Source organism: Pontibacter aydingkolensis, from assembly GCF_019443125.1.
Lineage (GTDB): Bacteria > Bacteroidota > Bacteroidia > Cytophagales > Hymenobacteraceae > Pontibacter > Pontibacter aydingkolensis.
In genome coordinates this window covers 459,083-499,615 of the sequence record NZ_JAHYXK010000002.1, presented here as the reverse complement: position 1 = coordinate 499,615, position 40,533 = coordinate 459,083, and the positions used below count along the sequence as shown (strand labels likewise).

Genomic DNA, 40,533 nt, shown 5'->3' with positions numbered 1-40,533 from the left:
GTAATGGTCTGTTCTGTCATGGCTGTTACGAATTAAGTCTGCAAACTTTAAAACGTACAACAGCCGCTGGCAGAACAGATTTTTTGTGTTAAACCGCGTGTACTATCACGCAACTTGAGTTAATTAGGGTAATAATTGAATGGCATGCTTTTTTTAGGATCTTTACCTGCGAAATCACGCTGCATCAGCATTATAGAATTATTTACTAACCGGATGATGCTTTCACGTTGGCGCTTCTTAAAGCCCTTGGAAAAATTGATGCTATCAATAGAAAAGCTGATAACTTCAGGCTGCTCTACATTAAGCGGCTCATAGAGCTCATTAACTGCGATAAGCCTTTTAAATGGCCCTGCCACAATGCTATCAGTATAATACTGCTGCTCATGCTGTAAAAAGAGCCTCTCCGGCGAAAACAGCTTCAGTTCATTGTACATATCATCCTGCACGCCGCCTTTTATTTTACCAATGCCGCTGTTGGGCCTTAAGTATAACTGGTAATATACGCCGGGGCTATTTTCTACAATAAGGTTATCTAAAGAGGCAACCAACGTATGGTTATGCTTGTGATAGCGTTTTTTAGCGGTGGTATCTATCCGAAAAGTATGTTTTTCTTGCTCCAGCTTCTCTATTTTCTGCAGAAACCAATCGTTTACGCGATTAAACTGGTAATCATACTTTTCTCCGGCATTGTTGGTAAACTCTAACCTATTAATGGTTACCGGACGCTTGTACAGCTCTTTTCTGCAGGATGGCAAACCCAGGCAAATAACTAGCCCGAGCGCAAGTATGATTAGTTGTTTCATATAAGTTTGTTAGGCGAGAATTAAATAACTAAATTTTTAGTTAAAACGCAATTACCTGTTACATATTTTATAACATCAACTTATAGATACAAAAAGGCACCTGCCATTTCACCTGCAAGTGCCCCAAACCAACCTAATTAATCTTAAGGCATAAAAGCCACTTGGCTAACTAATACTGCAATAAAAACTGTTGCTACGCCTAAACCAATTCCTGTTCCGGCTGCTACTTTACCCCATTTCCTACGCTTTGCCCTGTCTTCATAGCCTTTCACATAATTTGGGTCCGACAAGTAAGCAACATCCGACACAGGGTGGTTTTTTGCTTTAGGCTTTACTAAACCAATAGCTGCTGAACCAGCCAGGCCATACGGAAACACAAAACCACTTGCAGCAGAACCCCACATGGCACCTCTGCCTTTATATAGGTGCTGAGCATCATAACGACCAAGCTCATACATCTGCTCAGGAGTTCTGGTGATTGGTTCGCTGTCTTGGTTTACAACCGACTGTGTAATCATTTCTTTGGTACCGTTCTCGTACTGCACCATAAACACCTCAGCTTTCGGTATCAGGTGCAACTTGCCTTCCAAAGAATCCGGATGCTGATACACGATTTCCTGGAGCTTTATCTCCCGCACTCGTGCCTTGATCTCGTCGCCGTTTAGCTTCACGATCTTGTCCTGGGCGAAAGCGCTTTGTATAAGCACTAATAGCAGGCCCAGTAGTATACTCTGTTTCATAACACTATAAATTAAGATGAATAATCTTTGAGAGTTCTGGCTATTAATATTTGCGCGAGTTAAAGCCAAAAAGCATGCTAAACCTGCCGCCGTCTTTAGACGGGGCAAAGGCAAAGTTTACCGGAAAATTTACTCCCTGACTCTGGAAGTTTGTGCCAGCTGCCAATACCAGACCTGCCCCGCCCAGCGATATGTTCGGTCCAACCCCAAATTCAAGACCTTTGGCGCCGCGCAGGCCAACAAGGGCGCTCAGGCTTGGCAAAAACTTACCCTGCTCTAAACCTCCAATCAAAGGCACGAATTCAAATAACCCAGACGTACCGTTTTCAAGCGTAAACACGCGTGTCTCGAACTGCCATCCAAACTGGGTCATAAAGGAATTTACGTTGGTGTCAAACTCTTCCTGTATCTCGTCGCGGTATTTAGCGCTAAGCACAGTAAAGCCAATGCGCGGTCCGGACAGTTTTAGGTTTTGCTGGTCGTATTCCTGCCAGCGCTGCCTGGCAGTAGCGGTAGGGTGGGGCGTGGCTGCAGGTGCTGTCTGTTCGAAAACTTCTTTGGTGCCGTTTTCATACTTGATCATAAAAACATCTCGCTTTGCTATAGAGATAATTGGCCCTTCCAGGTTATCATATCGCTTGTATTTTACCGCATCCAGCGTAATCTCCTGTACCTTCACTTGAATTTCTTCTCCGTTGCGCTTCAGCAACACATCCTGTGCCTGCACTGCAAAGTATGGGAATATGGCTAAAAGTATAAGTATCAGCTTTTTCATATAAGTATGGTTTTAGGTTTATTTTGTACTATGATGATGTAAATGTAGAACCATGTTCATACCTATCAAAGCCAACATCTCCTAAAAACAGACTTTGCAAAATCAAATTTAACAAACTTAATCTGCTGTATTACAGACTATTAAGTATACTTTATTAGACTTTAGAAATTTATACTTATCTTACTTTCTCTTCTTAAACAAGAGGATAAACAGGCAAAAGTATGGACGACCTGAAATTGACAATCGAAACTTTGCCAGAGGAGGACAGGAAGGAGCTGGCAACTTTTATTAGGCGGCAGAAAAAGAAAAAGACCCGCAAAGACCTGGAGCTTTATAAACTATTGCTGCAACAAAAAAGCTATACTTCAGAGCAACTTATACAGCTGCTGTATCCTGAGGAGCCAAACGCGGTTGCCTATTACGCGCTTCGCAAACGCCTGCAGCGCCATCTTACCGATTTTATACTGCTTAAGCGCATGGAAGAGGACATTACTGCAGCCTCGCCCATAAATGGTTTACTATCGTTGGCCAATTACCTTTTTGATGTGCGCATAGACAGGCTAGCCTGGGCGCAATTGCGCAAAGCAGAAAAACTGGCTCAGGCAAACGAACAGTATGGCTTATTGAATACCGTTTACAACCTCCAGATAGAGAAAGCCGACAATGAGTTTGCCGACCCATTGGAACAGATCATAGAAAAGCGCAACCAAAACAAACTGATAGCCGACGAAGACGAACGCGCCAACATTGCCAGTAGCATTATTAACCTGCGCCTCAGGGCAGTAAGGAAACAGGGCAGCGGCATGCATTTCGACAGGATCATACAAGAAGTACTGCGCACCTACGATTTGTCGGAGGCTATAAGCCAGCGTCCTTCTCTGCTTTACAAGCTTATGTCTATTGCCCGAAGCGCTATACTTGCCCGTAAAGATTTTCTCTCGTTTGAACCTTACATCATTAGCAAGTATAAAGAGGCAGAACAAGGGCATGGGTTTAAAAAAGCACACCAGTACTATAAAATAAGCCTGCTATACATGATCGCGCATGTGCTTTACCGCAATAAAAAGTTTGAACAATCGGTACATTACCTGCAGCAACTACACGCTTGCATGGCTACAGAGGGTAAAAGTCATGCAGCCCTTTTTATGCCGCGCTATACTTTTCTGATGGTTGCAAACCAGGTATTCTTAAACCGCAACGACGATGCTATTAAGCTTATGGAACACTTGCTCGGCAACAATAAGATTAACCTTAGCACCAAAGACCAGTTAACGGCACAGCTTGGCCTTAGCTTTAATTATTTTGCAGGTGGCGCTTACAGCAAAGCAAACCGTTTGCTGCTATCTATTAAACGGTCAGATAAATGGTGCGAAGAGAAAATGGGGCGGGAGTGGGTGCTTAAAAAGAAGCTGGGTGAACTTATACTACAGTACGAGCTCGGCAACGAAGACCTGGTGCAAAACAAACTGCGCGCCCTCGAGCGCGCTTACAAAGACCTTTGGGACGAGCCGATGTACCGCAATGTGAAACACTACCTGGAGCTTATCAGGCTTTTGCTGGAGCACCCGGAGCAGGTTTCCAAACCCGCTTTTGTGCAGCTTGTAGATAACACACTGGAGTTTACCACCTTTAAGCAAACTGACCTGGCGGCTATGAGTTTTTATGCCTGGCTCAAATCTAAAATGCTGCAAAAGCCTTACTATGATGTGCTGATGGAGCTAACAAAGAGTGCTTATGAAGAGCAGGCTCAATCTGACTCACTATAGGCTTACCCGTAGCCTCATTTAAAATAGCACTAAATATTTAACCTTATACTTTAGATTACTGTAAAACGCATTTAAAGCAGCTATTACAAAATTCATGTTATGGCCAGACCATCCTTCTTAATATCTAGGTACAATAGTTTTAAATTTGCCTTTAAAGGGCTAGCAGCCGTATTTCGATCAGAGCCTAACATGCACCTGCACGTTATAGCCAGCATCGTAGTAGCAGTAATGGCTTATAGGTTTGAGGTTACCCGCACTGAGTGGTGCATCCTTATCTTCTGCATTGGTCTTGTATGGATGGCCGAAACATTTAATACTGCCCTGGAGACGCTAACCAACCTGGTATCGCCTGAGCATAACCTGTTGGCAGGTAAAACAAAAGACTTGGCTGCCGGAGCTGTGCTGCTGGCGTCTATGACGGCAGCAATCGTAGGCTTAATTATTTTTATACCGTATTGGATAGTATACTTTAATGTTTACTAAGGTCTCGTTTATTACCTTTGCGCCTTCATTATAACACATAAGCCTTATGGGCCATACGAAATTACAGGTGTTTATACTTTTAGCGATGCTAACAGGTGTTTTACTGTCCTGCATGCCGGGTGTTTCGCCGCAGATATCAGATGTCGAAGTTGCCAACGCACAGGCTGCTCCCTGGTTAAACCAACTGATACAGGAAATGCAGGACGCCGAAACTGCTAACCCTCCCGCTAAAATTTACCGATACACTTATAAAGACCAGGAAGTTTTTTATCTGACAGGCCGTTGCTGCGATATACCCAGCAAACTTTATGATAAGAACGGAAACATAATATGTGAGCCTGACGGAGGTATAACAGGCAAAGGCGATGGCCGCTGCACAGACTTTTTTGAGAAACGGTCTGATGAGACCTTAATTTGGGAAGATAAAAGAGAACAGAAGTAACATGACAGGAAACGACGTATTAAAAAATCTATCAGAATATAACATCTGGGCAAATCAGACCATGCTGGATGTTTTCAGCAAGCTGCCACAGGTGCCAAACAATTCGCTGCGCTTGTTTAGCCATGCCTTAAACGCACAAGCCATCTGGATTGCACGCATCACCGGCACGCAGAGCCCGGTTAAAGTATGGCAAGAACATAACCTGGAAGAACTGAAGGCATTGCACAAAAATGCTTCGTATAAGATCGCTGAGCTTGTTGCCAACGCCGACGAAGCCGAGTTTAACCGCCTGATAGATTACACCAACAGCCAGGGCAACAAGTATAGCACCCGCGTGCTCGACATCCTGACACACGCTTTTAACCACGCTACATACCACAGAGCTCAAGTAGCCACAGACCTGCGCAAAAACGGCTACACGCCACCTAACACAGACTATGTGACCTATGTGCGTGAGTTGATGGGGCAGGTGTTCTAATTTTTGACAAAGGAATCTTTTGACAAAAGACCATTAGACAAAGAATTATTTGAAAAAGGAGAAGGACTTTATTAAAGGTTCTACCCGTATGTTTTCTATCTAACGGTGCTTTGTCACAAAGTATAGATCGTTATACTTTCAAATTCTAAGTAGACAACTGAAACAAAAAAGGAGCTTCCCGATAAGAGAAGCTCCTTTTTTAATTATGTCCTATTGTCTAATAGTCTTTTGTCACGTATTCAAACAACTACTCCAGCACTACCGTACCCAAGTCTTTAATCTGATCCTGCGAAATGCTTACATTCTCAACAGTCTTGTTGTGTGCGTCTCCTTCTGTGTAGAACTTAACAGTATAAGTACCCGCTGGCACACCTTTAATTAAGAAGTCGCCGGCATCGTTGGCAAAACCGCCAATAGTATCGTTGGCAGCAGAGATAACGTAAACACCTGGTTTATACTCTGCTGGAGTAACTTTACCTTTAATACCGCCTGCTACAGCCTGGGTAATAGTACGCACTACAGGTTTCAGGTTATACTGTCCGTTACCTCTGGCCACAATAGATTTAGCAGCATCAAAGTCCAGCAGCAGCACATAGGTTACATCACTTTCCAGATCGGCATTGATCTGTAGTTTAACGCCAGATGTTTGTCCGCTTGGTGTTTTAAGTCTTTTAACCTCACCATTCTTTAACTTAAGCGAGTTATTGTTACCAAGTATAAGCCTGATCTGGGAAATACGGCCAGCTGGCAGCGTAGAGCTGGCAAGCAGGGTATCGCGGCCATTTGCAAAGTCAAGCAGGTTGTATACGCCAGGGTTGATCTCATCCAGCGTGATCCAACCCGACTCATCTCCGTCAGTTTCTTTGTGTACCTGAACAGACTTGATATCTACATTTACTTCGTCATAATCTCCGGGTGCATCTGTCATGCGAACTTGCATTTTAGCGGTACCGGTATCGTCGTTGTTGCTATCGCAGGCGCTGAACCACACAAGGCCGCTCAGCAGTAGCGGAAGAAAAAATTTCTTTTTCATAAGAATTGTACGTTTAAGTTATGTGCCAAATATCTGGCATCAACATGAAGGCAAGATGAAGAATTAAGAATTGCTTTATTTTTATTTAATTAAAGTATACTTCCTCTTTATGCGTCTGCATGTCTAAAATGTATCAACGGAGAAAGTTGCACGAAATTACGTACCGTACTAAAAGAAAGATGCCAGAAACTGGAGTTCCTGGCATCTTTCCTTGAATCAAACAAATTAAAATTGCTGAATTCCTATACTTGGCTTATAATTGTACTCTTATATTAAGTACCTGACTTTGTTGTATCAGGTTTAACAGGCTGTGGCTGGGGTTTTGCTTTCGGTTTAAGGAAATCGCCGATCTTATCTGTGGCCTGCTTTTTAATATTTTGCTCTGCTTCTTTCCGCTTTTTCTCAAGTTCTTCACGTGCCTTTTGCTCAGCCTCCAGCTTACGTCTGTTCAGTTCGTTCTGTACACTGTCCTGAAGCTGCTGCTTGCGTTGCTCTAATTGAAGCTTGGCATCGTCAACCTTACTTTGTACAGCGGCTTTAACCACATCTTTAGCCTGCTCTTTTACAGAGCCTCCTGCCAGTGCTACTTTCGGGTTTGAGAGAGTACCGCCGACATTCAGGTTAAGTGTAACGCGCTCTGATGTTGCCAGTGCATTATTGCCCAGCACACTTGCCAGGCGGGTATTCAGTTCGCGCCCAACTTTGCCTGCCGGCACATTTAAGGCCGTAATGTAATCTATCTCCCCATCTATGTTGTTAGATCCGCCTACGGTCATCTCAATATTCCCTATTTTCATGTCAAAAGGCCTAATTACAAGGCTACCGTCGATAATCTGGGCATCGATTTTTTTGTTCTCTACAACAAAGCTCCTTAACTCTTCGAAGCGTGTTAGCTCACTTATCTTATTTACTATAGGCACATCGCGCACGGCTGCTTTAATTACATTTATCACACCACTACCATCCATCGTTTTAAAGATAGGCGTCATGTCCTGACCAATTTCTCCGGCAAAGGCAAAGCTGGTATTAAACTTACCCTCCAGCAGTTTAGCAATTGGAGCAATAGCCTGTATTGTGTTAAATGTATTGAAAGCCTCTTTAAAGCCCAGGTTCTGTATATCAAGCTTCATGTCGAACAAAGGCTTTTGCAGGTTCTGGGTGTTATAGCTGCCTCCTACAGCAAAACTACCGCCCAGGGTATTAAAGGTAACTTTGTTAAGCTTTGCGATCTTATCCTTTACCTGCACTTGCCCGCTTACATTATTCAGCTTCATGTTAGAGTATAAAACCTGCTTGGCATCAATATTAAGCGCCATATCCAGGTTGCCCGGCACCTCTACTACGCCTTCAGTTGGCTGGTCAGCAGGAGTACCAGCTTCATCTACCATCCACTCGTTTACATCAAATGTGTTAGAGCTGATGTTAAAATTACCACGCAACGACTGGTTATCAGAAAGGGCATAGCCCAGGTAGTTAGACACAGAGCCGTTTGCCTGGAAATCGCTTTTGCCAAGGTTACCGGCCATGTTCTGCAGGCTAATGCGTTCTTTATTAAATGTAGCGTTAGCCTTACTAATCTTTATACCCTGTGGCAGACCGGTGCTTACATAGCTCAGGTTGTTGATGCCCATAGTACCGTTGGCCGTTACATTGTTATACTTTTCAGCCTCAATATCGCTTAGCTTGCCTTTTGCGGCCACATCGGCTGTAATCCTTCCCGATACGGTCATACCTTCCTGTGGAAAGATCTTGGTAAGTTTAGCCAGGTCAAGTATACCTTTAATGCGTCCGTCAAAGGCTGGCTTGTCAATACCCTGTATCAGCATGTTGCCTTCCAGTGGCTCTCCGTCCAGGGTCATGTTAAAGCGCTGTACATTAATGCGAGTATCGTCGGTGTTGCCAGTAGTGTTGCGGATATTGGTTACCATGTTCAGGTTCTGGATCGGGGCCGGAAAGTCTTTGGACTTGATGTAACCGTTGGTCATGTTCAGGTCTGCGTCTATTACCGGCATACTTTTATCAGAATAAGTACCTTTAGCGTCAGCATCTACTTTAAGCAAACCGCGCAGCGTCATGCCTTCTACCGGGAAAACCTTCGTCATTTCGGCCAGGTCTATGTTTGCTTTTACGTTGCCGTCAATCTGCATTACCTCCAGGCCTTTTACCGAAACGCGTGCATCTACAGGGTTTTTACCCAGGTCCATGTGAAATTTACGGATATCGATGTTGGTATTTTGTGGGGTGCCATCGGTACTTACCACACTCACATCAGCGTTTACATTGCGAGCAGCCTCTGGCAGGTCAGGGTATTTGAACATACCGTCAATCACTTTCAGATTTATGCCATAGCCCGGCATCAGCGTGTCTATCATGCGGCCCTTAAAGAATCCGTCGAAGCTCAGCTTGCCTTCTGTTTTAAGGTCTTTAAACTCTTCGGTATACATGCCAGGCACCACCGACAATACGTTTCTGAAATCTGTTTCTGTGGCGCTGAAGGTCAGGTCAAAATCAATTGCTTCGTCCGGCATCAGGATAGTACCGTCAAACTTAAAAGGAAACTCGTTTATGCGGATGTTATTCTCTTTAAAAGTATAAAGGTATTTATTCAGGTCCATGGCCATGGTTACGTCAGCATCCAGTTTGGCATTTTCGATGTAGTTAGCGCCATCATAGGTCATGGTGAAGCGTTCGGCAGTAGTATTGGAGTTCATGTCAAACACATCCTTCTCAAAATCGCCGGAACCGGAGTGGTTTACCCCATAAAGCGCCACACCAAATGGAATGCTTAGGTCGTCGTAGAAGAGGGTACCATTGTCTACTTTCCATCCTTTGATCGCCATACTAAAATCAGAGGCAGTGGTATCGGTTTCGGTAACTGCGGTATCCGGAATAAAGATATCCCAGTTTGCTTTTCCGCTTTTTAGCACAATAAGCCGTATAACCGGCTCGTCTAAAGTAATAGAGTTTACCTTTAACTCGTCGCCGGAGATAACGCTTCCCAGGTTAAGCCCCATTCTGAATGAAGGGATTCTTGCCAGTGTGTCTGTCTGGAAAGAGTCCTTGCCAATTATTGACAGGTTCTCGACACCAAGTGACAGGTTCGGGAAATCGCGGAAAAGGGATAGGCTAACATCATCTGTTTCGTAAACAACGGTGGCATTGATATTCTTTGCTATCTCTTGGTCGAGGGCTTGTTTAATTTTATCTTTGAAAAGAACGGGCACAAGTGCTGTCAAAGCAAGTAATATCGCCAAAAAGATAAAAAAACCTATAACTACTTTTTTCATATGAGGTTGGGTGAATACTATTAAATCAGCTATTTAAAGCGAAACTATATATTTAATGCCAAAACCGTGCTAAATATTGCCTCCATATTTATAAAGTATACTGAGTTAAGTAACCTTATGGTTTTAGCAAAAAAGCTATGCGATTAAAAAAGGGATTCTGCAGCGTTATTATACTTTGCCTTTACTGCCTTACAGCTTTGGCGCAGGAATCTCATTTTACGCAGCAGTATGCCAACAGATTATCTTTAAACCCCGCTTTTGCCGGCCTTAACCACAACTGGAGTGCCTCTTTGTCGCACCGCAACCAATGGCCAGCCCTTAATGGGTCTTTTATCACCAACCAGTTTACGGCCGATTACAGGCTCGGAAATTCAAAAAGTGCAATAAACCTGGCAGTGCAGCAGGACCGTGCCGGTATCGGAGGACTTCAAAAACTACAGGCAACCGCAGGCTATGCCCACCACACTGCTTTAACTGAAAAATGGGCTATAGCAGCGGGTTTGCAGGTAAGCATCGCATCGCTCAGGGTTAACTTTGATAATTTAGTTTTTGGCGACCAACTATCTGATAATGGGCAGATTGCGGTCACCTCTGCCGAGGCTGCCAAATTTGAACCCAACAGTTATTTAAGTTTTACCGTAGGGGGGTTGGTATACTCTGATCAGTTTTGGGTGGGGCTAAAAGTGGCAAACCTTAATAAGCCCGCCTATGGCTTTGAGAATGAGACTAGATTACCTATTGGCTATGTAGTAAACACCGGATATAAATTCTATGCGAGGTCTTATGTAGAGCAAGGGCGCCTTTTCGAGCTAAGCTTTACACCATCAGCCACTTATATTCATCAGAATAATTTTAATCGTGCTGATTTTGGTTTACATACTATATATACGCCGCTTACGTTAGGTATAATATATAAAGGCATTCCGGTTACATCTGGAACTAACCAAGACCAAGCCTTGTCCGTAATAGCAGGATTGCAAATAGAAACCTTAAAAATTGGCTTTAGCCACGATATCGGGCTAAGTGGCATTAGTAGGCAGGCAGGAGGGGCTAATGAGATTTCTCTTGTTTTTGAACAACTTGAAATTGATAAATTGTTTGGAAGCCGCTCAGGACGCAAAATTAACAGACGCATTCCTTGTCCGGCATTCTAATTTTATTTATAATTGCACCTTAATTTACGTTAAAAGAACCTTATATTAATTGGATACTATTTTATGAAGTTTGCAAAGTATCTATCGGCTGCAGTATTGGGAGGTTTACTCCTGACAGCTTGCTCTAAAGGAGGCCAGCCTACTAGCAGAAACCCTGGTGACTACAGTACCGCTACCGGTATTGAGTATGGAGAGGATGAAAAATCTTTCCAGGTGAACGATTATGCTGATATTGAGGGAGGCCCAGGACTGATCTTTATTGAAGGTGGCCGCACCGTATTAGGTTCTATGGAAGAAGATGTAGCCATGACACGCGACAACGTGGAGCGCACGGTCACTGTAGCTTCTTTCTTTATGGACGAAACCGAAGTGGCTAACATTCACTGGCTGGAGTACCTGCACTACTTAAAGCAAGACTCTTTGCCTGAAGTATACACGGCTGCTTTACCAGATACCACAGTTTGGTCTCGCCAACTGTCTTTCAATGACCCTTACGTAACGTATTACCTGCGTTACCCTGGTTTCCGTTTCTTCCCGGTAGTTGGCGTTAGCTGGTTACAGGCTAATGATTATGCTATCTGGCGCACAGCTAAGGTTAACGAAAACCTGGCAAAAGAAGCAGAAGGTGGCGGCGGTCGTAGAGGCCTGTTTGGCCGTAGAGGTGGCAGCGCCGAACCTGTAGAAGGTAGCAAGCCATCTATTGAGTCTGGCTATGTATTGCCGAACTACCGCCTACCAACAGAGGCTGAGTGGGAATATGCGGCTCAGGCTATGATTGGTACTCAGTACTCTGAAGACGAAAACCAGAATAACCGCAGACTTTATCCTTGGGATGGCCACCAGGTACGTAACCCGTACGGCCGTGAAATGGGTAAATTCCTGGCTAACTTTAAGCGTGGCCGTGGTGACTATGCTGGTATTGCAGGTGCCCTGAACGACGGTGCCATGATCACAGACTATATCTATAGCTACCCTCCAAACGACTTTGGCTTGTACAACATGGCCGGAAACGTGAACGAGTGGGTACAGGACACATACCGTCCGCTTTCGTTTGAGGACGTAGAAGACCTTAACCCATTCCGTCGTGACGGTTACCTGGATGAGAAAGAGAACTATGACTCTAGCGAAGGTTTCCACTCACTTATTACGGATGAAGTGAAGGTTTACAAAGGTGGTTCATGGAAAGATGTGGCTTACTGGTTATCTCCTGGTACACGTCGTTTTATGACACAGGATTCATCTACTGCAACAATCGGTTTCCGTTGCGCGATGATCAACGCCGGATCTAACAGATAAGTAAACGATTCTTTTAAATATTAGAAGAGCCTGAGGTAAAACCTCAGGCTTTTTTTATTTTATACTTTCTGTACTTTTATACTTTACTCAAAAGCTATACCTATGAGGCCATATATACTTGCAGAATCTAACTGGAAAGCTATTAAAGAGCAGGAGGTAGAATTAGCTATACTTCCATGGGGGGCTACAGAAGCCCATAACTATCATTTACCTTATGGCACCGATATTTACGAAGCTGAAAGTATAGCCGCAGAAGCAGGCAGGATAGCCTGGGAAAAAGGAGCAAAAATAACAGTGCTACCTGTTATACCTTTTGGCGTAAATACTGGCCAGGCTGATATAAAATTCGACATTAACCTGAACCCGAGCACACAGCTAGCCATCGTACGTGATATAGTAGAAGTACTGAACAGGCAAGGCATCAAAAAGCTGCTCATCGTAAACAGCCACGGCGGCAACGATTTTAAGCCTATACTACGCGAATTAGGTCTGCGTTTCCCAGAGATGCTTCTCGTAAGCAGCAACTGGTTTCAGCTACCCGACAAACATTTATACTTTGATGAAAAAGGCGACCACGCCGACGAAATGGAAACAAGCCTTATACTTCATTTAAAGCCTGAACTGGTTCTGCCATTAGAAGAGGCAGGAGAGGGCAAAGAAAGAAAATCTAAGATACAGGGAATAAGAGAAGGATGGGCCTGGTCGGAAAGGCAATGGTCTATGGTAACAGAAGATACTGGTATTGGGAACCCTAAAGCTGCTACAAAAGATAAAGGAGAGAGATTCTTTAAAGTAGTTACTGAGAAGATGGCGGAGCTATATTTGCAGTTGGCTGAAGTGAATATTAAGGAGAGGTATGAGTAGTTAAGTGCTATAGTGTGTACTTTATCAGCGGTTTCGCATAATCCATCTGTCCCTCCTTATCCAAGGCGGGGAATTTTGCTACTACTTTAGCAAAAGTATAAACTCTGTTGTTGCCACTTAGCCTCCCTTCAACCAAGATCCTTCACAGGATGACAAAAAAAGAGAAGTAAGTAGCTATGGTGATGGCGGTTGAAGCAGTAATAAAAACTCCCCGCCTTGGACTAGTGAGAACGGGAGTTCGAAACTAGCGAGCGTAGCTCTGAGAGGCTAGGGGTGGTTGGACCTCATGTTACTGAACTAACAATCCGGCCGTTTAGCAACTAAACCTACTTCTTCACCTTAAAGGCACGTAGTTCATCGTCTATTTTCTGATTCCAGCGTGCCTGCTCCAGTTGCTTAGTTCCGTGGGCAGTTTCTCTGTCATACTGTTCCTGCAGGCGGTTCATCTCCCTGAACGACTCAATATACTTATACTGCATGATGCTGTTGTAGTCACCTATGGTAAGGCTATCAGGATGCAGCTTTTGCTTGAAACGCTCTGCTACCAGTTTTACGATATCAAAATGGCGTTGCTCGTGGTTCAAAGTATAAGCATCACGAGCAGCAGCTTTAGCCCACGAAGCGCTTTTAACTACAAACACCTTCATAGTCAGGTTTAAATGTATGACCCCGTTCTTTACCTCATTTCTTCCTTCATAAGCAAAACCCGGGTAAACAGCTGCGGCATAACGGCTCTCCTTAGTAGGGTTGGCCAGAAAATCCATCCATTTCAGGGGCCTGCTCAAAGTATAAAATACTGTGTCGTCTTTTCTGTCAGTAGTATAATCGGTAAAACTAACCTTTAGGCTTTTTGCCAGTAGCTCACTTCTGTTAGCTTCCTGGTTCATCCAACCGTCAAAGTAGCGCAGCGATTCTGTTATCACCTGCCGGATAGACGGCTCCACCACATCTTGCTGACTTGCAGGGCGATTATACTTTATGCCTCCCTGATGATCCATTAGCGGCACCTCCTCTCCATCGCGTAAGTAACTAAACATAACATGAGAAACTACACGGCCTTCCACGCGGCCTTTTGCCGGAGCAGATTCTGTTACATTTAACTCCTTTAAGTGCATAACCACCGGACGCAGCTTTGTGTTGTGCGGCAGGTTCTTGCGCAGGTATTGCTGTAGAGCCACCTGGGTTCCACCTTTAAGGTCTACAGGAACGGCTTTGGTAGGCATTGCAGCGCCAACGGGTGCCGGAAAAAGATAGGCTATGGCTTTTTTGTTCTGCCGTTCGTCTATTACATTGGCAATAAAGAATTCTTTTGGCGCAATTGGTAAAGGCTTTTCTTTTAAAATAATGGGTTCTGTACTGGCAACCGGAGGGCCGGCTGCCCACATACTAATAATCACCAGCAACACAAGTGCCCACAGCGCCGCCCTTCGATAAGCTTTGCCTCTCAGGTGGTTGCTCTTAAAATTATTTCGAAATTTCATTTGAGATTCAATAGAAATAGCTGCCTGTTGAGAAACTTTATGAGAAACATCAAATCAGTATAATTCAGTTCTATTTGCATGATAGTACCCATTTAAGCTGCTGCTATAGTAACTACGCTTACTTCTGTAGCGCCTGCTGCCAGTAAAGCTGCTGCACAAGCTTCCAATGTGGCTCCTGTGGTCATTACATCATCTGCCAAAAGTATGCGCTTGCCTTGCACACTATCCGGATGTTTCACCTGAAATACCTGCTCCACATTATACCAACGGTCCAGCCTGTTCTTTCGTGTCTGAGTGCCAGTGTCTAATGTACGCATCAAAGCATCGGCTTTAAATGGTAGTTGCATACTTTCAGATAAACCCTTACTAAAGCAGTCCGACTGATTATAGCCACGGCGGCGCAGTTTATACTTGTGCAGGGGTACAGGTACTACCAGGTCGAATTGTTCGTGATAGTGGTGATCGGAGAGGAGAGAGCCGTAACGCTTGCCCAGGTGCTCGCCTAGTTCTTTGGCTCCTTTATACTTTAGCTTATGCAAAATGCGCTGCACCCGGCCTTTGGGCATAAATAACAAGTACGAAAATGCATAACGCACCTGCACTTTACCCCAGAATCGCCGCTGCAGCGGATTTAGTTCTGTAGCACCGTGTAGATGGTAATCGGTATAGGGTAGTTTGATATTACAACCTGTACAAATATACTTTTCGCCACGCGCCATAGCTCCGTCGCAGGCATAACAACTCTCTGGGAATAAAAGCGAAAGCAGGTCTTCAAACATTGTATGGCCACATTGGTTTAAGGTAATCTGAGTAATTTCTAGTAACTTTATACTTATATTTTTACCTGCTTTTACAGCAATAGAACATACAACAATGAGCTTAGTAGAAGAATTCAATGACTACCGCACGCGCATGAATGAGCGCATCATGTCTTACGACAATAAAGTGATCAAACGTTTCTTTAACCTCGACACCAACACCTATATGGCCGGTGCCCTCGACGTAAAAACAAAAGAAATGCTGGGTTTGGTTGCTTCTATGGTACTGCGCTGCGACGACTGCATTAAATACCATGTAGAAAAGTGTTACCAGGAAGGTTTAACTGATGAGGAGATCATGGAGGTATTTTCTATCGCCAACCTGGTAGGCGGTTCCATCGTTATCCCGCATTTCCGCCGTGCCTTAGAGTACTGGGAAGAATTAAAGCAGAGAGGATCTGCTGAATAAATCATTGCTGATTGTTAATTTTTGATTGTTAAAATTCCAGCAATCAAAAATTAACAATCAGCAATTCAACAATCAAGAAATGTACGACTCCGATAATTTAGAACATAACTGGACGCAGCTTCGGGCCGACCTGATGAAACGCTTTGGGAAGAAGCCGGACATGAACGCTATACTTTTTCTGATAGGTATACAGGAACTGGGCATGGGCATTCGGGAGTTTACCAAAGAGGAGAAGCAGGATCTGATGCACATTGCCACCTGCCGTGTTTTCAGCCAGTCGGGTTACTACGAGTTTACCGGCCGCGACGAAGAGGGCTGGCCCCATTACAAGGCTATTAAAACCATTCCGTTTGCTAACCTGCGAGAGCAGGAAAACATGCTTAAATGGCACGTAATCGAATATTTTAACAGATCTGAGGAAGCTTAAATTTTAACGTATCTCGTAGCAGGTATCAGGTAGCACGACTTTCAGCTATACTTACTATGAAGTATAAAATTTTCAATCTTGTACTTATATCCTCGCTGCTTTTTCTTACCAAAGATACTGGCAAAAGAAAAAGTCGTGCTACTTAATACGTGCTACGAGATACGCAATTCCATATTCACCCATGAAAATTATTACCTATAATGTTAACGGTATTCGTGCTGCGCTTACTAAAGGCTTTGATACTTGGCTTAAGGCTGCCAACCCTGATGTGCTTTGCCTACAAGAGATAAAAGCCGATGAATCTAAATTTGACAAAGCAAGGTTTGAGGACCTCGGCTACCATGTATACATTCATCCGGCAGTAAAAAAAGGCTATAGTGGTGTGGCCATACTTTCTAAAGAGAAGCCAAAGCACGTAGAGGTAGGCTGCGGCATAGAATGCTACGATGTAGAAGGCCGTGTTTTGCGCGCAGACTATGGCGATGTTTCTGTAATGAGCGTATATATGCCTTCCGGGTCTAGTGGGGAGGAGCGTCAGAATTTTAAATTCCAGTGGATGGATTATTTCTATGGCTACATCGGAGACCTAAAATCTACAGTTCCGGGTTTAATCGTTAGCGGCGATTACAACATCTGCCATCAGGCTATAGATATACATAATCCAAAGTCAAATGCCAACAGCTCAGGTTTCTTACCGGAAGAACGCACCTGGATGGGTAAACTGATCGAGAGTGGATTTGTTGACTCGTTCAGACACTTTAACGAAGAACCGCACAATTATACCTGGTGGAGTTACAGGGCAGGGGCACGCAACAAAAATCTTGGCTGGCGTATTGATTACAATATGGCTACCGAAAACATGCGTCACCGTTTAAAACGCGCTGCCATACTTACAGAAGCTAAACACTCTGATCATTGCCCTGTACTGCTTGAAATTGATTAAAGCCGTATACTAAAATACGATTAATTAAAGTTTATACTTTAAGGGTCAGTCAAATAACTTCATGTATTATATTACAGGGAGTTAAGCACCTTTTGTTAATCCATTACTATAGCAAATGAAGTAATTCGTAAAGAGTACCACATGAAACATAACGATGCGCTAGATTTACTGCTGCATCAGCTGCAGGAGTTCAAACAGAAGTTCTACCTTAACATGCTTTTGAGGGGTAGCATTTTTGCTGTTGGGCTCCTGTTGTCTATTTACATCGTTTACAGTTTGCTGGAGTATATGTTTTACTTCCCGCAGTATGTGCGTGGTTTCCTGCTGTTCTCTTTTATTGCGGTAGTTATATATGTGTTGGTCCGCTGGATCGTTTTGCCAATATCAGCACTAGCCAACCTTAAAAAAGCCCTTACCGACGAACAGGCTGCTCTTCGTGTAGGCTCTCATTATCCTGAAATAAAAGATAAGTTACTCAACGCCATCCAGTTAAAGAACCTAGATCGCACCAACGAGCTTATTGCTGCCAGTATTGAGCAGCGTTCCGGCCAGTTGCTTCCTTTTAAGTTTAAAGAAGCTGTAACCTACCGCGAAAATAAACCGCTTTTAAAGTATGTGGCCTTACCAGCCATTGTTGCTTTGCTTATTGTGCTGGTATATCCCACTATATTTGTACAGGGCACCGAACGCATTATCAACTATAAGCGCTACTATGCCCCGCTGGCTCCTTTTCAGTTTGTGGTAAAAAACGATAAACTACAGACTTATAGAGGAGAAGACTTTGAACTTAAAGTTAATGTAGAAGGGCAAACTGTTCCAAATGAAGTATACATCAACTATAGTGGCCGCCGCCAAAAGCTTACTCAAAGCGCTGATGGCAGTTATTCGTATACATTTAAGCAGCCGCAAAGAAGTATAGACTTTCAGTTAGAAGGCTCAGGTTTTATGTCTGATGAGTATGCACTCGAATTGCTCTCCCGACCAAACCTCAAAGACTTTTACCTGGAGGTAGAATACCCGGCTTACCTTAAACGCAAACCAGAGTATGTCCAGAATACCGGTAATGCCACTGTTCCGGAGGGCAGCACCATTCGCTGGAACTTTAAAGCCACTGAAACCGAAAGTATAAACCTTACTTTTGAGCAGCCTGCCCAAAGTATAAATGCTAATAAAAACGGCGATTCATTTACAGCCAGCAAAAAGTTTAGTCAGGACCAGAACTATAGTATAAAACTGCAAAATGCTCACAGCACTAACAAAGAGCAAATCACTTACCAGATCAATACCATTCCGGACCGGTTGCCACAGATCAGCCTGGAGCAATACCAGGACACGGCTCTTTACAGATTTATGGTGCTTGGCGGCGATGTATCTGACGACTATGGCTTAACCCGCCTTTCGCTTACATACCGCATTAGCAACACTAAAAATCCTCAGGCAAATTATAAAAGTGTAAACCTGCCGCTAAGTGCTAACCAACTCATCCAGACTTACTACTACCAGTGGAATACCGCTGACTTAAACCTGCAACCCGGCGATAAAGTAGAGTATTTTATGCAGGTATGGGATAACGACGGCATTAACGGTCCGAAAAGCGCACGTACCCGCATGTTTGAGTTAAAAATACCTGACAAGCGCGATCTTCAGAAAGAACTCGACACCAACTCTCAATCTATTGCCAGCCAGCTAAGTAAAACGCTTGAAAAGGCCAACCAGTTAGAGAAAGACCTCTCAAAATCTGAGGAGAAGATGAAGACAAAGCGCGACCTTAACTGGCAGGACAAAAAACAATTGGAGGACCTGATAGAGAAGAAGAAACAACTCGAGCAGGACATTTCGTCTATGAAACAATTGTTTGAGGAGCTGAACAAAAAGCAAAATATGCTTAGCGAGCAGGATAAGCAACTGGCCCAAAAGGCGCAGGAACTTCAAAAGCTGATGGAAGACCTGTTGGACCCGGAAACCAAGAAGCTTTATGAGGAACTAGAGAAGTTATTAGAGCAGCAGCGTCCTAACGATACCGAACTTCAGAAGCTGTTAAGTAAACTTGATAACCGTGAACGTAACCTGGAGCGTGAACTGGAACGCGCCTTGGAGCTTTTCAAGCAACTGCAGTTTGAGCAAAAGCTGGATAACGTAACCGACAAGTTGGAAGAAATGGCCAAAGAGCAGAAGCAACTCGCCGATAAAACCCAGCAGAAGCAGGAAGAGAACAAACAGTTGCAGGAACAGCAGAAAGAGTTGCAGCAGGACTTTGAGGAAGTAAAAAAGCAGATGGAAGAGCTCAAGGACCTTAATGATAAGCTGGAGAATCCTAACCAACTAGACGAACAGCAACAGCAGCAGGACCAGCAAAGTATAGAGCAGGACATGCAGCAAAGCCAGGAGCAACTACAGAAGAACCAGAACAAAAAAGCCAGCGACTCACAGCAGAAGGCAGGGCAGAAGATGGAGCAGATGGCCCAGCAAATGGAGCAGATGAAAAGCCAGATGGGTATGCAGGGCATGCAGCAGAACCTCGATCACCTCCGCGACATCCTGGAAAACCTCATCAAGCTTTCCTTTGACCAAGAAGACCTAATGAAGCAGTTCCGTGGCGTCAACCAAAGTGATCCCCGTTTTATAGCACTGTCACAGCAGCAGCTTAACTTGCGCGATAATGCTAAGATTATAGAAGACAGTTTGTTTTCGCTTGCTAATAAGGTGTTTCAGATACAGTCGTTTGTTACCCGTGAGGTAGCTGCCATGAACCAAAGTATGGATAATAGTATGCAGGAACTCCGTGATCGTAACCTGGGACGCGCCACAGCACAGCAGCAATTAGCCATGACAAGTATGAACAACCTAGCCCTGATGCTGAACGATGCACTGAAACAAATGCAGCAGGCCATGCAGCAAATGCAGGGCAACATGGCTGGAAAACAGAAAGGAAATAAGCCGCAACCCGGAAATTTAGGTGATCTTCAGCAACAATTGAATAAAAAAATCGAAGATTTGAAAAAAGGTGGCAAAACAGGTAAGGCACTTTCTGAAGAATTAGCTAAATTGGCTGCTGAGCAGGAGGCTCTCCGAAACGCACTTAAAGAACTTGAAAAACAAGGCCAAAAGCCAGGCGAAAAAGGAAAGAACGGCGAAATGGGAAATTTGAGTAAGATGATGGAACAAAGCGAAACTGATCTCGTTAATAAACGTTTGACCGAACAAACCATCATGCGCCAACGAGAAATACTTACTCGACTTCTTGAAGCTGAGAAATCAGCAAGAGAGCGTGAATTGGATAATAAGCGCGAAGCAAAGACGGCTCAGGATGTAAACAGAAAAGTGCCACCTTCGTTCGAGAAATATTTAAAAGCAAAAGAAAAGCAGACAGAATTACTTAAAACTATTCCACCTGCTCTTTCACCATATTATAAACAGAAGGTAAACGAATACTTTCAGAATATAAGTAATAATTAAGCACCTATTTTACACTTAACGATTAATATGAATCAGGTTAAAATTCAGATTCCTTCTCTAATCGAAAACATCAGAGTGGTTGAAAGTTTTATTGACAACTCTAAAGATGAATTCGAGTTTGAAGATGACATTTATGGTAACATCATGGTTGCCGTTACAGAATCTGTAAACAATGCCATCCGTCACGGGAACAAATTCGATAAGGATAAAAACGTATATCTTACGCTTCAGGTAGACCATAATCAACTTACATTTGAGGTAGAGGACGAAGGTCCTGGCTTTGACTATGAGAACCTTCCTGACCCTACCTCTCCGGAGAATCTTGAAAACCCGGGAGGCCGCGGTATTTTCTTGATGCGTAATCTTTGTGACCAGGTAAACTTCGAAGAGAACGGCAAGAAAGTACAGTTAGTCTTTAACATCATACCATCTCAGAATGGATCTTCCAATTGAGTTTTTTAGCGAAGGCATAGAGTTCGAGCTAAAAAACCCAAATCAAGTTGCAGAGTGGATCAATGATGTAATCGAACAACACGAGCAGGAACTAGTAAACCTGACTTATGTTTTCTGCTCTGATGAATACCTTCACGAGATCAACGTATCCTATTTAGACCACGATACGCTAACTGATATTATCACCTTTGATAATGCCGACGAAGAAGGCATCATTGAAGGTGATATTTTTATTAGCATAGATCGCATTAAGGACAACGCAAAAGATTTGGGCACCACTTTTGAAGATGAATTGCACCGGGTGATCATCCATGGTGTACTTCATTTACTTGGCTTTAAGGATAAAACCGAAGAGCAAGAGGCGCTTATGCGAAAACAAGAAGATTCTTCCTTATCTTTGCGAAAATTTAAATCGTAAAAAAGGAATTACCAACCTCCAGATGATGTTTCACGTGAAACATCTCTAAATCCAGAAATACATGTTTCCAGAATACGACGTAATTGTAGTTGGGGCCGGCCATGCAGGTTGCGAAGCAGCAGCAGCGGCGGCAAAAATGGGTTCGAAAGTCCTGTTGGCAACTATGAACATGAATACCATTGCTCAAATGTCGTGCAACCCGGCAATGGGTGGTGTAGCAAAAGGACAGATAGTACGCGAAGTTGATGCTTTGGGTGGTATGAGCGGTATTATTACTGACCAGACCATGATCCAGTTTAGAATGCTAAACAAATCAAAAGGCCCTGCAATGTGGAGCCCACGTGCTCAAAGTGACCGCATGCGATTTGCAGAGGCATGGCGCTTAACATTGGAACAGACAGCCAACGTAGACTTTTGGCAAGAGATGATTTCTGGTATAGAAGTAGCGGACGGCAAAGCAGTAGGAGTGCTCACCAATCTGGGGATAACTATACGTGGAAAGGCCGTAGTTTTAACTAACGGCACGTTTTTGAATGGCATTATCCACATTGGCGAGAGGCAACTAGGGGGTGGAAGAGCAGGAGAAAAATCTGCTAAAGGCATAACCGAACAATTGATAGAACTGGGCTTTGAAGTTGGCCGTATGAAGACCGGAACTCCTCCACGTGTGGATGGACGTAGCCTGGACTACAGCAAAATGGAGGAGCAGTTCGGTGATGAGAATCCATCTAAGTTTTCTTATACAGATACAGAACCACTTTCACAGCAACGCAGCTGCTACATTACTTATACGAACTCTGAGGTACACGAGATATTAAAGACAGGCTTTGAAAAATCGCCGATGTTCCAAGGGCGTATTCAGGGCTTGGGCCCACGTTATTGCCCAAGTATAGAAGACAAGATCAATCGATTTGCTGATCGTGACCGCCACCAGATATTCGTGGAGCCGGAAGGATGGAACACGGTGGAAGTATATGTAAATGGTTTCTCTAGCTCATTGCCGGAAGATGTGCAGTTTAAAGCTCTGCGTAAGATAGTGGGATTCGAGAATGCAAAGATGTTCCGACCAGGGTACGCTATAGAGTATGACTTCTTCCCACCAACACAGCTAAACCTGACACTGGAAACAAAGCTGGTAAACAATCTATACTTTGCCGGCCAGATAAATGGTACAACCGGTTATGAAGAAGCAGCGTGCCAGGGACTAATGGCTGGTATAAACGCGCACAATAAAGTGCATGGCAAAAAGCCATTCGTATTAAAGCGTTCTGAAGCATACATTGGTGTGTTGATTGATGACCTGGTTAACAAAGGTACAGATGAGCCTTACCGCATGTTCACTTCGCGTGCCGAGCACCGCATCCTATTACGCCAGGATAACGCAGATATCCGTCTAACCAAACTAGGATATGAACTCGGATTAGCCGATGAATCTCGTTTGAAAGCTGTAGATAAGAAGATAGAAGAGACAGGTGAAATCATTGCTTATTTAAATAACAAGCCGATTGAGCCAGGAGATATCAACAGTAAACTGGAAGAGTTAGGTTCTGCTCCGATAGTAGAAAAACAGCGTGCCGGGCAATTGATAAAAAGACCGAACGTTGAGATAGAGCATATCGCCGAAGCCATACCAGCAGTAGCAGATTATCTGAGCAAGTTTAAAAAAGAAAGTGTGGAACAGGCAGGTATTGCCGTTAAGTATGAAAGCTACATTGAGAAAGAGTATGTGATGGCTAATAAGATGGGAGAGCTTGAGAACTATAGTATCAAAGGCAAAATAAATTACCGTGATATACCGGCACTATCTGCAGAGGCTAAAGAAAAACTACTGAAGGTACAACCGGAAACAATTGGCCAAGCCTCCAGAATAAGCGGAGTGTCGCCAGCTGATATTTCTGTTTTAATGGTATACTTAGGAAAATAAATGAGCTACGAAAGACTGAAGCAATGCCCTGTTTGCGGCAAAGAGGATTTCAAAAACTTTTTGGTAGTAACAGATAACTCAGTTTCAAAGGAAAGCTTTGTAATTGTGGAATGTGAGAATTGCTCTTTCAAGTTTACCAACCCAAGGCCAGACGCTGAAAGTATTGGTAACTATTACGAATCCGAGGATTACATATCGCATAGCAACACCAAGACTGGAATTATAAACAAGGCCTACCATGTAGTACGCTCTATAACCACCAAGCAAAAGGTAGAGCTTATCAACAGGTACGCACCGGCAAAAGGAACAATACTTGACTATGGCTGTGGCACCGGAGTCTTTCTATCTGCCTGCAAAAAAGACGGGTGGGAAATAAGAGGTATAGAACCAAGCACCAAAGCCAGGGAGATTGCATCTAAGGAAACAGGAGAACTCATAGCTTCTAACATAAGCGAACTGGAAGGCGAGAAATTTGAGATCATAACCTTGTGGCATGTACTCGAGCACATCCATACTTTGAACGAGACCATGAGCCAGCTGGTAGACATGTTACAAGAAGAAGGTACTCTGATTATTGCTGTACCCAATGCAGACTCACACGATGCCCAACTTTATAAAGAAAATTGGGCCGCCTATGATGTACCGCGCCACTTGTATCATTTTTCACAGGCAACAATGAAGCGCTTCATGAAAAAGCATAAGATGGTGCTCGAAGAAGTTCTTCCTATGAAGTTCGACGCATACTATGTAAGCATGTTAAGCGAAAAGCATAAAGCAGGCAAAACCAAAATGCTGAACAGTGTAATGAACGGATACAAATCGAATAGTTATGCAGAGAAAAATGGGAATGACTACTCGAGCCTGATATTTGTAGCTCGCAAAAAATAAAGTATAAAACCAGAGAAAAGTAAAGAAGGGCAAGCGAAAGTTTGCCTCTTTTACTTTAAAAAGAACCTACAATAAATGAAGCTAACGCAGATTATTCTGATCTTATCCACAACCTTTATCGCGGTATCATGTGCCAGTGTAAGTGCTCCTGAAGGTGGCGAACGTGATCAGACTCCACCAACCTTACAAAGCAGCAATCCTAAAGATCAGGAGTTAAATGTAAGAACACAGACCATTACATTAACCTTTGATGAAGAGGTCCAACAAAATAAACTCAACACTGAGCTCCTGATTACACCCAATACGGATAATAAGTATAAACTGAAAACAAACCGGAACGTAATGAGCCTTGAGTTTGAAAAGCCGTTTCTGGATAACACTACTTATACTTTCAATTTCAGGGAGGGGGTTACAGATATAACGGAAAAGAACAAGGCTGCAAACCTTAGACTATCCTTCAGCACAGGCAGCTTTATTGATTCAAGCAAAGTATCCGGAACAGTAGTTGACCTGTTTACGCAACAACCGCAGAAAGGAGTAATAGTGGCATTGTATCCAACAAGAGACACACTAAGCATTCGAAAAAACAAACCATACTACCAAACACAGACAGATGATGCAGGAAAGTATGAATTGACAAACGTAAAAGAAGGGGACTACAGAATTTATGCATTGGCAGATAAAAACAATAATGCATTCTACGACAATGAAGATGAAAAAATAGCTTACCTCGCGCAGCCAATTAATATAACAGCAACTACAGAACCGGTAACATTGGAGTTGATAAAAATAGACACAAAGAAGCCAATTCTGCTCCGTAGAGAATTTTATACTGATCGGTTCACAGGTAATTATAACGAAGGAATTAGGACATTTAGAGCAAACCCGGTTCAGGCACCGACACAAAAGCTTAACTATAAAATATTAACAGACGGCAAAGCTGTAGACCTGTTTAAAACTCAGAATTACACCGGTGGAAAAACTATACTTACAGCTGTAGATAGCGCAGGTAATATAACCGCTGATACAGTTGATATTAAGTTTGAAGGCAAAAGAGCAAGCCGCATAAAGGGAGCACAACTAAAAGTTACCAACACAAGAAACAGCCAGAATTACGCAGCCGGATCAGAGGTGACGCTGGAGTTAGAAACACCTGTTACTATAACAGGAAAGGAACCGGTAAGCATACTTTCAGACACAATAGTCGCAGCAAAAATAAGGTATCCAGAAGAGTTGGCATTAGATTCAACGAGAACTGAAATGCGTTTAAGAATACCAAAACTGAAAGGACAAACCAGGAATATATCGATAGTAATAGACAGTACATCAGTAAGGCCACTGGAAGGTGCACCTTTGAGCTTTTCACGAATACCGTTAACATTAGCAGAGAGTGGAGGAGTAGGGAGTGTAAGAGGAACGGTAAGCACAAAGTATACTTCATATAGCATACAACTGATAACACAAGACTATAAGGTGGTACAAGAAGTTAATAATACCAAAGCCTTCCAATTCAAAAACATTACACCAGGCACTTACAGGATTAGAGTTTTGATTGATGAAAACAATAATGGTAAATGGGATGCTGGTGATCCTGAGTTTAAAAGACAGCCTGAGAAAGTATACCTCTACAACAAGACCCTGGATGTAAGAGCTAACTGGGAAATGGAAGGAGAGAAGCTGGAGTTCTAAATCAGAAATAAGATATTGCAAAAGGGGAGCCGATTGAGCTCCCCTTTTTTATTTCAATCACTATTGAAAGTCCTAAAGTATAAAAAGCTGTTTTGATCAACGCTGGAAGCTAAAGGAGAATTCTCAGTTTCTACCAAAGATCCTTTTGAGTGACATAGTAATAGTATAGCGTGAAAAAGGGAATAAGCCAGGTTCAGAAAATACCCTTTAAAGCTCAGTCAAAAAAATTAAAAAGCCATTACAGTGATGCTTTAAGCAAACAGAAAAACTGACAAAAATAAATAGATCTGCAACAGTTAAAGAGAAGCTTGTAAAAAACTGCAGAAGATAGAGCTTCGGCAGTAATAAAAGTATAAAGCGTAAAATCTTATTATTCTACTTATTATGAGTACATGATTCACCAGTAAGTATAATCCTCTGAACTATAAATACCGGAGCATGTCCCATGGATTAATGAAAAGTCCTAAACCTCAATGTACAACTCAAAAGGAATACAACAGTTCAGGGCATGAGCTATATAGTTAATATGAAAATAGCATGACTCAAATTGTTCAATAAGAATTTGAGGTATACAGCATTTGCATATCACTTCTTTTCTGGAATAAATTCTAAAAGAAACTGTATAAATATTGGCTCTTGCAGAGCACTTAAATACCTATGGTATAAGTCCACAATAATGTGGGAATAACTGTGGACAAACGTGGGAAACGTAGGAACAACTTTACACACTATAGAGTAAGGGTAGGTAAGAACTCCCAAAAACAGACCAAAAAGTGGATTAGGGTGTACAAGTAGGTCCCATGAAATGCATTATCCACGTAAATGAGAAGTGTTTAAAAAGAAATACACAAAAAGTGGTAAAAAGTGGAAAACAGATTTAATGATTTGACATTCAAGTAAAAGAAGCAGTAGCCAATGTGGAAGAGTTGGTGAAAAGAATTGCACGTGTAAACAAGTTATACGTACTTCTCAAAAATGAGAAAACTTATCAACTTATAAACACAGCAAATAACAAAAGAAGATTTATTTAAAAATTCATCTTATAAAAAGTTATTAGGTTATGAATGATGTGGAAAGGTGGAAAGAGAACACAAAAAAGAGAATCAAGAAAAGTAAGAGACACAAAAGTGTAAAATAAAATTTCTATATCTTTAAAGCATATACAAACGACACAACAAAACATATGAAGCTATTGATGAACCTGACATTACCCTTTGAAGAACCAGTACTGATTTTTACACTGGTCCTTTTGGTAATACTGGTAGTACCTATTATGCTAAAGAAATTTAATATACCAGGCATAGTAGGACTAATAGTAGCAGGGGTAATAATGGGTCCGAACGGATTTCATATCCTTGAGAGAGATGCCAGTATTGTATTGTTCGGAACAGTGGGTTTGTTATACATCATGTTCCAGGCAGGACTGGAGATAGACATGATCGACTTTAAAAGATATAAAGTTCGAAGTGTGGTATTTGGAACATTGACGTTTATTATTCCTATAACCGTTGGTACATTAGTTTTCTTATACCTGCATGATTACGATATAAAGCCGGCTATACTATTGGCAAGTATGTTTGCGCCACATACGTTACTAGCATATCCGATCATAAGTCGATTGGGCTTAAGTAAAAACGAAGCAGTAACCATAACAATTGGCGGAACGCTGATAACAGATACAGCTGTGTTATTTGTGCTGGCCATCATCATAAACTCAACAAAAGGAACCACGGATGCAGTGTTCTGGATTGTAATGGTTTTAAAAATGATAGCATTTGTGGGTGTGGTGCTATGGCTATTTCCACAAATTGCAAAATGGATGTTTAAGCAACTTGAAAGCGAAAAGGGAGCTCAATACTTATTTGTTTTAACAGTCATATTTGCTGCAGCATTTTTATCAGAACTAGCCGGTATGGAGGCTATTATTGGTGCGTTTCTGGCTGGTTTAGCACTTAACCCGCTTATACCGCATACATCGCCATTGATGAACAGGATAGAATTTGTGGGCAACAACATATTTATACCTTTCTTCCTGATCAGTACAGGTATGCTGGTAGATCTGAAGACATTGTTCACAGACACCAATGCCATGTTGATAGCTGCTACTATAATTGTGTTATCGCCATTAACAAAATATGCAGCAGCTTTTTTTACACAAAAAGTATTCGGATTTAGCCTGTTGCAGCGCAACCTGATATTCGGGTTGAGTAGTGCGCATGCAGCAGCTACACTTGCAGTGGTTTTGGCAGGATATGAGATAGGTTTGTTAGGAGAGAGCGCACTTAACGGAGCAGTAGTGTTAATCCTGTCTTCAAGTTTGGTTAGCTCATTATCTACAGAAAAAGTAGGCAAAAAGCTGGCTATACTGGAAAGCAGAAGAAAACCAGATCTCAGCCAGAAGCCAGATAAAATACTAGTACCGATAGGAAATCCGAAAACGATAGAAAGGCTTTTAGACCTGGCAGTAATGCTGAAGAACCCGCTACATAAAGCTCCTATATATCCTTTAGCTGTAGTAATTGATAACGAACATGCCGAAGAGGAAATTTATAAAAAGAATAAAATGCTGCAGGAGGCTATTACACACGCCTCGGCAACGGACAACGACGTACAACTGGTTTCTAAGATCGATGTAAACGTAGCTAGCGGTATACTGAGGGCCATTAAAGAACTGATGATTACCGAAGTGATATTGGGATGGAATGCTAAAATAACCACAAGCAATAGAATATTTGGTTCTGTATTGGATAACCTGCTCAGCAATACAGATGAGATGATTCTGGTGTGCAAGCTTATTCAACCATTAAACACTACAGGAAGGCTGGTAGTGATAGTGCCTACAAATGCAGAATTGGAAAGAGGCTTTTTAAGATGGATCAGAGCTGTTAAACTGTTGTCAACGCAGTTAGGTGCACCAATTATCTTCAGAGCTCGCAGAAGAACCCTGAACAAGCTAAAACAAGCTGTTAACAGCAGTAAGCCAGCAGTAGAAGCTACTTACCAGCAATACACAAGCCTGAACGAGATAGCTAACATGAAGTCAGAACTGAAAAAAGATGACATGGTAGTGGTGATCTCGGCAAGAAAGAAAACAATATCTTACAACAGTAATATGGATTATGTGCCGCGGGTACTATCAAAAGACTACAAGGAAAACAGTTTTATCGTAGTATACCCTGAGCAGTACTCCGAGCACCAGACTGTGCCGGTAAAACAAGCATCCATGGCATATGAAGAAAAAGAAATCTAAACCATTTGATTACGACCAGGATTTCGAAAAAACAGATTTCAGAAAGCACCCGGAAAGGTATAGCGTAGGGAAGGGAGAGCAGGGCGTATTATTGGTAGAGCCATACAAATCTGAAATACTACCCTACTGGCGCTTTAAAAATCCGGAAGTTGCCAAAGAATCATCAGAGAAGATATACGAGCTTTTTCTGGATTACCTGGCTCAAGAAGATTTCGTAGGTGCGGACATGGCGCGCAAGTACCTGCAGATGGGCTATACAAGGGCAAGGCGCTACGCAAACCACAAAAGCGGGAAGAAGTATGACGGGCCGGTTCCGGACGACAAGAAGGGCCAAAGCGGCGCACATGGAAGAGAGCAGTTGCCACAGGACCCGGATCCGGTAAAAGCAAAGTCAGCTGAGATCTTTAAAGAGAAGTGGGATCAGGCAAAACAAAATGAGGACTATCTGCAACTGATGGAAAAATTTAAAGCCAAATACAGCGCATAAAGCAACATATCAGCAGTAAAGTATAACCACAGAATTAGTTAATCACGTATCTTTGCTAAAAATAATTTCAGTTAAAAATGATCAACAAAGACATCAGGTTAGGAAAAGGACTTGGTAAGATCAAGTTCGGCCTGACAATGGAAGAAGTAGAGGAGTTGATAGGCGAGCCGGAGGAAGTAGAAGAATCCGATGAGGAGGATGAGTTTGAGCACGAAGCCTGGAACTACTGGGAAGACGGTTACTCGCTATACTTCGATAAAGAAGATGATTACAAGCTAAGCTGCATCGAAACAGCTAACCGCGAAGTACAGCTTTGGGGAGAGCGCATTTTCGAAATGAGCAAAGACCAGATCGTCCGTTTATTTGCAGACAACAACATTTCCAATCCGGAGGAGGAAGAAGCTGAGACAGGCGAAACCCGCTTATCTTTCGAAAAGGAAATGATTGATTTATACTTTGACGAAGACCAGCTGATTGCCGTAAACTTTGGGGTATTTATAAATGACAACCTGGAAGTAATGTGGCCCGAAAAATAACAAGTATAGCTAAGACATAAACATACAGCCCCGGCTTTTAAAGAAGTCGGGGCTGTATGTTTTTATACTTTGGTTGATCAAAAAAAGAAGTGTAGCTTATGAAAAACAAACCATCAAACAGCTTCAAAGCAGCATATAGTTGGCATTGTTCATTTTAATAAACAAGCAGTAAACAAAAAAGCCCGGACGAAGCCGGGCTTTTTTGTATGTCAGGAAACAGGATCTTATTCAAAGAAGAAGTCCATCAGTTCCTGCTGTATAACCGGGTTGATTGCTACAGCAAGTATAATAGAGATAATCAAACCTATGGTAACAGAGAGAATGTCTTTACCGATAAGTCCGAAAGTTTTACCGAACTTAACAGAGCTATCATGTGCGCGCAAACGCATGCCCAACTCACGGCCAGCCAGCAAACCAATAAACACCCAGGTAGTACTCATAGGGATATTGTTTATTTCTTTGAAGTAATAAAGAATAACGGCATACACTAAATCAATAATAGTGGCACTTCTTACGTCGCGTACTTCAGATTTCTCATTGATGATATGCTGGATCTTTTCGCCGCGTTGGTAAAACATATAACCAAGCCCAAGGAAAATAAAGCCAGCAAAAGCGGCAAATTCCCAAACACCAAGCTGGCGAGGCAGGTAAACTGCTACGTTGGCCAGGTCCTGTGCAAGCCAGGTATGCCACAAAAAGCCACTAATTACCCACTGTGCTACTATCCAGGAGCCATGTGCCTGCCCTTTGATGAATTTCTTTATTACCTTACTAAGAATAACATAGATGATGAAAGCAGACACAAAAGCAGCTACATAGCCCATTAAACTTTTGCTAACCATGCTTATAATCGCCCCAGAGCTTACCGTAAACACACTAAGGAGCATGAACGTAGTAGAAACCGGAATTTTAAAGCGAGTTAAAAGCAACAGCACGATAGGAGCAGCCAACTGCAGGTACACAAAGCTGTCTACGTTCTGGTCGAAACCTTTGGAAGAAAGGCGCTGATACGTTACGTCGCCGTTGAATACATACCAACTGTAAAATACAGTACCCAGGAAAATAGCACCCATAAAAAGCCACTGCCAGTACCATTTTTTATCTTCGTTAGACACGATAAAGGTACCGATGGTCTGAATACTATCGTTGGCGATAGCAGAGTAACCGGCAAAAGCAAAACCCACCCACATGGCTATTGAAGCATAAGGATATACAAGGCCGGCAAGTATAAGCGCAAATGCAATGAAGTATAAGAATTTCTTCTCTTTCTGGAAGATGATGTCTACAGTGCTGTAGCGCTTTCTGAACTTATAAGGCTGAATAGGTACAACTGGCTTTTTACCTTTTTTTGTCTTAGGCATTTAAGTAAAAGTTGGATGAGAAATCAAAAACTGTGCAAGTTACCTCAAAAACTTTCGAACGCGCCCAAACCTTATATTAAGAAATTGTTAACACAGCTGATTTTAGATCTGTATGTGCTCCAAATAAAGGAAATAAGGTAACTGAAGTATAAATTAGAAAGTATAAATGCCTCTGCTTAAAATCTGTAAACACATAATGGCATTATAAAACTCTAATAAGCTATCTTTGCAGCATGGCGACACAAGAAAAAGCTACTGTGGAAAACGCACAGTTAAAAGATATTATCTCCCACGCAAAGGAGTATGGTTTTGTATTCTCTTCCAGCGATATCTACGATGGCCTGCAGGCTGTTTACGATTATGGCCAGATGGGTGTAGAACTGAAGAACAACATCAAAAACCTGTGGTGGAAATGCATGACGCAGCTGAACCAGAACGTAGTTGGTTTGGACGCTGCCATCTTTATGCACCCGCTGGTTTGGAAAGCATCCGGACACGTAGACAGCTTTAACGATCCGATGATCGATAACAAAGACTCGAAGAAACGCTACCGTGCCGATGTGCTGATAGAAGATAAAGCCGCCCAGTACGAGGCAGAGGGAAGGGTAGAAGAAGCCGGTGCCTTACTAGCTGAAATGGGTAAGTTGCTGGAAGACGAAAACCTGGATGGCGTTCGTGAATTGATCATCAGCGAAGGCATCAAATGCCCGATCTCTGGTACAGCTAACTGGACAGATGTACGCCAGTTTAACTTGATGTTCTCTACGCAGGTTGGTTCTGTAGCCGAAGAATCTCAGACAATTTACCTGCGCCCTGAAACAGCGCAGGGTATTTTCGTGAACTTCCTGAACGTGCAGAAGACAGGCCGCATGAAAGTGCCATTCGGTATTGCTCAGATCGGTAAAGCTTTCCGTAACGAGATTGTGGCGCGCCAGTTCATCTTTAGAATGCGTGAGTTTGAGCAAATGGAGATGCAATTCTTTGTTCGCCCTGGCACGGAGATGGAGTGGTACGAAAAATGGAAGGAAGCACGTAAGGCATGGCATTTAGCCATTGGTATTCCGGCAGAAAGCCTGCGTTACCACGACCACGAAAAGCTGGCCCACTATGCCAACGCTGCTGTAGATATCGAGTACCGTTTCCCGTTTGGTTTTAAAGAAGTAGAAGGCATTCACTCCCGTACCGATTTTGACCTGACCCAGCACCAAGAGTTGAGCCGCAAGAAAATGCAGTACTTCGACAACGACCTGAACGAAGAAGGCAAACCATACGGTAATTACATTCCTTACGTGATCGAAACATCAGCCGGAGCAGACCGCCTGTTCCTGATGACGCTTTGCAATGCCTACACAGAAGAGGAGATCGTGGAAGGTGACAGCACTAAATCGCGAACGTTCCTGAAGTTCCACCCGGCTTTGGCTCCGGTAAAGGCAGCTATACTTCCGCTTACCAAAAAAGACGGCCTGCCAGAGAAAGCAACTGAGATCTTCGACTCGTTGAAGTATGATTTCAACATGATTTATGAAGAGCGCGACAGCATCGGTAAACGCTACACCCGCCAGGACCTGATCGGTACACCGTTCTGTATCGCCGTAGACCACCAGACGCTGGAGGATAATACCGTTACCGTTCGTGACCGCGACAGCCGTGAGCAGGTGCGTATGCCAATCAGCGAATTGCACAATTACATAAACAAAGCTGTTAGCTTTAAGAGCATCTTCGAGAAGCTGGCTTAAGTATAAAAGTATAAAGTATAAGAGAGGCAGTATGGGGAACCATGCTGCCTTTTTTTGTTTAAATGATACAAACCTTCGCTTTAAATTTTCCTCAAAGGTGAGTCTTATAATATTGCCTGAATACTTTCATAAGCAATGGAGAAGGCGATTTATTGCAGATTATCCACATGTAAAAAGTAAAGCCAAGGATATAAGCAAAATGCATAATCGGAAATTTTTTGTAGTTTAAAGGATTCAACAACATTTCCGGGAATGCGAATTACCAAACTCTTATTGTGCCTTTTTGCCTTGCTGGTATTCAGCCAGGGCTTTGCACAAGAAAATACTGTAACTGCCCAGGAGCAGCCAATACCATCCATACAAGGAGCACCAGTTATACTTGACCGCGATACTTTATTATATGTTTATAATCCGGTTGGCTCGTTCAGTAAAGAAGAACGCGCTGCAGCCATAAGCAGAAGAGTAAAAGAACTGGCCGGTGAACACCTCTTTTCTGAAGACTCTGTAAATGTAGTGGACCATGTGCTTACCACTGATATTACATACCTGGACAGGGTAATTATAAGCGTAACAGAAGCCGATGCGACATTTGCCGAAAGGCCCCGCGAAGAACTGGCAGAACTGTATGCCGCTAAAATAAGGACTTCAGTTTCCGAATCTGCAAAGCAGAACAGCTTGCGTACCATTGCTCTGGAAATAGGTTTAGCTATCTTGGTACTCATTATCTTCTACTTCTTGATGAAGTATGTGAACCGGTTGTTTCAGTACCTCTTCCAAAAAGTAGAAGAGCAGCAAGGCAAGCGATTAAAAGGCCTGAAGGTAAAGAACTACGAAATGCTCACGCCGGAGCGCGAAGCTGCAGTTTTATTGGCAGTTGTAAAGTTCATAAAGGTAGTTACCGTATTCATACTTTTCTACATCCTTTTGCCAGTGCTGTTCAGCATCTTCCCCTGGACGCAGGGCTACGCCGAAACATTACTTTCATATATCATCAGTCCGCTTAGCCAGATCGTGTTCGGGTTGGTAAACTACATCCCCAACCTGCTTACCATACTGGTAATTGTAGTAGTAACGCATTATGTAGTAAAGTTCCTGCGCTTCCTGGCAAACGAAGTGGAAGAGGGTAAATTGGAGGTTCCTGGCTTTTACAAAGACTGGGCTAAGCCAACTTATAACATCGTACGCTTTCTGCTTTATGCTTTTATGTTCGTGGTGATCTGGCCATACTTGCCTGGATCAGATTCAGCAGTTTTCCAGGGCGTATCGGTTTTCCTGGGTATACTTTTCTCGCTGGGTTCGTCGTCGGCCATTGCCAATATGGTAGCAGGTTTGGTGCTTACCTATATGCGTTCTTTTAAGATAGGAGACCGAATTAAAATAGGGGATATAACAGGGGATGTGCTGGAAAAAACGTTGCTCGTTACTAGGGTGCGAACCACAAAGAACGAAGACATTACCATTCCCAACGCTATGATCCTTAATAACCATACTACTAACTTTACAACCTGCAGCGAGCAAAGCGAGAAAGGTTTGGTGCTGCATACTACAGTTACCATCGGGTATGATGTGCCATGGCCAAAAGTACACCAGGCTTTAATAGACGCTGCCCTGGCCTGTTCTAACATCGAAAAAACGCCAAGCCCGTTTGTGCTGCAAACCAGCCTGGAAGATTTTTACGTCGCTTACCAGCTAAATGCCTATACTTTTAAAGCAGGTAACATGTCTCAGATCTACTCCGATATCCACCAGAACATACAGGACAAGTTTAATGAAGCTGGTATTGAAATACTATCGCCACACTATCGGGCACAGCGCGATGGCAATACAGTAACCATACCTGCACACTACCTGCCACAAGACTATCAAGCACCTTCATTTAGAGTCGAGCAGATCCGACAGAAAGTGCAAAAAGATGCTATTATGTCCGAAAGTGTATAACTTATGTAAAATATAGTTAAACCTATACTTGCTCATATTTGGGTATCTTATCAGGTGGGTTACATGTGAATAAAATGGGTAAATATTCGATAAAAGGAAATTACACAAGTTTTGCAAAGCAGTTATTCACAGAGGTTGGTAGGAAAAACAGGTGCTCAGGAATATTAAAATTTATGCGTAATTGAACGAGCAAAAGCTGTTGAAAGCTGTAGGTAAAATAGCTATGATAAGGTCAGAAATAATATTATTGAATTCTTTTCAACAGCCTGTAACGTCATTGTTTTGATGATTAACTAAAACAAAAGCAAGGTTGGCAAATTGATAAAACTGCGCATAAACAGCCATTCGTATGTATAGGTGAAACCAACGCAAATTAGAAATGGCTAATTCATCAAAATCAAATAGCAGTAACAGTTTAAAAGATAATAATCCGTGCTGGAAAGGCTATGAGGCTGTAGGAACAAAGAAGAAAGATGGCAAAGAAGTACCAAACTGTGTTCCTAAAAACAAGTCATCCAATTCTAAATCTTCTACGAGTAAAAGCTAAAGTATAAACAACTGGAAGTGGAGCAGCTCCGATGTTCAGGTGCTGCTCCTTTTGCTTTGTAGCCCCTTCAAAGTCTGCAGTTTCCGGCAAGGTTTATACTTTCTAAGCCACATGGCAAACCAAAATTGCCTACCTTTGCCGAATTGTAGCAGATCATGTGGAATAAGATTGCCATTTTTATAATTAAAAACAGGTTAAGGCTGCTTATCGTCTTAGCCATGCTTACTGCATTTATGGCCTATAAAGCCAAAGATGCAGAAATGTCTTACGATTTTGCCAATGTCGTGTCGCAGGACGACGTGGACATGCAGTACTTCCAGCGCTTTAAGCAAACCTTCGGCGAGGATGGCAACATTCTGGTGGTGGGCATGCAGGACAATAAAGTATATAAGCTCGAGAATTTTAAGGAGCTAAAGGCTTTATCGGAGCATCTGGCGCAGGTAGAAGGAGTGAAGGCTGTAATCTCGTTACCAAACCTGGTACAAGTTGTAAAAGATACTGCAGAACGTAAATTCACTACTTCCCAGATCTTTGATGCCTTCCCGGGAACACAGCCACAGCTAGATAGCCTCCTGAAAGTAGTGCGCAACCAGGGATTCTACGACGGCCAGATCATCAACGATAAAACAGGAGCCACACTGATTGCCATTACCGTTGAGCCGGAGTTTCTGAACTCGGCCCGTCGCGGTGAGGTAATGGACAACATAACGGAGCATACAGAGACCTTTTCTAAAAGTACAGGTATAAAACTGCACTACGCTGGTCTGCCTTTTGTGCGTGCTGTGATGACGACCAAAGTAGCAGCCGAGATGAAAATGTTCCTGCTGCTGGCTTTGTTAGTAACAGGCGTTACGCTGTTTATCTTTTTCAGGTCCTTATACGCTGTGCTGTTCCCACTGCTGATGATCAGCATTGTGGTGGTGTGGGTGCTGGGAACGCTGTCCTTGCTCGGCTACAAGATATCCCTACTCACGGGGCTTATACCTGCCATATTGGTGGTGATAGGTATACCAAACTCTACTTACCTGCTTACGCGCTACCATTACGATTACCGCAAGCATGGTAACAAGATACTAGCGCTTTCAAGAGTCATCAGCAAGATAGGAGTGGTAAACCTGGTAACAAACACAACCACAGCCATTGGTTTTGTAGTGTTTACTTTTACGCAGGTAGCCATACTTTACGAATTTGGCGTGGTGGCTGGTATTAACATCTTTGTCACGTTCATCATCAGCATTGTACTGATACCGGTGGTGTTCTCTTACTTACCGCCGCCAACAGCAAGGCAACTGCGCCACCTCAACGCAAAGCCACTAAATAAGCTACTAGAATTCATCGACTACATTGTACACGAGAAGCGGCACTTGGTATACTTCTTTACCATTTTAACTTTAGTACTTTCGTTGTGGGGTATTTATAAGGTAAAGACTGTTTCCTATATGGTAGACGATTTGCCGGAAGAAAGCAGCGTAAATGCCGATCTTGCCTTTTTCGAGAACCACTTTAACGGGGTAATGCCGCTGGAGATTATTGTAGACACCGGCGTAAAGCAGGGTGTGATGCGACTGCCAAACCTGGGTAAGCTAAACCAACTGGAGAACTTCCTGCGTACGCAACCTATACTTTCAGCACCTATTTCCGTTGTAGGTTTGGTAAAAACAGCTACACAGGCATTTTACGGCGGCGATCCGGGTTCTTACCGTTTACCAGACAATACAGAGCGTAACTTTATTTTCAGCTACCTGGCCAAGCAAGGCGAAGGGGCTAACCAACGACTGCTCCGTTCATTTGTAGACAGCACCGGTCAACAGGCACGCATCTCGCTTAAAGTTGCTGATGCCGGGTCAAGGGTACTAGATACTTTGATCATCAATAAAATTAAACCGGAGTTGCACGAGATCTATGGCGGAGAGGGCGTAACAGTGGAAGAGGCAGGCAATACCATGACCTTTACCCGTGACGACTCCGGTGCCCAAACTACCGTTAGCCTTACCGGTACTACACTGCTTTTCATCAAGGGCAACGAGTACCTTATCAACAACCTGCGTAGTAGCCTTATACTTGCTTTTGTGTTGGTAACTATTGTGATCGCCTTGTTGTTTAAGTCGGTAAGGGTAGTGGTTATTTCGCTGATACCGAACATGATACCACTACTAATTGCAGGTGGACTGATGGGCTTTTTCAACATACCACTGAAGCCAAGTACAGCCCTCATCTTCAGCATTGCGTTAGGTATAGCCATCGACGACTCTATTCATTTTCTGGCAAAGTATAGAAGTGAGTTGCTGTCGAATGGCTTTAACATCAGCAGGGCCATTACTACTAGTTTAACAGAGGCTGGTACAAGTATGATCTATACTTCTATCATTCTGTTCTTTGGCTTTGTGATATTCGCTTTCTCTGAGTTTGGCGGTACAAAGGCGCTTGGTGTGCTGATGTCGGTAAGTTTACTGATTGCATTATTCACAAACCTGATTATATTGCCAACTTTGCTGATGAGCTTTGACAGCGGTAAGTATGAACGAGACCCATATGCCCTGATAGAGCACTACGACGAGTATTACCTGGAGCACGACGACGAAGAGTTGGACCTGAATCAGCTTAAAATAAAATTTGAAGAAGAAATTCTGGAAGAAGATAAAAACCTGTAAACGGTGAAGTACAACGAGTATAAAAATCTGAATTACGCCAAAGTAGGCGAGGATGTACTGGAGTTCTGGAAGAAGAACAACATCTTTGAAAGATCGGTAGCTACCCGTGAGGGCAACAAGCCGTTCGTATTTTATGAAGGTCCGCCGTCAGCGAACGGTACGCCGGGTATACATCACGTAATGGCACGTGCCGTGAAAGATATATTCTGCCGCTACAAAACCCTGAAAGGGTTCCACGTGAACCGTAAAGGTGGTTGGGATACCCACGGCTTACCGGTAGAACTTCAGGTAGAGAAAGAACTTGGCATTACTAAAGAGGATATCGGCAAGAAGATCACAGTAGAGGAGTACAACCAGCGCTGCCGCGAAACAGTAATGCGTTTCAAAGGCCAATGGGACGACCTGACTGAGAAGATGGGTTATTGGGTAGACCTGAACAACCCGTACATTACTTTTGAGAGAGAGTACATCGAATCTTGCTGGGCCCTGCTGAAGCGCCTGTACGACAAAGGCTACCTGTACAAAGGCTATACTATACAGCCATACTCTCCGGCGGCAGGCACAGGCTTAAGTTCGCATGAGCTCAACCAGCCGGGTTGCTACAAAATGGTAAAGGACACCACCATTGTAGCGCAGTTTGCCGTGAAGCGCATCACCCGCAACATGTTCCTGTTCGAGCGTGAAGATGAGAATGTGTCTATACTTGCCTGGACAACTACGCCTTGGACACTACCGGGCAACACTGCGCTGGCAGTAGGCAAAAACATCAAGTATGTAAAAGTACAGACCTACAATCAATACACGTACGAGCCGATCTCGGTTATACTTGCAAAAGATCTGGTAAGCCGCTACTTCAACCCGAAAGCAGCTGATATTCCGTTGGTAGAGTATAATTCTGGTGATAAGCTGATCCCATACAAAATAGTAGAGCAGTTTGACGGCAGCGACCTGGCAGGTGTGGAATATCACCAACTGATGCCATACGTAACGCCAGACAAGCCTGCTTTCCGTGTGATCATTGGTGATTATGTAACCACTGAAGACGGTACCGGTATCGTGCATATTTCGCCAACCTTCGGTGCAGACGACTTTAGGGTAGCTGCACAGAACGACATTCCGGCGCTTCTTATCACTGATGAGACTGGCAAGCAGGTTCCGATCGTGGATAGACAAGGCCGCTTTGTTGATGAGATCACTGACTTTGCCGGCATGTACGTGAAGAACTATGCCAAGGAAGATGAGTCATCTCCGGAGTATAGACCAACGGACGTAAAAATTGCCATAAAGCTGAAAGAAGAAGGCAAAGCATTTAAAGTAGAGAAATACGAGCACACCTATCCACATTGCTGGAGAACCGATATGCCAGTTTTATACTATCCGCTGGATAGCTGGTTTATCAAAACCACTGCAGTTAAGGACAGATTGATCGAACTGAACAAAACCATTAACTGGAAACCGGAATCTACAGGCACAGGCCGTTTTGGTAACTGGCTGGAGAATCTGGTAGACTGGAACCTGTCGCGTTCGCGTTACTGGGGTACACCACTGCCTATCTGGAGAACAGAAGATGGCGAGGAAGAGATCTGCATCGGTTCTGTAGTAGAATTGACTTCAGAAATCGAAAAAGCAGTGAAAGCCGGTGTGATGGAGCACTTCATTGAAGTGCCGGACCTGCACCGCCCTTATGTGGACAACATCGTGCTGGTTAGCAAGTCGGGTAAGCCAATGTACAGAGAGACAGACCTTATTGATGTTTGGTTCGACTCTGGCGCCATGCCTTATGCACAGTGGCACTACCCACTCGAGAACAAGGAAATCTTTGAGCAGAACTTCCCGGCCGACTTTATTGCTGAAGGTGTAGACCAGACGCGTGGTTGGTTCTTTACGCTGCACGCCCTGGCTGTAATGCTGGAGGATAGCGTGGCTTACAAAAATGTGATTGCCAATGGCCTGGTGCTGGATAAGGATGGCAATAAGATGAGCAAGCGCCTTGGGAACGC

The 40,533-nt window shown here is 43.2% G+C and carries 31 protein-coding genes (1 of these 31 running past the window's edge); 23 read left to right on the top strand and 8 right to left on the bottom strand.

All coding sequences use genetic code 11. The annotated features are described in order from the left end of the window. Nucleotides 1–119: 119 nt before the first annotated feature. From K0O23_RS04520 to K0O23_RS04510, 3 genes are all read right to left on the bottom strand, one after another. Entirely contained in the window at nucleotides 120–803 is a 684-nt protein-coding gene (locus K0O23_RS04520) for a hypothetical protein (protein WP_219876198.1), read from the bottom strand. Nucleotides 804–946: 143 nt separating this feature from the next. Continuing rightward, nucleotides 947–1,543 carry a hypothetical protein gene (locus K0O23_RS04515; RefSeq protein ID WP_219876197.1) on the bottom strand — a complete coding sequence of 199 codons (597 nt, stop codon included), beginning with the start codon at nucleotides 1,541–1,543 and terminating at the stop codon, nucleotides 947–949. A 43-nt stretch (nucleotides 1,544–1,586) separates the two neighbouring features. Beyond that, nucleotides 1,587–2,318, bottom strand: a complete 732-nt coding sequence (locus K0O23_RS04510) for a hypothetical protein (RefSeq protein ID WP_219876196.1) — start codon at nucleotides 2,316–2,318, stop codon at nucleotides 1,587–1,589. Between the two features lie 221 nt (nucleotides 2,319–2,539). Between K0O23_RS04510 and K0O23_RS04505 the strand changes: the two genes are divergently transcribed. The 4 genes from K0O23_RS04505 to K0O23_RS04490 all read left to right on the top strand — a co-directional run bounded on the left by K0O23_RS04505 (nucleotide 2,540) and on the right by K0O23_RS04490 (nucleotide 5,487). Further along, nucleotides 2,540–4,084, top strand: coding sequence for a hypothetical protein (locus K0O23_RS04505; RefSeq protein ID WP_219876195.1), 1,545 nt, complete (start codon nucleotides 2,540–2,542; stop codon nucleotides 4,082–4,084). 99 nt (nucleotides 4,085–4,183) lie between these two features. Beyond that, complete coding sequence (locus K0O23_RS04500; protein ID WP_219876194.1) at nucleotides 4,184–4,567, top strand: diacylglycerol kinase family protein; 384 nt, start codon at nucleotides 4,184–4,186, stop codon at nucleotides 4,565–4,567. Between the two features lie 46 nt (nucleotides 4,568–4,613). Then, nucleotides 4,614–5,009 (top strand): DUF6970 domain-containing protein, encoded by a 396-nt coding sequence (locus tag K0O23_RS20100; protein ID WP_246596911.1) that lies wholly within the window; start codon nucleotides 4,614–4,616, stop codon nucleotides 5,007–5,009. A 1-nt stretch (nucleotide 5,010) separates the two neighbouring features. Then, entirely contained in the window at nucleotides 5,011–5,487 is a 477-nt protein-coding gene (locus K0O23_RS04490) for a DinB family protein (protein ID WP_219876193.1), read from the top strand. Nucleotides 5,488–5,734: 247 nt separating this feature from the next. On the opposite strand, the gene K0O23_RS04485 is transcribed toward K0O23_RS04490, so the two are convergent. Both K0O23_RS04485 and K0O23_RS04480 read right to left on the bottom strand, forming a co-directional pair. Next, the gene (locus tag K0O23_RS04485; RefSeq protein WP_219876192.1) at nucleotides 5,735–6,520 is read right to left on the bottom strand and encodes a DUF4382 domain-containing protein; all 786 of its coding nucleotides are present in this window, start codon (nucleotides 6,518–6,520) and stop codon (nucleotides 5,735–5,737) included. Nucleotides 6,521–6,792: 272 nt separating this feature from the next. Beyond that, on the bottom strand, nucleotides 6,793–9,807 hold the full coding sequence (locus K0O23_RS04480) for an AsmA-like C-terminal region-containing protein (RefSeq protein ID WP_219876191.1): 3,015 nt from the start codon (nucleotides 9,805–9,807) through the stop codon (nucleotides 6,793–6,795). Nucleotides 9,808–9,944: 137 nt separating this feature from the next. On the opposite strand from K0O23_RS04480, the gene K0O23_RS04475 reads away from it, so the two are divergent. The 3 genes from K0O23_RS04475 (at nucleotide 9,945) to K0O23_RS04465 (ending at nucleotide 13,121) form a co-directional block, all read left to right on the top strand. Continuing rightward, nucleotides 9,945–10,961 carry a PorP/SprF family type IX secretion system membrane protein gene (locus tag K0O23_RS04475; protein WP_219876190.1) on the top strand — a complete coding sequence of 339 codons (1,017 nt, stop codon included), beginning with the start codon at nucleotides 9,945–9,947 and terminating at the stop codon, nucleotides 10,959–10,961. Nucleotides 10,962–11,024: 63 nt separating this feature from the next. After that, nucleotides 11,025–12,257, top strand: coding sequence for a gliding motility lipoprotein GldJ (gene gldJ / locus K0O23_RS04470; RefSeq protein ID WP_219876189.1), 1,233 nt, complete (start codon nucleotides 11,025–11,027; stop codon nucleotides 12,255–12,257). A gap of 102 nt (nucleotides 12,258–12,359) precedes the next feature. Then, a complete protein-coding gene (locus tag K0O23_RS04465) occupies nucleotides 12,360–13,121 on the top strand; it encodes a creatininase family protein (protein ID WP_219876188.1) in 762 nt (253 codons plus the stop codon). A 326-nt stretch (nucleotides 13,122–13,447) separates the two neighbouring features. On the opposite strand, the gene K0O23_RS04460 is transcribed toward K0O23_RS04465, so the two are convergent. Both K0O23_RS04460 and K0O23_RS04455 read right to left on the bottom strand, forming a co-directional pair. Next, the gene (locus K0O23_RS04460) at nucleotides 13,448–14,602 is read right to left on the bottom strand and encodes a hypothetical protein (RefSeq protein ID WP_219876187.1); all 1,155 of its coding nucleotides are present in this window, start codon (nucleotides 14,600–14,602) and stop codon (nucleotides 13,448–13,450) included. A 92-nt stretch (nucleotides 14,603–14,694) separates the two neighbouring features. After that, the gene (locus K0O23_RS04455; RefSeq protein WP_246596910.1) at nucleotides 14,695–15,381 is read right to left on the bottom strand and encodes a ComF family protein; all 687 of its coding nucleotides are present in this window, start codon (nucleotides 15,379–15,381) and stop codon (nucleotides 14,695–14,697) included. Between the two features lie 94 nt (nucleotides 15,382–15,475). Between K0O23_RS04455 and K0O23_RS04450 the strand changes: the two genes are divergently transcribed. The 12 genes from K0O23_RS04450 to K0O23_RS04395 all read left to right on the top strand — a co-directional run bounded on the left by K0O23_RS04450 (nucleotide 15,476) and on the right by K0O23_RS04395 (nucleotide 30,300). Then, nucleotides 15,476–15,829 (top strand): carboxymuconolactone decarboxylase family protein, encoded by a 354-nt coding sequence (locus K0O23_RS04450; protein WP_219876186.1) that lies wholly within the window; start codon nucleotides 15,476–15,478, stop codon nucleotides 15,827–15,829. Between the two features lie 79 nt (nucleotides 15,830–15,908). Further along, the gene (locus tag K0O23_RS04445) at nucleotides 15,909–16,256 is read left to right on the top strand and encodes a hypothetical protein (RefSeq protein ID WP_219876185.1); all 348 of its coding nucleotides are present in this window, start codon (nucleotides 15,909–15,911) and stop codon (nucleotides 16,254–16,256) included. A 181-nt stretch (nucleotides 16,257–16,437) separates the two neighbouring features. Beyond that, on the top strand, nucleotides 16,438–17,199 hold the full coding sequence (locus tag K0O23_RS04440; RefSeq protein ID WP_219876184.1) for an exodeoxyribonuclease III: 762 nt from the start codon (nucleotides 16,438–16,440) through the stop codon (nucleotides 17,197–17,199). Between the two features lie 141 nt (nucleotides 17,200–17,340). Further along, nucleotides 17,341–20,655, top strand: coding sequence for a DUF4175 family protein (locus K0O23_RS04435; protein WP_219876183.1), 3,315 nt, complete (start codon nucleotides 17,341–17,343; stop codon nucleotides 20,653–20,655). 27 nt (nucleotides 20,656–20,682) lie between these two features. Next, entirely contained in the window at nucleotides 20,683–21,108 is a 426-nt protein-coding gene (locus K0O23_RS04430) for an ATP-binding protein (RefSeq protein WP_219876182.1), read from the top strand. Next, nucleotides 21,092–21,526, top strand: a complete 435-nt coding sequence (gene ybeY, locus K0O23_RS04425; RefSeq protein WP_219876181.1) for an rRNA maturation RNase YbeY — start codon at nucleotides 21,092–21,094, stop codon at nucleotides 21,524–21,526. The genes K0O23_RS04430 and ybeY overlap by 17 nt, the downstream gene beginning before the upstream one ends. Nucleotides 21,527–21,587: 61 nt before the next feature. Next, nucleotides 21,588–23,450, top strand: coding sequence for a tRNA uridine-5-carboxymethylaminomethyl(34) synthesis enzyme MnmG (mnmG, locus tag K0O23_RS04420; RefSeq protein ID WP_219876180.1), 1,863 nt, complete (start codon nucleotides 21,588–21,590; stop codon nucleotides 23,448–23,450). After that, entirely contained in the window at nucleotides 23,451–24,338 is an 888-nt protein-coding gene (locus K0O23_RS04415) for a class I SAM-dependent methyltransferase (protein WP_219876179.1), read from the top strand. It abuts the gene before it with no gap. 75 nt (nucleotides 24,339–24,413) lie between these two features. After that, a complete protein-coding gene (locus K0O23_RS04410; RefSeq protein WP_219876178.1) occupies nucleotides 24,414–26,027 on the top strand; it encodes an Ig-like domain-containing protein in 1,614 nt (537 codons plus the stop codon). A 1,273-nt stretch (nucleotides 26,028–27,300) separates the two neighbouring features. Beyond that, nucleotides 27,301–29,277 (top strand): cation:proton antiporter domain-containing protein, encoded by a 1,977-nt coding sequence (locus tag K0O23_RS04405; RefSeq protein WP_246596909.1) that lies wholly within the window; start codon nucleotides 27,301–27,303, stop codon nucleotides 29,275–29,277. Next, nucleotides 29,258–29,764 (top strand): DUF4385 domain-containing protein, encoded by a 507-nt coding sequence (locus K0O23_RS04400; protein ID WP_219876176.1) that lies wholly within the window; start codon nucleotides 29,258–29,260, stop codon nucleotides 29,762–29,764. Before K0O23_RS04405 ends, K0O23_RS04400 begins: the two co-directional genes overlap by 20 nt. Before the next feature lie 77 nt (nucleotides 29,765–29,841). After that, entirely contained in the window at nucleotides 29,842–30,300 is a 459-nt protein-coding gene (locus K0O23_RS04395) for a hypothetical protein (RefSeq protein WP_219876175.1), read from the top strand. Between the two features lie 224 nt (nucleotides 30,301–30,524). On the opposite strand, the gene K0O23_RS04390 is transcribed toward K0O23_RS04395, so the two are convergent. After that, on the bottom strand, nucleotides 30,525–31,661 hold the full coding sequence (locus K0O23_RS04390) for a hypothetical protein (protein ID WP_219876174.1): 1,137 nt from the start codon (nucleotides 31,659–31,661) through the stop codon (nucleotides 30,525–30,527). A gap of 233 nt (nucleotides 31,662–31,894) precedes the next feature. Between K0O23_RS04390 and K0O23_RS04385 the strand changes: the two genes are divergently transcribed. The 4 genes from K0O23_RS04385 to ileS form a co-directional block, all read left to right on the top strand. Beyond that, nucleotides 31,895–33,397, top strand: a complete 1,503-nt coding sequence (locus K0O23_RS04385) for a glycine--tRNA ligase (protein WP_219876173.1) — start codon at nucleotides 31,895–31,897, stop codon at nucleotides 33,395–33,397. A gap of 252 nt (nucleotides 33,398–33,649) precedes the next feature. Beyond that, complete coding sequence (locus tag K0O23_RS04380; protein ID WP_219876172.1) at nucleotides 33,650–35,335, top strand: mechanosensitive ion channel family protein; 1,686 nt, start codon at nucleotides 33,650–33,652, stop codon at nucleotides 35,333–35,335. 765 nt (nucleotides 35,336–36,100) lie between these two features. Continuing rightward, nucleotides 36,101–38,533: an efflux RND transporter permease subunit gene (locus tag K0O23_RS04375; RefSeq protein WP_246596908.1), complete on the top strand. Its 2,433-nt coding sequence runs from the start codon at nucleotides 36,101–36,103 to the stop codon at nucleotides 38,531–38,533. A 3-nt stretch (nucleotides 38,534–38,536) separates the two neighbouring features. Continuing rightward, nucleotides 38,537–40,533 carry the 5' portion of an isoleucine--tRNA ligase gene (ileS, locus tag K0O23_RS04370; RefSeq protein WP_219876170.1) on the top strand. The gene runs 1,357 nt beyond the window's last position, so only the first 1,997 of its 3,354 coding nucleotides appear in the window; it begins with the start codon at nucleotides 38,537–38,539; the stop codon falls past the right edge of the window.

What these genes read in the sequence shown, in the direction of transcription:
- K0O23_RS04510 (WP_219876196.1), bottom strand. Translation starts at nt 2,318, where the DNA reads ATGAAAAAGCTGATACTTATACTTTTAGCCATATTCCCATACTTTGCA.
- K0O23_RS04485 (WP_219876192.1), bottom strand. Translation starts at nt 6,520, where the DNA reads ATGAAAAAGAAATTTTTTCTTCCGCTACTGCTGAGCGGCCTTGTGTGG.
- K0O23_RS04405 (WP_246596909.1), top strand. Translation starts at nt 27,301, where the DNA reads ATGCTAAAGAAATTTAATATACCAGGCATAGTAGGACTAATAGTAGCA.
- K0O23_RS04490 (WP_219876193.1), top strand. Translation starts at nt 5,011, where the DNA reads ATGACAGGAAACGACGTATTAAAAAATCTATCAGAATATAACATCTGG.
- K0O23_RS04430 (WP_219876182.1), top strand. Translation starts at nt 20,683, where the DNA reads ATGAATCAGGTTAAAATTCAGATTCCTTCTCTAATCGAAAACATCAGA.
- K0O23_RS04475 (WP_219876190.1), top strand. Translation starts at nt 9,945, where the DNA reads ATGCGATTAAAAAAGGGATTCTGCAGCGTTATTATACTTTGCCTTTAC.
- K0O23_RS04385 (WP_219876173.1), top strand. Translation starts at nt 31,895, where the DNA reads ATGGCGACACAAGAAAAAGCTACTGTGGAAAACGCACAGTTAAAAGAT.
- K0O23_RS04515 (WP_219876197.1), bottom strand. Translation starts at nt 1,543, where the DNA reads ATGAAACAGAGTATACTACTGGGCCTGCTATTAGTGCTTATACAAAGC.
- mnmG (WP_219876180.1), top strand. Translation starts at nt 21,588, where the DNA reads ATGTTTCCAGAATACGACGTAATTGTAGTTGGGGCCGGCCATGCAGGT.
- ybeY (WP_219876181.1), top strand. Translation starts at nt 21,092, where the DNA reads ATGGATCTTCCAATTGAGTTTTTTAGCGAAGGCATAGAGTTCGAGCTA.
- K0O23_RS04440 (WP_219876184.1), top strand. Translation starts at nt 16,438, where the DNA reads ATGAAAATTATTACCTATAATGTTAACGGTATTCGTGCTGCGCTTACT.
- K0O23_RS04380 (WP_219876172.1), top strand. Translation starts at nt 33,650, where the DNA reads ATGCGAATTACCAAACTCTTATTGTGCCTTTTTGCCTTGCTGGTATTC.
- K0O23_RS04500 (WP_219876194.1), top strand. Translation starts at nt 4,184, where the DNA reads ATGGCCAGACCATCCTTCTTAATATCTAGGTACAATAGTTTTAAATTT.
- gldJ (WP_219876189.1), top strand. Translation starts at nt 11,025, where the DNA reads ATGAAGTTTGCAAAGTATCTATCGGCTGCAGTATTGGGAGGTTTACTC.
- K0O23_RS04505 (WP_219876195.1), top strand. Translation starts at nt 2,540, where the DNA reads ATGGACGACCTGAAATTGACAATCGAAACTTTGCCAGAGGAGGACAGG.
- K0O23_RS04520 (WP_219876198.1), bottom strand. Translation starts at nt 803, where the DNA reads ATGAAACAACTAATCATACTTGCGCTCGGGCTAGTTATTTGCCTGGGT.
- K0O23_RS04455 (WP_246596910.1), bottom strand. Translation starts at nt 15,381, where the DNA reads ATGTTTGAAGACCTGCTTTCGCTTTTATTCCCAGAGAGTTGTTATGCC.
- K0O23_RS04410 (WP_219876178.1), top strand. Translation starts at nt 24,414, where the DNA reads ATGAAGCTAACGCAGATTATTCTGATCTTATCCACAACCTTTATCGCG.
- K0O23_RS04445 (WP_219876185.1), top strand. Translation starts at nt 15,909, where the DNA reads ATGTACGACTCCGATAATTTAGAACATAACTGGACGCAGCTTCGGGCC.
- K0O23_RS20100 (WP_246596911.1), top strand. Translation starts at nt 4,614, where the DNA reads ATGGGCCATACGAAATTACAGGTGTTTATACTTTTAGCGATGCTAACA.
- K0O23_RS04435 (WP_219876183.1), top strand. Translation starts at nt 17,341, where the DNA reads ATGAAACATAACGATGCGCTAGATTTACTGCTGCATCAGCTGCAGGAG.
- K0O23_RS04480 (WP_219876191.1), bottom strand. Translation starts at nt 9,807, where the DNA reads ATGAAAAAAGTAGTTATAGGTTTTTTTATCTTTTTGGCGATATTACTT.
- K0O23_RS04375 (WP_246596908.1), top strand. Translation starts at nt 36,101, where the DNA reads ATGCTTACTGCATTTATGGCCTATAAAGCCAAAGATGCAGAAATGTCT.
- K0O23_RS04395 (WP_219876175.1), top strand. Translation starts at nt 29,842, where the DNA reads ATGATCAACAAAGACATCAGGTTAGGAAAAGGACTTGGTAAGATCAAG.
- K0O23_RS04400 (WP_219876176.1), top strand. Translation starts at nt 29,258, where the DNA reads ATGAAGAAAAAGAAATCTAAACCATTTGATTACGACCAGGATTTCGAA.
- K0O23_RS04460 (WP_219876187.1), bottom strand. Translation starts at nt 14,602, where the DNA reads ATGAAATTTCGAAATAATTTTAAGAGCAACCACCTGAGAGGCAAAGCT.
- K0O23_RS04415 (WP_219876179.1), top strand. Translation starts at nt 23,451, where the DNA reads ATGAGCTACGAAAGACTGAAGCAATGCCCTGTTTGCGGCAAAGAGGAT.
- K0O23_RS04390 (WP_219876174.1), bottom strand. Translation starts at nt 31,661, where the DNA reads ATGCCTAAGACAAAAAAAGGTAAAAAGCCAGTTGTACCTATTCAGCCT.
- K0O23_RS04450 (WP_219876186.1), top strand. Translation starts at nt 15,476, where the DNA reads ATGAGCTTAGTAGAAGAATTCAATGACTACCGCACGCGCATGAATGAG.
- K0O23_RS04465 (WP_219876188.1), top strand. Translation starts at nt 12,360, where the DNA reads ATGAGGCCATATATACTTGCAGAATCTAACTGGAAAGCTATTAAAGAG.